Source organism: Thalassotalea coralli, from assembly GCF_055786205.1.
Genome location: NZ_JBVVBK010000005.1, coordinates 1 through 57,671, shown reverse-complemented (window position 1 = coordinate 57,671; position 57,671 = coordinate 1). Strand labels below are relative to the sequence as shown.

At 39.6% G+C, this 57,671-nt stretch carries 50 protein-coding genes (1 of these 50 running past the window's edge); 35 read left to right on the top strand and 15 right to left on the bottom strand.

The window, feature by feature from the left end; genetic code table 11:
• From yoaA to fadD, 7 genes are all read left to right on the top strand, one after another.
• Window positions 1–337, top strand: the final stretch of a protein-coding gene (gene yoaA, locus ACOB80_RS13345) for a DNA repair helicase YoaA (RefSeq protein ID WP_473166343.1). 1,610 nt of this gene lie to the left of the window's left edge; the window shows 337 of its 1,947 coding nt (coding positions 1,611–1,947); the start codon falls outside the window, past its left edge; the stop codon is at window positions 335–337.
• A gap of 5 nt (window positions 338–342) precedes the next feature.
• The gene (tsaB, locus tag ACOB80_RS13340) at window positions 343–1,032 is read left to right on the top strand and encodes a tRNA (adenosine(37)-N6)-threonylcarbamoyltransferase complex dimerization subunit type 1 TsaB (protein ID WP_473166342.1); all 690 of its coding nucleotides are present in this window, start codon (window positions 343–345) and stop codon (window positions 1,030–1,032) included.
• Between the two features lie 39 nt (window positions 1,033–1,071).
• Window positions 1,072–1,491, top strand: a complete 420-nt coding sequence (locus tag ACOB80_RS13335) for a hypothetical protein (protein WP_473166341.1) — start codon at window positions 1,072–1,074, stop codon at window positions 1,489–1,491.
• Window positions 1,492–1,597: 106 nt separating this feature from the next.
• Window positions 1,598–2,203, top strand: a complete 606-nt coding sequence (locus tag ACOB80_RS13330) for a M50 family metallopeptidase (protein WP_473166340.1) — start codon at window positions 1,598–1,600, stop codon at window positions 2,201–2,203.
• A gap of 14 nt (window positions 2,204–2,217) precedes the next feature.
• Entirely contained in the window at window positions 2,218–2,844 is a 627-nt protein-coding gene (locus tag ACOB80_RS13325; protein ID WP_473166339.1) for a Slp family lipoprotein, read from the top strand.
• Complete coding sequence (locus ACOB80_RS13320; RefSeq protein ID WP_473166338.1) at window positions 2,844–3,698, top strand: alpha/beta fold hydrolase; 855 nt, start codon at window positions 2,844–2,846, stop codon at window positions 3,696–3,698. The genes ACOB80_RS13325 and ACOB80_RS13320 overlap by 1 nt, the downstream gene beginning before the upstream one ends.
• Window positions 3,699–3,962: 264 nt before the next feature.
• The gene (fadD, locus tag ACOB80_RS13315; protein ID WP_473166337.1) at window positions 3,963–5,618 is read left to right on the top strand and encodes a long-chain-fatty-acid--CoA ligase FadD; all 1,656 of its coding nucleotides are present in this window, start codon (window positions 3,963–3,965) and stop codon (window positions 5,616–5,618) included.
• 75 nt (window positions 5,619–5,693) lie between these two features.
• On the opposite strand, the gene ACOB80_RS13310 is transcribed toward fadD, so the two are convergent.
• Window positions 5,694–6,434, bottom strand: a complete 741-nt coding sequence (locus ACOB80_RS13310) for a YciK family oxidoreductase (protein WP_473166336.1) — start codon at window positions 6,432–6,434, stop codon at window positions 5,694–5,696.
• A gap of 244 nt (window positions 6,435–6,678) precedes the next feature.
• Here ACOB80_RS13310 and ACOB80_RS13305 point away from each other — a divergent pair, with 244 nt between their 5' ends.
• The 3 genes from ACOB80_RS13305 (at window position 6,679) to tmpT (ending at window position 10,932) form a co-directional block, all read left to right on the top strand.
• On the top strand, window positions 6,679–9,087 hold the full coding sequence (locus ACOB80_RS13305) for a VolA/Pla-1 family phospholipase (RefSeq protein ID WP_473166335.1): 2,409 nt from the start codon (window positions 6,679–6,681) through the stop codon (window positions 9,085–9,087).
• 110 nt (window positions 9,088–9,197) lie between these two features.
• A complete protein-coding gene (gene sohB / locus ACOB80_RS13300) occupies window positions 9,198–10,247 on the top strand; it encodes a protease SohB (RefSeq protein ID WP_473166334.1) in 1,050 nt (349 codons plus the stop codon).
• A gap of 34 nt (window positions 10,248–10,281) precedes the next feature.
• The gene (gene tmpT, locus ACOB80_RS13295) at window positions 10,282–10,932 is read left to right on the top strand and encodes a thiopurine S-methyltransferase (RefSeq protein WP_473166333.1); all 651 of its coding nucleotides are present in this window, start codon (window positions 10,282–10,284) and stop codon (window positions 10,930–10,932) included.
• A gap of 96 nt (window positions 10,933–11,028) precedes the next feature.
• On the opposite strand, the gene ACOB80_RS13290 is transcribed toward tmpT, so the two are convergent.
• Complete coding sequence (locus ACOB80_RS13290; RefSeq protein WP_473166332.1) at window positions 11,029–12,369, bottom strand: dicarboxylate/amino acid:cation symporter; 1,341 nt, start codon at window positions 12,367–12,369, stop codon at window positions 11,029–11,031.
• Window positions 12,370–12,544: 175 nt separating this feature from the next.
• On the opposite strand from ACOB80_RS13290, the gene ACOB80_RS13285 reads away from it, so the two are divergent.
• Complete coding sequence (locus tag ACOB80_RS13285; protein WP_473166331.1) at window positions 12,545–14,770, top strand: Ig-like domain-containing protein; 2,226 nt, start codon at window positions 12,545–12,547, stop codon at window positions 14,768–14,770.
• Between the two features lie 81 nt (window positions 14,771–14,851).
• On the opposite strand, the gene ACOB80_RS13280 is transcribed toward ACOB80_RS13285, so the two are convergent.
• Complete coding sequence (locus ACOB80_RS13280; protein ID WP_473166330.1) at window positions 14,852–15,955, bottom strand: arginase family protein; 1,104 nt, start codon at window positions 15,953–15,955, stop codon at window positions 14,852–14,854.
• Window positions 15,956–16,412: 457 nt separating this feature from the next.
• On the opposite strand from ACOB80_RS13280, the gene topA reads away from it, so the two are divergent.
• Complete coding sequence (gene topA, locus ACOB80_RS13275) at window positions 16,413–19,064, top strand: type I DNA topoisomerase (RefSeq protein WP_473166329.1); 2,652 nt, start codon at window positions 16,413–16,415, stop codon at window positions 19,062–19,064.
• Between the two features lie 31 nt (window positions 19,065–19,095).
• Here the strand turns inward: topA and ACOB80_RS13270 are convergent, their stop codons facing one another.
• The 3 genes from ACOB80_RS13270 to ACOB80_RS13260 all read right to left on the bottom strand — a co-directional run bounded on the left by ACOB80_RS13270 (window position 19,096) and on the right by ACOB80_RS13260 (window position 21,543).
• Window positions 19,096–19,473, bottom strand: a complete 378-nt coding sequence (locus tag ACOB80_RS13270) for a ribosome recycling factor family protein (protein ID WP_473166328.1) — start codon at window positions 19,471–19,473, stop codon at window positions 19,096–19,098.
• Window positions 19,474–19,612: 139 nt separating this feature from the next.
• Window positions 19,613–20,377, bottom strand: a complete 765-nt coding sequence (locus tag ACOB80_RS13265; RefSeq protein WP_473166327.1) for an HDOD domain-containing protein — start codon at window positions 20,375–20,377, stop codon at window positions 19,613–19,615.
• A 71-nt stretch (window positions 20,378–20,448) separates the two neighbouring features.
• The gene (locus ACOB80_RS13260; protein WP_473166326.1) at window positions 20,449–21,543 is read right to left on the bottom strand and encodes a 1-acyl-sn-glycerol-3-phosphate acyltransferase; all 1,095 of its coding nucleotides are present in this window, start codon (window positions 21,541–21,543) and stop codon (window positions 20,449–20,451) included.
• Window positions 21,544–21,846: 303 nt separating this feature from the next.
• Between ACOB80_RS13260 and hpf the strand changes: the two genes are divergently transcribed.
• Window positions 21,847–22,203, top strand: a complete 357-nt coding sequence (gene hpf, locus ACOB80_RS13255) for a ribosome hibernation-promoting factor, HPF/YfiA family (protein ID WP_473166325.1) — start codon at window positions 21,847–21,849, stop codon at window positions 22,201–22,203.
• 56 nt (window positions 22,204–22,259) lie between these two features.
• Here hpf and lepB read toward each other — a convergent pair whose 3' ends face one another.
• A complete protein-coding gene (gene lepB / locus ACOB80_RS13250) occupies window positions 22,260–22,910 on the bottom strand; it encodes a signal peptidase I (RefSeq protein WP_473166324.1) in 651 nt (216 codons plus the stop codon).
• Between the two features lie 261 nt (window positions 22,911–23,171).
• On the opposite strand from lepB, the gene ACOB80_RS13245 reads away from it, so the two are divergent.
• Together ACOB80_RS13245 and ACOB80_RS13240 are read left to right on the top strand one after the other, a co-directional pair.
• Window positions 23,172–23,966 carry a DUF2884 family protein gene (locus tag ACOB80_RS13245; protein ID WP_473166323.1) on the top strand — a complete coding sequence of 265 codons (795 nt, stop codon included), beginning with the start codon at window positions 23,172–23,174 and terminating at the stop codon, window positions 23,964–23,966.
• 112 nt (window positions 23,967–24,078) lie between these two features.
• Window positions 24,079–24,819 carry a tRNA-uridine aminocarboxypropyltransferase gene (locus ACOB80_RS13240; RefSeq protein ID WP_473166322.1) on the top strand — a complete coding sequence of 247 codons (741 nt, stop codon included), beginning with the start codon at window positions 24,079–24,081 and terminating at the stop codon, window positions 24,817–24,819.
• Between the two features lie 49 nt (window positions 24,820–24,868).
• Here the strand turns inward: ACOB80_RS13240 and ACOB80_RS13235 are convergent, their stop codons facing one another.
• Window positions 24,869–25,720: a hypothetical protein gene (locus ACOB80_RS13235; protein WP_473166321.1), complete on the bottom strand. Its 852-nt coding sequence runs from the start codon at window positions 25,718–25,720 to the stop codon at window positions 24,869–24,871.
• A 284-nt stretch (window positions 25,721–26,004) separates the two neighbouring features.
• Between ACOB80_RS13235 and prsT the strand changes: the two genes are divergently transcribed.
• Window positions 26,005–28,797: an XrtA/PEP-CTERM system TPR-repeat protein PrsT gene (prsT, locus tag ACOB80_RS13230; RefSeq protein WP_473166320.1), complete on the top strand. Its 2,793-nt coding sequence runs from the start codon at window positions 26,005–26,007 to the stop codon at window positions 28,795–28,797.
• Between the two features lie 108 nt (window positions 28,798–28,905).
• On the opposite strand, the gene ACOB80_RS13225 is transcribed toward prsT, so the two are convergent.
• Together ACOB80_RS13225 and rpsT are read right to left on the bottom strand one after the other, a co-directional pair.
• On the bottom strand, window positions 28,906–30,558 hold the full coding sequence (locus tag ACOB80_RS13225) for a DUF8614 domain-containing protein (RefSeq protein ID WP_473166319.1): 1,653 nt from the start codon (window positions 30,556–30,558) through the stop codon (window positions 28,906–28,908).
• Between the two features lie 177 nt (window positions 30,559–30,735).
• Window positions 30,736–30,996, bottom strand: coding sequence for a 30S ribosomal protein S20 (rpsT, locus tag ACOB80_RS13220; protein ID WP_473166318.1), 261 nt, complete (start codon window positions 30,994–30,996; stop codon window positions 30,736–30,738).
• A 274-nt stretch (window positions 30,997–31,270) separates the two neighbouring features.
• Here rpsT and murJ point away from each other — a divergent pair, with 274 nt between their 5' ends.
• From murJ to ACOB80_RS13160, 12 genes are all read left to right on the top strand, one after another.
• A complete protein-coding gene (gene murJ, locus ACOB80_RS13215) occupies window positions 31,271–32,842 on the top strand; it encodes a murein biosynthesis integral membrane protein MurJ (protein WP_473166317.1) in 1,572 nt (523 codons plus the stop codon).
• 116 nt (window positions 32,843–32,958) lie between these two features.
• The gene (gene ribF, locus ACOB80_RS13210; RefSeq protein ID WP_473166316.1) at window positions 32,959–33,900 is read left to right on the top strand and encodes a bifunctional riboflavin kinase/FAD synthetase; all 942 of its coding nucleotides are present in this window, start codon (window positions 32,959–32,961) and stop codon (window positions 33,898–33,900) included.
• A gap of 42 nt (window positions 33,901–33,942) precedes the next feature.
• Window positions 33,943–36,762: an isoleucine--tRNA ligase gene (gene ileS, locus ACOB80_RS13205; protein ID WP_473166315.1), complete on the top strand. Its 2,820-nt coding sequence runs from the start codon at window positions 33,943–33,945 to the stop codon at window positions 36,760–36,762.
• A 75-nt stretch (window positions 36,763–36,837) separates the two neighbouring features.
• Window positions 36,838–37,347, top strand: a complete 510-nt coding sequence (gene lspA, locus ACOB80_RS13200; RefSeq protein ID WP_473166314.1) for a signal peptidase II — start codon at window positions 36,838–36,840, stop codon at window positions 37,345–37,347.
• 5 nt (window positions 37,348–37,352) lie between these two features.
• Window positions 37,353–37,790 (top strand): FKBP-type peptidyl-prolyl cis-trans isomerase, encoded by a 438-nt coding sequence (gene fkpB / locus ACOB80_RS13195; RefSeq protein WP_473166313.1) that lies wholly within the window; start codon window positions 37,353–37,355, stop codon window positions 37,788–37,790.
• Between the two features lie 6 nt (window positions 37,791–37,796).
• Window positions 37,797–38,726: a 4-hydroxy-3-methylbut-2-enyl diphosphate reductase gene (gene ispH, locus ACOB80_RS13190; protein ID WP_473166312.1), complete on the top strand. Its 930-nt coding sequence runs from the start codon at window positions 37,797–37,799 to the stop codon at window positions 38,724–38,726.
• A 263-nt stretch (window positions 38,727–38,989) separates the two neighbouring features.
• Window positions 38,990–39,553, top strand: a complete 564-nt coding sequence (gene pilV / locus ACOB80_RS13185; RefSeq protein WP_473166311.1) for a type IV pilus modification protein PilV — start codon at window positions 38,990–38,992, stop codon at window positions 39,551–39,553.
• On the top strand, window positions 39,550–40,575 hold the full coding sequence (locus ACOB80_RS13180) for a PilW family protein (protein WP_473166310.1): 1,026 nt from the start codon (window positions 39,550–39,552) through the stop codon (window positions 40,573–40,575). Before pilV ends, ACOB80_RS13180 begins: the two co-directional genes overlap by 4 nt.
• Entirely contained in the window at window positions 40,563–41,066 is a 504-nt protein-coding gene (locus tag ACOB80_RS13175; RefSeq protein WP_473166309.1) for a pilus assembly PilX family protein, read from the top strand. Before ACOB80_RS13180 ends, ACOB80_RS13175 begins: the two co-directional genes overlap by 13 nt.
• 21 nt (window positions 41,067–41,087) lie before the next feature.
• Window positions 41,088–44,645 carry a pilus assembly protein gene (locus tag ACOB80_RS13170; RefSeq protein WP_473166308.1) on the top strand — a complete coding sequence of 1,186 codons (3,558 nt, stop codon included), beginning with the start codon at window positions 41,088–41,090 and terminating at the stop codon, window positions 44,643–44,645.
• A gap of 2 nt (window positions 44,646–44,647) precedes the next feature.
• The gene (locus ACOB80_RS13165) at window positions 44,648–45,052 is read left to right on the top strand and encodes a type IV pilin protein (RefSeq protein ID WP_473166307.1); all 405 of its coding nucleotides are present in this window, start codon (window positions 44,648–44,650) and stop codon (window positions 45,050–45,052) included.
• A 2-nt stretch (window positions 45,053–45,054) separates the two neighbouring features.
• Window positions 45,055–45,384 carry a hypothetical protein gene (locus tag ACOB80_RS13160; RefSeq protein ID WP_473166306.1) on the top strand — a complete coding sequence of 110 codons (330 nt, stop codon included), beginning with the start codon at window positions 45,055–45,057 and terminating at the stop codon, window positions 45,382–45,384.
• 42 nt (window positions 45,385–45,426) lie between these two features.
• On the opposite strand, the gene ACOB80_RS13155 is transcribed toward ACOB80_RS13160, so the two are convergent.
• From ACOB80_RS13155 to nadE, 3 genes are all read right to left on the bottom strand, one after another.
• Complete coding sequence (locus ACOB80_RS13155; protein ID WP_473166305.1) at window positions 45,427–46,008, bottom strand: GspH/FimT family pseudopilin; 582 nt, start codon at window positions 46,006–46,008, stop codon at window positions 45,427–45,429.
• 79 nt (window positions 46,009–46,087) lie between these two features.
• Window positions 46,088–46,648, bottom strand: a complete 561-nt coding sequence (locus ACOB80_RS13150) for a GspH/FimT family pseudopilin (protein ID WP_473166304.1) — start codon at window positions 46,646–46,648, stop codon at window positions 46,088–46,090.
• 74 nt (window positions 46,649–46,722) lie between these two features.
• On the bottom strand, window positions 46,723–47,553 hold the full coding sequence (gene nadE, locus ACOB80_RS13145; RefSeq protein ID WP_473166303.1) for an NAD(+) synthase: 831 nt from the start codon (window positions 47,551–47,553) through the stop codon (window positions 46,723–46,725).
• Window positions 47,554–47,706: 153 nt separating this feature from the next.
• On the opposite strand from nadE, the gene glnB reads away from it, so the two are divergent.
• The gene (gene glnB / locus ACOB80_RS13140) at window positions 47,707–48,045 is read left to right on the top strand and encodes a nitrogen regulatory protein P-II (RefSeq protein ID WP_473166302.1); all 339 of its coding nucleotides are present in this window, start codon (window positions 47,707–47,709) and stop codon (window positions 48,043–48,045) included.
• Window positions 48,046–48,114: 69 nt separating this feature from the next.
• Here the strand turns inward: glnB and ACOB80_RS13135 are convergent, their stop codons facing one another.
• Complete coding sequence (locus tag ACOB80_RS13135; RefSeq protein WP_473166301.1) at window positions 48,115–48,870, bottom strand: outer membrane protein assembly factor BamD; 756 nt, start codon at window positions 48,868–48,870, stop codon at window positions 48,115–48,117.
• Window positions 48,871–49,032: 162 nt separating this feature from the next.
• Here ACOB80_RS13135 and rluD point away from each other — a divergent pair, with 162 nt between their 5' ends.
• From rluD to clpB, 4 genes are all read left to right on the top strand, one after another.
• Complete coding sequence (rluD, locus tag ACOB80_RS13130; protein WP_473166300.1) at window positions 49,033–50,004, top strand: 23S rRNA pseudouridine(1911/1915/1917) synthase RluD; 972 nt, start codon at window positions 49,033–49,035, stop codon at window positions 50,002–50,004.
• Window positions 49,994–50,734, top strand: coding sequence for a peptidoglycan editing factor PgeF (gene pgeF / locus ACOB80_RS13125; RefSeq protein ID WP_473166299.1), 741 nt, complete (start codon window positions 49,994–49,996; stop codon window positions 50,732–50,734). The genes rluD and pgeF overlap by 11 nt, the downstream gene beginning before the upstream one ends.
• A gap of 229 nt (window positions 50,735–50,963) precedes the next feature.
• On the top strand, window positions 50,964–51,782 hold the full coding sequence (locus ACOB80_RS13120; protein WP_473166298.1) for a hypothetical protein: 819 nt from the start codon (window positions 50,964–50,966) through the stop codon (window positions 51,780–51,782).
• Between the two features lie 81 nt (window positions 51,783–51,863).
• A complete protein-coding gene (gene clpB / locus ACOB80_RS13115; RefSeq protein ID WP_473166297.1) occupies window positions 51,864–54,431 on the top strand; it encodes an ATP-dependent chaperone ClpB in 2,568 nt (855 codons plus the stop codon).
• A gap of 21 nt (window positions 54,432–54,452) precedes the next feature.
• Here the strand turns inward: clpB and ACOB80_RS13110 are convergent, their stop codons facing one another.
• On the bottom strand, window positions 54,453–54,902 hold the full coding sequence (locus ACOB80_RS13110; protein ID WP_473166296.1) for a hypothetical protein: 450 nt from the start codon (window positions 54,900–54,902) through the stop codon (window positions 54,453–54,455).
• A gap of 165 nt (window positions 54,903–55,067) precedes the next feature.
• On the opposite strand from ACOB80_RS13110, the gene pssA reads away from it, so the two are divergent.
• Both pssA and ACOB80_RS13100 read left to right on the top strand, forming a co-directional pair.
• The gene (pssA, locus tag ACOB80_RS13105) at window positions 55,068–55,865 is read left to right on the top strand and encodes a CDP-diacylglycerol--serine O-phosphatidyltransferase (protein WP_473166295.1); all 798 of its coding nucleotides are present in this window, start codon (window positions 55,068–55,070) and stop codon (window positions 55,863–55,865) included.
• A 193-nt stretch (window positions 55,866–56,058) separates the two neighbouring features.
• Complete coding sequence (locus tag ACOB80_RS13100; protein WP_473166294.1) at window positions 56,059–57,156, top strand: NF038122 family metalloprotease; 1,098 nt, start codon at window positions 56,059–56,061, stop codon at window positions 57,154–57,156.
• Window positions 57,157–57,671: the final 515 nt, after the last annotated feature.

Sequence of the window (57,671 nt, the reverse complement as noted above, 5' to 3'; positions counted from 1 at the left end):
TTGTGTCATCATCGACAAATTACCATTTGCTTCACCAGACGAACCTTTATTACAAGCAAGGTGCGAAGATGTAAAGCGTCAAGGGCAAGATCCTTTTAGTCAAATTCAGCTCCCAGATGCCGTTATTACCTTAAAGCAAGGGGTAGGACGACTGATTCGTGATGTAACCGATCAGGGAGTCATGGTAATATGCGACGATAGATTGGTGAACCGTCCATACGGCGAAGTTTTTTTAAAAAGCTTACCTGATATGAGGCGCACCAGAGACATTGCCAAAGCGCAACAATTTTTAACCGATTTACATAGTCATGAGACGAGCTCTCATCAGGAAACTTAACAAATATGGCAAACTATTTAGCGATAGATGCTTCAACAGAAGCATGCTCTGCTGCTTTATTGTGGCAAGGTAATACTTTTCAAGACTTTGATGTGTGTCCTCAATCTCATAGTACCTTGCTTTTACCTATGGTAGATAAACTACTAAAGGAAGCAGGTTGTAAATTAAACCAATTAGATGGCCTTGTTTTTGGTAGAGGTCCGGGTAGCTTTACCGGCGTACGCATAGGAATTGGTGTGGCTCAGGGGCTTGGGTACTCTGCTAATCTACCATTAGTAGGTGTATCTACATTGCAAGCATTGGCACAACAAGCATATAGAAAACAACAACAAACAAATGCAATTGCTTGTATTGACGCTCGCATGTCTGAAATTTACCAAGGGCAATATCAGCTTGATGCACAAAACATTATGCAATTGGTTGGTGAAGAGCGCGTAATTCCACCTCAAAATTTAGCTGAATATGTTTCTGAAGCTTCATTCGGTGTTGGTACAGGATGGCACGCATATAATGATGAATTGCTTGCATTGAGAACTAATCAGGCAGAGGTAACCATCGAATTGCCCGATGCTGTTGATATGTTAACTATTGCCATGCCACTATTCGAGGCAGGTGAAACGGTTACCGCTGAAAATGCTCAACCCACCTATGTTCGCGATACAGTTTCGTGGAAGAAGCTGCCTGGCAGAGAATAATTCTTGGAGAAATTGCTGTTTTTTTGTTATGGTTAAGGTATGCAAGTAAATAGTTCCACGGCGTATACGCCACAATCTAGCCCGTCGCTCTCTGTTGATACGCAGTTGCGTACTAATCAACAGGGCGAACAGTTGATCGTTCGTGAAAGGTCAGAAGCAAGGGAACAGCAAAATACGCAATCTCAAAATATTGAGCAGCAAAGGCAAGAACGTTTTGACGTTAACGAACAAGCTATCGCTGAATTTGAGCAGCAGAGTCAGGCACAAGAAAGTCAAACGCAACAAAATAGCTTGCAAGCTCAACCTGAGAATAACTCGCAATCATCTAGCCAGCAAAGTGCAGAATACGACCAACCCAGTGCGAGAAATCAAACAGCGATTTCCGCCTATCAAAATGTAGATTATATTCCTCAACGGGAAGCCATTAAGCAATCATTCGGCGTTGACCTATACGCTTAATTATTCACTATTTGCTTTTTAAACAATGACGTTACCTGCAAGTAATTCCGTTTCATTTTTTTCCAGATATCAACTTTGGATAGTGTTGTTTCTATCTGTTGTATTAATGAATACTCCGTTTATATCTATCCCTTTTAATTGGCTAGAAACTTATTTTCATGAAATAAGCCACGGACTAGCAGCGTTGCTAACGGGTGGTAATGTTGTATCTATTGAATTATTTATCAATGGTGCAGGGCTTTGCACTGTGCACGGTGGAATGTCTGCGATTATCGCTTTTTCGGGGTACTTTGGCGCGACTTTATGGGGCACCGCCATTTATTGTGCGTGCATAAACGATAAAGCTGCAAGAATTGTATTAATAACTATCAGTACTTTATTGTTATCTAGTTTGGTCTTTTGGAGTAAAGATCTCTTAACCTTTGTTATTCTTTCGGTATTACTAGCGATATTTTTAGTGTTAATTTATTTTAAAAATAATCAGTTGGATCAGTGGATTGTTAAAGTAATTGGTGCCACTGTATTGCTAAATAGTTTATTAAGTCCATTAGCCTTATTGGATAGGCAGGCTATCGGTGATGGCGCGGCACTGGCACAGTTAACTTTTATTCCAGAAATAGTTTGGGTCATTATTTGGCTAGGCATTGCTTTATTTGCTTTACGATTTTTGACCCAATATGCTCAGCCTAGCTATAAAAATAAGATTTCTTAATCATAGGATGTTCAATGAAACAGTTATTTTCTAAGCCGCTCATTTCCGTATGCTCTTTATCTTTATTACTTATTGGCTGTACTTCTTTACCTGAAAAGCTGCGTGTAGAAGATAACGTTAATTTAGCAGAATACCGCCCGTTAACAGAACAAACAGCTGTTCAACAAGGCCGCAAGGCTAGGTGGGCTGGCGTAATTGCAAGCGTTAAGAATCTATCGGAAAACACTAAAATTGAAGTGGTTTATTTTGATGCAAAGTCAACAGGGCGACCAAATGTATCGGAAAACACTGCTGGACGCTTTATCATTTATTATCCGGGTTTTTTAGATCCTATGGTGTATAAAAAAGGTAAGAGCATTACCGTGTTAGGGGAAACAGGTAAAGCAGAAGCTGGAAAAATAGGTGAGCACCCTTATGTTTTTCCAACATTACAGGCAAGTTACGTCCATTTATGGAAAACAATTCATGAAGTGGATGTACGAATAGACGCTAACCCTTTCTGGCATCACCCATCTTATTTTTACAACGGATACCCGTATAGGTATCCTGTTTACCCAGTAAGAAGCACCACAAAAGTGAAAACGACATCATCGTCTACATCAGCGCCTAAATCGTCGCCAAAATCAGGTGTCATTAAATAGTGGCTGATTTGAAAGAGTTTTCAGCTGAAGTAGACGGTAGTCTTATTTCGGGTTTGACGGTAGGGGAGACAAATAACTCGCCAATACTGTTTTTACATGGTTGGCTAGATAACGCAGCTAGCTTTACTCCTTTGCTTCCTTTGTTACACGATAACTACTGTATTGCTGTCGATTGGCCAGGGCATGGCCATTCAGATCATCGTGGCGACGATGCACACTACCATTTTTTTGACTACGTATACGACTTACTTTCGTTGATTGAAACACAGCAATGGCAGTCTGTGACAATTGTTGCTCACTCGATGGGCGGCATGGTAGCGTCGGCATTTAGTGCTGCATTTCCTGAAAAAGTAAAACGCTTGGTATTAATAGATACATTGGGCTTTATTTGCCAAGAAGAAGAAAAAACGACCCAGCAGTTGCGAAAAGGCATGGAAACTCGTCGTATTCAACATGTTAAGCGTAAACCGATTCATGCTGATATCGACTCAGCTATTAGCGCCAGAATGCAAGTCTCTGATTTACAATACTCGGAAGCAAAACTTCTGTGCGAACGCGGATTAGAAGGGATAGAAGGTGGTTTTACTTGGCGAGCAGATAGCCGTTTGAGAAATGTTTCTCCTTATCGCCTAACGTTCGGTCAAGCAAAGCAGTTAATTTCCGACATTCGTGTTCCATGTTTGCACATTTATGGAGATAAAGGGGTAGATATGGTGAACGAAGGGCGAGCAGCGTTTGCACGTTTTTATCAAAATTTAACAGAGTACTCCTTATCTGGTGGTCATCATGTGCATATGGAGCAACCAGAGGAAACAGCAAAGCAAATTAGGTTGTTTATAAATACAGCAAACTGAATGTGAATATTCAATATTCACTAGATGGCTCAAGAAAGTTATAGACATTAGACCAGTATTAAAGTAAAACTTGCATCATTCAAACATGTGTTTAAAAGTTGTCATTGTTTAATATAACTTTAAACATAATAGTCATCTCGTGCAGTGAAGCTTTCATTTTAGAATAATAAATCTGACAAAATGTTAGGATTATCATAAAGCACGGCTAGAATAATTTATAAAAATGACTAGAGTTAAAGTTGCAAAAGACAGGGGAGAATAATAGTGCAAAAGATCTGGCTTGAAAAAAGTTACCCACCCGGTGTTCCTCACGAAATAGATCCGGACAAATATGCGTCATTGGTCGAAATGTTTAATAAATACGTTGGTATTTATGCTAATCGCACCGCGTTTATCAGCATGGGCGCAGAAATATCATTTGCGGAACTTGAACAACAAGCAAAAGCATTTGCAGCCTATTGTCAGCAAGAATTAGGATTAAAGAAAGGTGATAAGTTTGCCATCATGGTGCCTAATTGTTTGCAGTATCCTGTGGCGTTATTCGGCGCATTGTTGGCTGGTTTAACAGTCGTTAACGTAAACCCGCTTTACACTGCCAGAGAGCTTGAGCATCAATTAAATGACTCTGGCACTAAAGCAATGCTAATTATTGAAAACTTTGCCCATACGTTGGAAAAGGTTATCGATAACACGCCGGTAGAACACGTCGTGCTTACTTCTTTAGGTGACCGTCTAGGTTTAGTCAAAGGCGCTATTGTAAATAGCGTGGTTAAATACGTGAAGAAAATGGTACCGCCATTTTCACTTAAAAATGTCGTCCGCTTTAACAAAGTTATTTCAACTGGAAACAGCCTACCGTTTACACCAGTTTTGCTAAGCGGTGATGATTTAGCCTTTTTACAATACACCGGTGGAACAACTGGGGTCTCGAAAGGTGCAATGTTGACTCATCGCAACATGGTTGCCAATTTACAGCAAGCAAAAGCGGTGATAAAGCCACAGTTAGAAGAAGGCAAAGAGCTCGTTGTTACGGCGCTTCCGCTTTATCATATTTTTGCGTTAACAGCTAACTGCTTAACCTTTATTACCTTAGGTGGTACTAATTTACTCATCACTAACCCTAGAGATATGCCGGGCTTTGTTAAAGAGTTAAATAAATACCCATTTACTGCAATTACCGGTGTAAATACCTTGTTTAATGGGTTGTTAAACACGCCAGGTTTTGCCGATATTGACTTTAGTTACCTTAAAGTTGCTTTAGGTGGCGGTATGGCGGTTCAGCGCCCTGTAGCCGAAAAGTGGGAGTCTGTTACGAAAACACGTCTTCTAGAAGGTTATGGTTTAACTGAATGTGCCCCATTGGTAACGTTAAGTCCATATAATCAAGAGCAGTACAACGGCAGCATTGGTTTGCCTGCGCCGTCTACGGACATCAAGATAGTTAAAGACGATGGCAGTGAAGCTGGTGTTGATGAGGCTGGCGAATTATGGGTGAAAGGCCCACAAGTTATGGCTGGTTATTACAATCGTCAAGAAGCAACCGATGAAATATTAAAGGATGGCTGGTTAGCCACTGGTGATATCGCCACTATGGATGACACCGGTTACTTTAGAATTGTTGATCGCAAAAAAGATATGATCATTGTTTCTGGCTTTAACGTATTTCCAAATGAAATTGAAGAAGTGGCAGTGAGCCATGAAGGTATATTAGAAGCGGCAGCCATTGGTATTCCACATGAAATCAGTGGTGAAGAGGTTAAGTTATTTGTCGTATTGAAAGATCCAAACTTAACTAAAGAAGATATTATCACTCATTGTAAAAGTGGATTAACAAATTACAAAGTACCTAAACACATCGAAGTTCGAGAAGAATTACCAAAAACGAATGTTGGTAAGATACTAAGAAGAGAGCTTAGGTAAGCAGTAAGAAAGTCGAGTAGAATAAAAACGCCAGCAATAGCTGGCGTTTTTTATTGGTCAATTTAATTTTAGAGACTAACCTTGAGCTTTTATTACCTTGCCTGTAGTGCCGACGCTGTCGTCAGCCATCAAATAAACATATAGTGGCATTATCTGGTCAGGCGTGGCTATGGTATTTTGATCTTCTCCTGGGTAAGCTCTTGAACGCATTGGTGTTGCCGTTGCGCCAGGATTTATTGCATTAACGCGTAGCGACGATTCGTCATATTCATCGGCAATAACTTCCATTAAGCCTTCTGTTGCAAATTTCGATACGCTGTATGCACCCCAGAAAGCACGGCCTTTATTGCCAACACCAGAAGATGTGAATACCAAAGAAGCGTTGTCAGCTAACAGCATAATTGGAATCAGTGCTTGGGTAAGTAAATGTTGAGCGGTAACATTCACTTGTATCACATCGTTCCAAATTTGTTCATGAATATGAGTATAAGGTGTAAGTTCACCTAACATAGACGCGTTAAGTAAAGCGCCGTCTAATTTTCCAAACTGTTGGGCAATGGTTTGCGCCATATCTTGATAGTGTTTCGCGGTGGCGCCTTTAAGGTCCAGGGGCACAATCGCTGGCTCGGGATAATTCTCGGCAATAATTTCGTCATAAACAGCTTCTAGCTTATCAACGGTTTTCCCTAATAAAATTACCGTTGCACCTAGTGATGCGTAAGTTTTTGCTGCTTGCTTTCCAATTCCGCTACCAGCCCCCGTTACTAAGATTACTTTGTCGGCCAGTGCGTTTTCTTTTATTTGATACTCGAACATAAAGACTTTTTTATCAGTAAATTGCTACCGAGTATTTTACTTTGGCTACACTTTAAAAACGAGTAAAACTTGTTTAATCACTAGCCATTTAATCGTTTAATCTGCAAATAATGAAAAAAGCGCTAGCGAAAAGCTGATTCTTGAGTTAAGTTTAACTGGTCTAACTTGTTAAAAATCAAACTAAGATTTCAACAATTACACGTCAAAAATAACAAGAAAAAAGACTAGTCAATGGGGAGATATAATGAAAAAGCTAGTTCTTAGTATCGCAATTGCCACCACTTTAGGCTTGGCAGGGTGTGATAGTGAAACGATTAAAGACGTAAAAGAAAACGTCGAAGAAACAGGCCCAGTTATCGTCGAAGCGGCTCGCGTTAGGTTTGATCCTGCAGCGGGTATAGCCGGACTTTCAGTACCAAATGATCTAGTTTTCCAAGGAACAAAAGATGGCACGCTAGAAATCCCTGTTGTAGACCCAACAGATGGCTCAGATCCTTTTGTTGCAGCTAGTGCGTTAGATGGTTGGTCGGCTGTTCAACCGTTCGTGCTAAATATAGATTTTCCGGCAAACAGAAGTCTAGATGGCGACACAGTATTTAATCCTGGCTCTGTACGAGTATTTGAAGCTGTGATGGGCGGTGATGCTAGCGATAGTACCTGTGCAGCGCTGCCTTTAGGCTTAGCTTGTAAAGTGGTGGGTGAGTTAACATTCGGGCAAGACTTTATCACACAAAAATCAGGCAATAACATTGCTTTTGTGCCACTTAAGCCGCTTAAACCAAAAACAACTTACTTATTTGCTTTAACTAATGAGCTTAAAGATAACCTTGGTAATCCTCTTAAAGGTTCGACAACCTATGAACTAGTTCGCCAAGATATTTCAACTATGCCTTTAGGTGATGCATCTCAATTAGCACTTCAAGGCCTCATCAACAGCTTTGAAGGAGCCGTTGTTCAAGCTGGTGTAGAAAGTGATTCAATTATTTACACAATGGCGATGACAACTCAGTCAACTACAGACGTTCTTCACTCTACGAAAAGTCTGTTAGCGGCGACACTTCCGTTGGGTATGCCTTCAATTGGCGTGGCAGATACTGGAATTTCGGTAGCTGATGTTATTGCCGATCAAATTACACCAGACCTTGTACCATTATATTCTGCGGCAAACTATATGAAAGGCAGTATCAGCTTGCCTTACTACTTGGGTGTTCCTAGCGCGAGCAACTTGTTTGCCCCAGTAAACTCATGGTGGACAGGTTTATGTGATTCTGGTGCGATGTTAGCAGGCTTAGCTGCGACTAACCCAGGCGCTATACCTGAAGGGCCTATCAGTGAAACTGATGCGCAATGTATGGCAATTTCAGCAGCCAATAACTTGCCTGCACCAGGTTTACGTGATTTGGGTATTGATACTGAAAGAAACCTTACTAAGTACAACCCAGTGCCTAAAATGACGACTATGATGCCGTTAGAGGTTCAGATAACAACACCGGACTTAACTTGGGCAAATATGGTTCGTAAATCAATGAACCCAGATCTTCCACCGCTGACCGAGCCAGAAAACGGTTGGCCTGTTGTTGTACTTCAGCATGGTATCACCACACAAAAAGAGGTTATGCTTGGCCTAACTGGTATTTTATCGGTAAACGGCTTTGCTACTGCCGCTATTGATTACCCTCTGCATGGCTCTCGTGGTTTTGATTTAGACGGTGACGGCACCGATGATATTAATGCAACAACGGTTAACACACTTCACTATGTGAATTTAGGTTCAATGTTGACTATGCGTGATAACACGCGTCAAAGTGCCGCCGACATTGTTGGTTTGCGCTTGGGCTTGAATAATGTGATGGGTACGGACATTGAAGGTAGTCAAATTAACCTAGATGGCTCTAATGTTCAGTTTATAGGTCACTCTTTAGGTGCGATTTACGGTATGAATGCTGTGTCGTTGGCAAATACACCGCTAGCGCCAGCAGTTGACCCATTATTTAAGTTCAACACTAGTGTTTTAGCTATGCCAGGCTTAATGTTAGCTAACTTTGGTATGGAGTCGCCTGCTTTTGAAGTATTGGCGAAATCAAACTTAACTTATTCAGCTTCTGAGGACTTTAAAAACCTAGTAGATACTATGTATCCTGATGGTTATACCCAAGATGAACTATCAGCTGTTTACGAGCAGTTTTATGATTCACTTAGCCCTGAGCAACAAGCCGAATTAGATGGTGTATTTGCCGAATTTACTTTGATTGCGCAAACGGTAACAGACTCTGGTGACCCTGTGAGTTTTGTTGGAGAGTATGCTGCAACTAATACGCCGACTTTATTAATTGAAGTTGTAGGTAATGGCGTTGATAACTTACCAGATCAAGTAGTTACTAATACCGCTCCGTTCACACCGTTAGGTGGCACAGAGCCAGCAATTGCATTACTAGGTTTACCTTCGGTTAGCGAAACAACGCAAGGTTCGTCTGGTGCCGTTCGTTATGTGAATGGTCACCATGGTTCAATTTTAGATCCTCGCGCTAACGGTGCTTCGCCTGACCCTGAATTGAGTGCAAGAGCAACGTTAGAAATGCAAACGCAAATTGCTACTTTTATTGCGACGCAAGGTCAAGTTATCGTAGTTAATGACCCTGACGTTATTAAATAAAGAACGCTAGTTCAAATAGATAAAAACCCTCAATATTTAATTGAGGGTTTTTTTTTGATTTTATGACCCCATTTCTAAATGAATCATACTGATAAAGTCAGGGAGTTTACGTGGAATTTTTATACGAATATGGACTGTTTTTAGCCAAAGCAGTTACTTTTGTTTTAGCTTTCGGTGGCGTTGTTGCCATTATTGCCGCATCGGCAATGAAGCAAGGCAGTAAGAGAGGGGAGTTGGAAGTAACTGATATTTCCGAGCAACTTCAAGATGTGGAAGATGAAATGATCCACCATTTGCTTTCTAAAGAGCAATGGAAAGAAAAAGAAAAGCAAGATAAAAAAATTGCAAAAGAAAAAGCAAAGGAAGACAAAAAGTCTGCTAAAGAAGACGCTAGTGCTGAATCAGAGCAAGGAAAACTATTTGTTTTAGATTTCAATGGCAGTATAGATGCGAAAGAAGTTTCGGCATTAAGGGAAGAAATTACCGCTATTTTGCTTGTTGCTACAGAAAAAGACGAAGTACTAGTGAAATTAGAAAGTGCTGGTGGCATGGCTCATTGTTATGGCTTAGCAGCATCGCAATTAGAGCGCTTGAAGGCAGCTAAAATTCCTTTAACTATCGCAGTAGATAAAGTCGCGGCAAGTGGTGGCTATATGATGGCTTGCGTCGCAGACAAAATTATAGCAGCACCGTTTGCAATTTTAGGCTCTATTGGTGTTATTGCTCAAATGCCTAACTTTAATAAAGTGTTGAAGAAAAACGACATAGAGTTTGAGCAGCTAACAGCAGGTGAATATAAACGTACTTTAACAATGTTTGGTGAAAACACTGATAAAGGCCGTGAAAAATTTAAAGAAGAATTAGAAGACATGCACGACCTATTTAAGGACCACGTTAAAGAGCATCGTGAGGTGTTAGATATGGAAACCGTAGCCACTGGTGAAACTTGGTCAGGCAAAAAAGCGATCGAACTAAAGTTAATCGATGAGATAATGACTAGTGATGACTATGTCTGCCAAGCAAATAAATCGTCTAAAGTATTAGGCATCAAATATGCAACTAAGAAAGGATTAGCGGAAAAGTTATCAAAAGCTGCTTCTATGTCTATTGATACTATGATCAGCAAAGTTTGGCAACATAACCGTATTTTTCCGAGCTAGCAGTTCATAGATAAATGCTAACTAGATAAAATTCATGGAAAAAAAGTTTTGGCACCAATGTTGGGAGAATAACCACATAGGTTTTCACCAACAGGCCTACCACCCATTCTTAGAGAGCTATTTTACTAAACTACTCAAAGGCACAGAAAACCGTATTTTTGTGCCTTTGTGTGGAAAATCAAAAGATCTTATTTGGTTAGCTCACTTTGGCAGCGTTGTTGGCAGTGAGCTTAGTGAAGTCGCTTGCACAGCATTCTTCGACGAAAGTACAGTACCTGCAGATATAACTAAAATTGACGAATTTACTTGCTATAGCAATGCTAACATCGAAATCTGGCAAGGCGACTTCTTTAAATTAACCAATCAACATATTGGTCAGTTTGACTGGGTTTATGATCGAGCAGCTCTCGTAGCATTACCTGAAAACATGCAAGCAGTCTATGTTAACCATTTGAAAGGCTTGTTAGCACTTAACACTAGAGTTTTACTGATATCGGTTGAATTCCCTCAACACGAGCACCAAGGTCCTCCTTTTGCTATCACGCAAGGCAAAGTTGAAGAGCTGTTTAATGGATATAATGTAAAAAAGATTGCTGAGCTTTCTCATCAAGATAAAGTATTTGCGCAGCGTCCTTTACCAGTGACCTATTTAACAGAAACCTTATACGTTATTGCGAAAGAGTAGTAACAACTGCATTAAATTTGTATAAGGTAAATGACGGATTCTGCTCAAATAAAAAAGGCGCTATTAGCGCCTTCTTTTTTCTGAGAATTAAGAGAATTAATCTTTTAGGTGGTGAAAATCAATTTCTTCAATGTTTTGACCTGCTAAATCATCGTTGAAAGTGTCAACGTCAATTTCACCTTCTGACTTAGCAACGACAGTTGACACCATACAATCGCCAGTCACGTTTACAGCAGTTCTGGTCATGTCTAGTAACCTATCTACACCTATAATTAATGCGATACCTTCAACAGGTAAGCCTACTTGTTCAAGTACCATGGCTAGCATAATTAAGCCTACGCCTGGAACACCAGCAGTTCCAATAGAAGCCAATGTGGCGGTTAAAATTACCATCAAGTAATCAGTTAGTGTTAAATCAACGTTGAATACTTGTGCAATAAATACGGTTGCAACCCCTTGCATGATGGCCGTACCATCCATGTTGATTGTGGCACCTAAAGGCACAGTAAAAGATGCAATTGAGTTTCTAATGCCCATTTTCTTCGTCGCTGTTTCCATGGTGACAGGAATCGTCGCGTTAGAGCTAGATGTAGAGAAAGCAAAGATGATGGCATCGTTCATTTTGCGTAAGAATTTTATCGGGTTTAAGCCTGTTAGTGTTTTTAATAGAACAGGGTAGGTTAGTAAACCATGAATGACTAAAACACCGAAAACGGTTGCGAAATAAGCGAGTAAGTTTTTAATTGTACTCAGCTCTAAATCAGTAAATAGTTTAGCAAGCAAACAAAATACACCGTATGGTGCAAGATTCATCAAAATTGTGACAAGGCGCATGATAACGACATTTAAGTCTTCGAAAAGCGAAGCAATACGGCTACCTGATTCGCCCGATAGCGCAATGGCTATACCAAATAAAAGTGCAAAAACAATAACTTGTAACATGTTGCCTTGAGCAAATGCGGCAAACGGGTTACTTGGGAACATTTGAATAAATACTTGTGCTAGCGAAGGGGCTTCTTTGGCTGCAAATGTGGTGTCAGAAGACATATTTACACCTTCGCCAGGCGCAATCATAAAGGCTGCAAACATGGCAAAGCTAATCGCAATAGCGGTAGTTAACAGGTAAAGGCTGATTGCTTTTCCACCGATTCTTCCAAGTTTTGTTGTATCTTGTAAAGAGCAAGTACCACAAATTAAAGAAACGAAAACGAGTGGTACAACGAGCATTTTTAAACTGGCGATGAATATTTGCCCGATAACTTCAAAGATTCCTTCTACAAATAGGCCGCGAATTGATAAGTCAAATAAACCTAAAGGAATAACAAGATCTGTACCGTTTGGCATTAACACTTGCAGGAGCAAACCTACAAATATACCCAACGACATACCTATGACGATGCGTGCGGTGAGACCGAGTGGTTTTTTTTCTGTGGTCATATTAATTCTTTTGTATTTTTAGTTAGAGGTAGTTCAGGTTGCTAAAGATTACCAGCAATCACAAAGATTAAAAACTCCATTCTTTATCCTTTTTAAATAAGTTAGTGACCTTTTTATTTTTTTTCGGTTAATATTAAAGTGTTAATCAAAATAACAATATCAGGGAGATGCTGTAATGGCGCTACTTAGAAACCTTGTGTATTTGGTATGTTGCTTCGCTTTAATAGGTTGTGGCGGTGGTGATGGTGGTTTAAGTGACGGCAGTACCCCGCCAACTCCGTCAGAGCCAGATCCAATAGTTGTGTCGATTGCTCTTTCAGCAAGCGATGTATCAAAAGATGCACCTATTACTGTAACGGCGACTGTCATGCAGGGCACCTCTCCTGTTGCAAATACTTTAGTTACCTTTACTTTAAACGACTCTACACTGGCACTTTTTAATCCAGAAAATGGTGCAAGCTCAACCAATAGTGAAGGTGTTGCTACGATACAATTACTTGCTGGTACTAGAGCCGGTGGTGGTAGTATCACTGCTGAAATTGGTACAGGTGAAATCTCAGGCGCTATCGCATTTAACAGTGCTGGTGATGGCGGTGTGGTGATTGTACCTGAAGTTCAATCGCTAACTTTGTTTGCTAATAACAGACAGTTAGCATCAAGTGGAGCGGACCTAATAGAACTTACAGCCGTTGTAAAAGATGAAAACAATAATTTAGTCACGGGCGCTGAAGTCGCATTCTCGGCAACATCTGGTGGGGTTGCTGTGACAAAAGCTGTCACCGAAGCAGACGGTCAAGCTAAAGCAACGTTATCGACTGCTGGCGAACCACAGAATCGCTTGGTTAACGTGGTTGCGATGACAAGTGGAATATCTGATGACGTATCGATTCAAGTCGTCGGAACTAACGTATCTATTGCCGGTTCATCGGCTTTAGCCCTTAATGACGCTTCTACCTTCTTTTTCTCTGTAACTAACTCTGACGGAGTTGGTATCGGTGATGCGACAATAGAGCTTTCATTAAGTAATACATCAATCGAAGTTCCTGCTGGAGACGTTGCCAATATTACCATTCCCGCAACGGTTACAACGGATAATACCGGTCAAGCGTCTGTTGAAGTGACGGGCAACACAGGGGGGACAAACTCGATTATTGCCTCAGTATTAGGTGCAACTAATTCTCAAGATATCTCGGTACAAGCTGACTCTTTCTTATTTACGAGCTTTGATAACAATAACGGTGATACAACGAATCCGTCATTATCGCCAACTTTACCAGATGTTCTTTTATCAAAATCTGCGGAAATTGAATTAACTTGGTTGCGCTCGGGAGAGCCAGTACCAGATGGTTCAACCATCAACTTTACAACTACTCGCGGAACTCTAGCTACAACAACAGCGATGACGGTTGATGGCAAAGTATCTACGTCACTCTCTTCAAATAATGCTGGCCTAGCTTTAGTGACATTTTCAGGCATAGATGGCAGTGTAGAGTTAAGTAACCAACTTACTTTTGAGTTTGTAGCAGAGACAGTGGATAAAGTGTACGCACAAGCTTCACCTAGCTCTATAGGGCCAGATGGTGACACATCAACCGTTTCCGTTATTGTTAAAGATGTTGATGGCAATTTGGTGAAAAACAAACTTGTTAATTTCACCGTTGACGATATTAGCGGCGGTACAATTTTACCAGCGAGCGCGATTACAGATAGTAACGGTAATGCTTCAACGGTATACACATCAAATACTGTCTCAGCAGAAAACGGAGTGAAAATTACCGCAACTGTAGATGGCATATCAGATACTACCGAGCTTACTGTTGCTGATAGAGAGCTCTTTATTACCATAGGTACAGGTAACACTATTACCGAATTAGACGAAGCGACTTATTTGAAAAAGTTCACCGTGCTCGTCACAGATGTAGATTCAAATCCCATAGAAAATGCGACGTTAACTATTTCTGCTATACCTCATCAATTCCATAAAGGCATGTGGCAAAGAATATATGAGAACGGAGAGTTCATTTCTTGGGGAGCGATAATATTTGGTACATGTAATAACGAAGATACAAACCGAAACGGCTTTTTAGATGACGGTGAAGATACCAATGGCGATACTATGTTAACGCCAGGTAATGTACTCTCTGCACAAGGAGAAGTTACAACTGACGAACTCGGTCGTGCTGTGATTGACATTATTTATCCGCAAAGTATGGCAGAGTGGGTAGATGTCAAAGTAAAAGCGTATACAAAAGTTAAAGGCACGGAAGGCTCAAAAGAAGCTATTGTTACTCTTCCTGTGTCAGCAGACGATGTGCGTTCAGAGAATCAAATTCCACCAGTTGCGAATACAAACTTGCGCAGCCCATTTGGCTTAACAAGTGACTGTACTTCAACTAATTAAATATAAACATTGTTCAAAGAAATAAAAAATGCCGCATTTGCGGCATTTTTGTTATCTAACTTTTATTTTTTAGACAAGAGTCTATTTGCTCATTTCTTCAATTAAGAAAGCTGAAATTTCAGCACCAACTTTTAATGTTTGCTCAGAGCTTTCAGCACCACGACCAGAGCTATCTGTAAATGGTGCAATCTCCATCATGTCAGCGCCTGTAATAGCATATTCAGCGGCTAAAGCTTTTAATATCGCCATCGCCTCGTCTGGAAATAGGCCGTCTGGCTCTGGTGTTCCGGTTGCTGATGCAAAACTGTCGTCAATGGCATCAATATCGAAGCTGACATAAAGTTCTTCAATATTGTCTTGCTTTAATTGCGCCAAAATGGTGTCTATGATCGGCTGTACGCCATTTTCTCTGACTTCATGAGCCCAATGTTGTTTTACGCCAAAAGTGCCTTCCCAATGGGATTTAGGCTTACCACTTGAACGAATACCAATTTGGATAAGGTGACTTGGATCGTGAAGGTCATTTAAGATGTGAGTACACCAAGAGCCGAAACATAAGTCGATGCCGAGTCTTTCAACTAATAGGTCAGTGTGCGCGTCAAAATGAATGATAGCTGCACGCTTACCTTCTTTTTTCTTTGCTTGTAAATATGCTTTAGTTAATGGGTAACTAATCGAATGATCACCACCTATGCCGAAAATACCTTTTTCAGGGTAAATTGCATAGAAGTCGTGTAATACATCTTCGGTAATAGTAAGCGGGCTAACTGCAAGTTCACTTGCTTCGTCTTGGTATAAGGCTTTTCTACAGTTTGCTATCGTTGGATCATTAAGGTATTTGTCGTGAAGTAGGTGAGGGATTACACGAACATCACCCATATCGAAATGACACAATTTTGGAAAGTCACGTAATAAGGTTGAACGCACAAACAATGGGCCCCAATTAGCACCTCTCAAAATACCGCCTCCACAGTCTGAAGCAATACCTAACATGACCGCTTTTTGAGGTCCCTCTAAGCCTGATAAACTTTCCTTCCATACTTGATCAATGTTGTCGGTTTGACCAAATAAAGCTTGATGTAGTTGTTCTTTGCGCTCTTTTGCTGTATTTACAGTGAATACGCCATTGCCTGGTGGGCATAGGCTTTGTTGAATTTTCTCAATAAATGATGATTTAGCTGTCATAGCACCTCACTTGTACTGGTTTTTTTAGCAAGAGTTGGCTGTTGTAACGTTATTTTTGCCCAGCCTTGCTTGAATATTCTAAATTGCGTCTATATAAATAATGCTAGATTACGCTTACCTTTAATTAAATATCGGCATAACATAGCGCACCAAAGCTGTTTGCCTTAGGCTGTCATTATAGTCTTGGGTGTTTACTGCTCGCTGGATTAATCAGCCACCGTTAAATTGCGCGGCTATTATATAGCAAACATTGGCTGGGGTTAATTTAAAAAATAATTGCTTGTCAGCTTGCTTATTTACGGATATATCTAATAGTAATGTGTAAATTATCAAATTTATTATGAATTTCTAAACAAATAGAGTGTATTTTGCTCGCTTGTAAACCAATCGCTCTGTTTTTGTAAAAGATAAATATAAACCGGCCTTAGTGTCGGAATAAGTAGGATCAATAAAGTCTATGTCAAAATCTCTGGTTATTGTCGAATCCCCGGCCAAAGCCAAGACCATTAACAAATATCTGGGAAAGAATTTTGTCGTTAAATCAAGTGTCGGTCACGTACGTGATTTACCTACGTCAGGCAGTGGAAAAAAAGTAGCAGCTAAGTCTCCTGCTGAAGTACGTAAAATGACGCCTGAACAAAAAGCAAAATACAAAGCTAAGCGCGATAAACAAGCGTTAGTTAATCGCATGGGCATCGACCCTGACAAAGACTGGAAAGCAACTTACCACGTACTTCCTGGAAAAGAAAAAGTTGTAACAGAACTCAAAAAGCTTGCTGAAAACGCCGACACTATCTATCTCGCAACCGATTTGGATAGAGAAGGGGAGGCTATCGCATGGCACTTGCAAGAGCTAATTGGTGGTAGCCCAGATAAATTCAAGCGTGTTGTTTTTAATGAAATTACGGAAAACGCAATTCAACAAGCGTTTTCTACGCCAGGTATATTAAGTATGCCTGGTGTAAACGCCCAGCAAGCGCGACGATTTTTAGACCGAGTTGTTGGTTTTATGGTAAGCCCATTACTTTGGAAAAAAGTCGCTCGAGGCCTTTCTGCAGGTCGAGTTCAATCAGTTGCTGTAAAGCTTGTTGTTGAGAAAGAAAGAGAAATTAAAGCGTTTAATCCGCAAGAGTACTGGGAGATTGTTGCCAATACTAAAGCTAATGGGCAAGCGCTTGCTTTAGACGTTGTTAAACAAAATGGCGCAACTTTCTCTGCTACCAACGAAGCACAAGCTATGTCAGCTGTGGGCTTACTTGAGAACGCTGCTTACCAAGTGATTAAGCGCGATGATAAGCCGTCTAAAAGCTCTCCATCTGCGCCTTTTATCACATCGACGTTACAACAAGCAGCGAGTACAAAGCTTGGTTTTGGTGTAAAGAGAACCATGAGTTTGGCGCAGCGTTTATATGAAGCCGGTCATATTACTTATATGCGTACCGACTCAACTAACTTGAGTCAAGACGCAGTTAACATGTGTCGAAATTATATTTCAGAAAACTTTGGCGATAACTATTTACCCGATACGCCTAGAAATTACGGTAGTAAGGCAAATGCCCAAGAGGCCCATGAGGCAATTCGTCCGTCTAATGTTAAGTTAGAGTCTGCTTTTATCGAAGGTGTTGACGCTGATTGTAAGAAGCTTTATGACCTAATTTGGCGTCAATTCGTTGCTTGTCAAATGACGGCAGCAAGGTACACCGTGAGTACGCTAACCGTTGGCGCTGGCGACTTTGAATTGAAAGCAAAAGGACGCGTTATGCAATTTGATGGCTGGACACGTGTTCATCCTCAAATGTCTAAAGGTGATAAAGATACTCACTTGCCTGATCTGGCTGTTGGTGACGACTTAACGCTTGAAAAATTAGAACCAAGTCAGCACTTTACTAAACCGCCTGCTCGTTTTGGTGAAGCTTCATTAGTAAAAGAACTTGAAAAGCGCTCAATTGGTCGACCGTCAACATACGCATCTATCATTTCTACCATCCAAGATCGTGGTTACGTTAAGTTAGATAAAAAACGTTTTTACGCAGAGAAAATGGGTGAAATCGTTACAGATAGCTTATCTGAAAGTTTTAAAAACTTAATGAGCTATAACTTTACTGCCGAGATGGAAAAAGAACTGGATGAAATTGCCGAAGGTAAGCTGGATTGGAAACAAGTTCTGAACGAGTTCTATCACAATTTCAGCGACCAGTTATTACTTGCAGACAAACCGCGTGATGAAGGCGGTATGCCAGCAAATGAGCCTGTATTAACAGATATTGACTGCCCAACGTGTGGCAGAAAAATGGGCATTAGAACCGCATCTACTGGCGTATTCTTAGGTTGTTCAGGTTATGCTTTACCTCCTAAAGAACGATGTACGACAACGATGAATCTAACGCCGGGTGAAGAAGCGGTTAGTGTTCTAGCAGAAGATCAAGAAACAGAAGCGTTACGTGCAATGCATCGTTGCTCTATCTGTGATACTGCAATGGACAGCTACTTAATTGACGAAAAACGCAAACTTCATGTTTGTGGTAACAACCCTGTATGTTCTGGCTATGAGCTTGAATCAGGCAATTTCAAGATTAAAGGCTATGATGGCCCTGTACTCGAGTGTGATCGTTGTGGCTCTGATATGGAGCTTAAAAACGGTAGGTTCGGTAAGTACTTTGACTGTACTAATAGTGAGTGTAAAAACACGAGAAAGCTGTTAGCTAATGGTGAAGCGGCTCCGCCAAAGGAAGATCCTGTGCAATTGCCTGAACTGCCGTGTGAAAAGTCAGATGCACACTTTGTATTGCGAGATGGCGCGGCTGGAATATTTTTAGCAGCAAGTACTTTCCCTAAATCTAGAGAGACTCGAGCTCCTAAAGTAGCAGAGCTTAAACGCTTTAGAGACAGGATATCTTCTAAGTTTTATTATTTAGCAGATGCGCCAGAGCAAGACCCTGAAGGAAATTTAGCTATTGTTCGCTACAGCCGTAAAAACAAATCACAATATGTGATGAGTGAAGTTGAAGGCAAGGCAACAGGGTGGACTGCAGTTTATCAAGAAGGAAAATGGGTAGAAACTGCCGCTAAGCCGAAAGCTAAAAAGAAAGCGACTCGTAAAAAGTCGTAAATCATAAAGAAAATATAATGGCTAGAAGGTGTTAATCATCATCTAGCCATTCTAATTCATCTATTACTTTTCTCGCCTCAGCCACCGTACAATCCGTTAGAGACATCAACTCGTTTACTGTAATTCCATTGTTTTTTTTAGCAATGAACAATAAATGGTCATGGCTTAGCTGGTCATTCTCTTGCCGAAGCTTTTTCGCCAACCATAGCCAAGAATCTTCACCTTCTGACTCAATAAAATGAATGACTTGGTTTATCTGCTCAGCTGTCGCTGTTAATCGCCAGTTGCGAGATCGTCCAACGCGATGTAATTGGCAGCCTATGGCCCTCATTTGAGCTTTCAAAGCATAGGCTTTCATCACCCTTCGTAAGAATGAAGGTAAAACTATGGTTAATTCTTTAGTGATCAAGAGCGTTTAATGGCTGTAGACTTAAAGTAGAAGTTATTTTAGAGGGATTCTAAGGTAATAACAAACATTCGATATATTGTTTGATATAGAGGGCTACAGAGAAGAGTTCAAAAGAGGTATAGCTGCAATATATTTCTAACTATTTTATTTGTTGGTTGTAGCGATCTTTTAGCTCTAAAAAGTCAATGTCTGTTAATCCTAAGATACTTAATGACTCTGCTTTATTGTCCACATAACTAGAATATATTTCATGTGACTCTTCTTCATAAAAGCAGCAAAGTGCTAGTGAAAGGGCCGCTAGGTTTAATTGAAACTCTCTAGTTAAGTCAGAAAATTGAGGGAGTTTATAGGCATTTTCCTCTCCAAGTAGATGAAATATATGATCATATTCTTGATTAAGTTGCCAGTGGTCAGCAAGTACTCGGCAAATAACGGAAAAGTGATAGGAATTAGAATTGTCTAAAGAATTATTGTTAATCTGTTTATTAAGTACTAATCCCGCATACGTTAAGCTTGCTAAGCAATATAAGTTATCTACCGACATTTGACTATGCGCACTTCTACCGATAAACATTGCAGCCTGAGAAAAAGCACTGCTATCAATATCTAGGCTATCATCAACAAAAAGGCCAGTAAGTATATTATTAACCGAGATTAACCCTAATTTTTCAAGCGCTTCGTTAAGAGTATCAATTCGATCTTTTAAACCAAAAGCATAAGAGTTTATCGCCGTTAACAGTTTTGATTCAATTACCGGAAATTGTATAAGCAGTTGATTAATTTCATGTAAGCTCGGTGAAGGTGAAGACATTAAATGACTATATGTCTTCATTAGTGAAGGTCTTTCAGGAAAATTGATAATGCTTTTAATCGTATTGACTGCGTCAGCATTTAAATCATTCATAAATGTACCATTCGCTACTTTCACTTTGCTTTAATTCTAGCTGTTAAACCGTGTTTTTAGCTAATTTTGCGTTAGATTTGCATTGTTTTTTTGGTATTAACTGGGTTTGCATACATAGTTAACAACCATTTTTTTTGCAGCTCGTCTAATGGTGCTACACGTGACTCTAAATATTCTGTGAGCGTCTCTTGGTTATTCAAATGATCGTACGCACTTTGATTGCTGTCAAACAAACGATAATGCTTGATTATTTGGGTGTCTATTGCTGCGGCTATCGCTTTGCTATCGGCAAATTCTCCGCGAAGTGGTGGACAAAAAGCAATATGAACTCGACCTTTGTTGCCCAGCATTCCTTGGGTAATACTGTTAAGGTCTTCATGTTGATCTTTCTCGTAGTTACCCGTCGCTTCAATTTCTGCTAATTCTTTCGCTTTGTCTTGGTCGCATGGGTCATGTTCATATGAAATGGCAACAGGGACTATGTTGAGTGAATCTAAATACTCTTCTACCGTTGTTTGTTTATCTTTATTGAGTAGTAGCATAGATACTAGAGCTGCGTTGGTTTTATCAATGCCATCTTTGGCTCTTCCTTCCTTCTGAGCTATCCATATATTTTGCTTTTTCTCTGTTAAGCTATGATGGATATACTGAGACAACTGTTTTGATGCCTGAAGCATGGCTCGTTTGGTTTTTTCATTTCTTTTTACGATAAAACTTTTATTGATTCGCATTAAATCGGCAACCCATTTTTTACTTAGTAAATTGTCACCAACCGCTGCTTCAACCGTATCGATATTATGTAGATTCAATACATAATTGATCAGAGCTACATCTAGTACGATATCTCTATGATTACTAATAAATAAACAAGGCTTGTTTGGTGATATATTGTCTATGCCTTCGAAGGTTAGCTCAGTCATTGTTCTGTCGATTAGCGTATTTAGGTATCGACAAACGTCTTGTTGCATACTTTTGACATTTTTAATTTTTCTTACTCGCGTTTTTAACGATGTAGAGACTAAAAATGTCGCAACTCCTGGGAGGAAGTGGCTAAGTTTTGGTAATGAAAACTTTGCGATAGACTGAACAAACTCCGGTTCATTCAATAAGCTATCCATCACACCTTGTAATTCATCGTCGCTGAACGGGCGAATATCATCAAACATTTATACTTTTTTAACCTAATTAAAACTGCGCGGCAATTATAGCTAAGATGTGAAAATAGATAAAAGGTTGAATGAAAAAAAGGACAAAAATTAACAAGTTTGTTTTAGTTATAAACATGCGAAGTAGTTTGTTGCAGAAAACTGATAAAATAAAAAATGAAAATGCAGGGTAAAAAAAGTACTAAATGTGGTTGCGATTCATGCAGCTAGAGATTTAGATCAAATAATTTGTCAAAAAGACTTGCCTTTTTGTCCATTAGGCTCAAGTCTTATAGATGAACATGACAAAAAGAAGGAATAGATATGAAGATAAATGTATCAGGTCACCATGTAGAAATTACAACATCTATTCGTGAGCACATTGAAGAAAAACTTTCCAAAATAGCTTCTCATTTTCCTACATTAATATCGCTCGATGCCATTATTTCAAAGGAGCACGGAACACATCGAGTAGAGCTAAGTACAAATTATGAAGGTGGTGCAGTGGCAACGTCAGCAGATGATGAAATAATGTACCCTGCGATTGCTAAAGCGACTAAAAAGCTTGATGCAGCACTAAAACACAGAAAAGGACAACTTAAAGCGAATTTACATAGTAAGCCAACGTCTTCGGATCACGAAGTAGCTTATGAAAGAGTTCAAACTCTCGACTTAACTTAATCTATTTATCTGGCAGTGAGTGAACTAGGGTGTTTACTCACTGCACTTCAATCAATCTAATCAATTATTAGCCCAGTGCGGCCCCAACGAGGAATAAAGTAATTATCGTAATCGAGTGAAAATGCGATTCGGTCACTTTTACCAATTATTTCGTGTCTAGGAACAAAACCGATTACACGAGAATCTGCACTTTGATCTCTATTATCACCAAGTACTAGGTAGTGGTTAGCGGGCACTTTTACCGTGTTAAAGTTACTAAAGCTACTATTTTTCTCAGTTAGCTGTATGGTGTGGCTAGCAAAGTCATTTGATTCTTTAAAAATAATGCTATCATCTGACGCTTCAACTAACTGATAAGTTAATACGTTTCCATTGACGATAAGTTGGTTATTGATGAGTGCTACTGTGTCACCAGGAATCCCAATAACGCGTTTTATGAGCCTTTTATTAGCAACGCTTGATTCAAAAATAATGATATCGTTAATTTGCGGGTCACTTAGCTTTTTAATAGAAGTTAACGTAAAAGGAATACGAATATCATAAGCGAGTTTGTCAATTAACACTCTGTCTCCTTCTACGATTGTAGGTTTCATCGAGCCAGTTGGAACGTCATTCCAATCTGCAACCGCACTTCTAAATACTAACATTAATGCAATAAATACGATAAAGCCGCGATTGTCATGCCATATGCTTTTTAATGATTTCATCTAAATTAATCCCTTCTAAAGTGTTTTGTTACAGGGTTAGTCGTTATTCTGAAGAAATTATTACGATTAATTGTTGTAGCGAGTTGAAAGTGTCGTTGGTCAATTAAGCTAATAAGAGGCTAATATCACTAAAACCTGTTTTCAAAACGAAAAGTCGAGAATAGCTTGTTTTGTATAAAAGCTAATAAATACAAAAAGATAATTATTGTGGCATTGTGTTTGTATAGTTAAGTGTGTCATCGAATAAATAAGGACAAAATAATGAGAACTTTGATTGCAAGCACACTTTTATTATCGACTACAGCTTTTGCCCATGATTCCCACTTTTCAACTGATTCATGTGAAGCCTCTCTAAATGCAGGATTAAACATCAACAAAAACCATGTTGAGTTTACAAAAAATGACAAAGTTCTATATCGTATTGAACAAGATAAATACTTAATTATCGACGGTGATACAATTTCTTTATCTGGAGAACAGCAACAGCTTGTAACTGATTACTCAACGGAAATTAGAGAGCTAGTTCCACAAGTAAAAGATGTTGCAATTGAGGCGGTACAGTTAGCAACTGAAGGCATCAATCTAGCTTTTAATGAACTGCTTGGTGATGGCAACTCCATTTCGACCGATTTAACTACTGAGTTAAATACCATTAAAGACGAAGTGAACAGTAAATTTGATAGCGGTGAGTTTTCAATTGATGAACATGGTAATTTACAATCTGACTTCTTTGGTGAAGAGTTTGACGAACGTGTTGAGCAAGCTGTAGAAAATATAGTACAAAAATCTCTGGGAAGTTTGTTAATCGCACTAGGTCAGCAAATGGTTTTCTCTGGTGGTGATATGGATGCGTTAGAGACTAAGATGGAGAAGTTTGGCGAACAAATTGAAAGTGAGATGGAACAACGTAGCCAGGAACTTGAGCATAAAGCAGAAAGACTTTGTGATAATGTTTACACCATTGACCGCCTTGAAGAGAAATTAAAGTCTTCTATAAAGGGTTTTCCTCAAACTGATGTGATTGATACTAAGAATACCAGTCGTAATAGAGCTTAATAATTATTAAATTGTTAAATGATAAAGTAAAAGCGCAGCAATAGCTGTGCTTTTACTTTATCTGTGTTTTCGTGAATAATGAGCAGCCTTATACCGACGGTACGCTTAGTTCATGCATCGAATTCACAAGCTCTATCAACAAAGAAAACAAGCTTCGACTAAACCTTTTAATGCGCGAGGGAAGGGGGTAGATAGGTGCACACTTTGTTTAGTTGCCAAGCATAATTGTATTTGCGCATGGCGTAAACCTGCCAAAAGTCGAGCGGCTTTTTTGATTGTTTATCATGACAAAGAAGTACTGAAACCGAGTTCTACAGGTAAGCTAATAGCAGACATAATTCCAGAAACGTATGGTGTTATTTGGCAACGTACAGAGTCTAATCCGTTAGTGATAAAGCTTCTTGCAAGTGAAGATTATTATCCAATAATTGTATTTCCTCATAGCTTTGCTAAGCCTGAACAACAGAAAGTGCATCAATTAGACGATTCTCTAATTCCAAATAATAAACAGCCTTTGTTTATTATGATTGATGCAAGTTGGCGTGAAGCTCGGAGAATATTTAATAAAAGCCCGTATTTACAGAATATTCCTATGTTTTCCTTATCTAACGAATGTTTGTCAAACCTTAAGCAGGTGAATGCCTACAATATTCGAAAAGTGGATAACTCAGCTCATTTTTCTACGGCTGAAATAGCAAGCCAAGTATTACTTAGTTTTGGGGAGAGGCGAAACAGTCAGTTGTTGCATCAATGGCTTAGTGTGTTCAACTATTATTATCAAGAAAGCGTTTGCCAAGAAAACAAAGGCGACTCAAGCGCGCTAGCGCAGTATATTCGACTTTTAAAAGCATAAAAAAAAGCGACTTATTAGTCGCTTTTTCATATTTATAATTCGTTCAGTTTTACTGATTCTTTTTTCTGCGAGTTACCGCTAAACCTAAAGTACCTAGTAAAAACAGTAACGCTGTTTGAGGAGCAGAAACTTTAATAGTATCGTCCGGCGTAAATGAAGCTAAACCTTCAATAATGTCATTTGCACATGTCATAGCCCAGCGGAACGCAATTTGGTTAGCTGTTGCTAGAGATGTACCTGATACATCAAACTGTAAACGTAAATTTCTATAACTACGACTTCCAATGTAGTATTCGTCGCTGCTATCGCCAAAACCCCAGTTTGAAGTTGAGTGAGTAGTTTGGCCGCTACGATCGTACAACATTACTGATTGATCATCACGTCCTGCAACGCCTAAGTTACTTGAAGTTGTTGTATCATAGTTCGTAAAACCTGATTTCAAAGCACCTGTACCACTGCTTCTTGAACGATCTCCACTTAAATCGTAGACATAGTTCCAGTTAGTACCAGTATTGTTTGAACCAGAGTTAGAAAATCTGTCACCTTGATGTGGTACACCGCCTGTAGGTTGCCATGGGTTTGAACCATCGTCGGTCGTCGCCATGAACAAATCACCAAGCTTGATGTTGTTGTAGTTAATGTCGTTCCAAAATGACGTAAAAATATCAACGGTTAACATTACTTGTCCGTTTACATTTTCTCTGGCGACTAACATCTTATCTACATCATACTTAGACTTAGAACCGAGAACGTCATATAGATAATCGTTACCGTAACCAGCACCGATATAATTATCATTTATCGTTGTCGTGCCAACTGCGTTCGGGTCTAGCGATGTTGCGCTGACCGTCATGCCTGACAAAGTTAGTGTCGCTGCTGCAATCCATTTAATATATTTCATGTTACTACCTAACTGTTAGAAACTATATAGCTTATCTACGTTGTATATATTGAAAATAAAGCAATTATCATTCCAGTAATAAAATGTACTTTATTTTCAATTGTTTATGTTTGTGTCTTGTTGATTTTGAACTTTCAATTCTGTTAAGTGTAAAAAAGTTCGACACTTTAATTTTTTTACACACTCGATTCTTAAACAGAACCGTAGTAAAGCCTCGCTCATTAATGTAATAATAACGTATCATATATGACGCAAGATGTCTTTGTTTTAGCTTAGGAATAGTAATGATAAAAGGTTTTAAGCGCACCATTTTAGTTAGCTGTTTAGCTGTTAGTTTGCAGGGCTATAGTGCACAACTCTATAACCAACCATATGAGGATGCTTTAAAAAGCTTTTATATTGAAGACTTAGATGGTGCCATTGTCCATCTAAAAAACGCGATTCAGAATGACCCTGAGCACTTACCTTCCAGATTATTAATGGCTGAAGTATTGCTCGCTAAAGGCGATGCAATAGGCGCAGAAATTGAACTAGAAGTGGCGTTAAAGCAAAACGCTGACATTAAAAAAGTCCAACCGTTATTACTTGAGTCCTATCTATTACAAGATAGATTTGAAGAGGTTATCAACAAAGCAACGCCATTTATTGGCTTTAACAAGGTTTCTAGCAGAATTTTAACGCTAAAAGCCAGAGCGTACTCAAGTAAAGGTAACTTGGCATTAGCGAATGTTGAGTTTGGTAAAGCGTTAGAATTAGATAAAAAAAATACAGATGCTGCATTAGGGTTGGCGCAAATAGCGTTAAAGCGTGGTGACGCGAATTTAGCCATGGAATATACAGAAACAGCATTAGCCATTTCTGCGACAAACCCTACAATATTTGTGATTCAGTCAGAAATACATCAATTGCAAGGAAATATCGATAAGTCTTTGAGTGTTATTTCGCATGCAATCGCATTAAGCCCAAAACATTTTCCAGCTTTGCTTTCTCGAGCCACTATTTATATTGAAAAAAATGAAGTAGAAAAGGCCCTAGAAGATATCAATGTAATTTTGGCTGATATACCAAATGAGCCTAGGGCTAATTATTTAAAAGCTGTGGCTGCTGCGTCTTTAGATGATGCTGAAACATTAGAAAGTACTGTTAATCATTTGAACACGGTTTTAACAGGCTTACCCAATGATGTCATGAGGGAAAACCCTGTTTACTATTATTTGGCTGCTCTCGTTAACTATAATCAAAATGACATTAATATGGCTAACGACGCCATTAATCGGTATTTAGATATTGTTGCTGATGATCCTAAAGCACTGAAGCTTATGGCTAAAATTAGTTTTAGATTAAATAAGCCGTTTCCAGCTAAAAATGCGTTAGTAAAAGCCCGCTTGATTGATCCTGACGATATGGAAATTTGGATGATGCTTGGTCAAGCCTATCATCAAATTGGAGAATACCAGAAATCTGAAAGATATTACGTAGATGTTGTCGATGCGGTGCCTAATTATGGTAAAGCTTGGGTCAACCTAGGTAGGCTTCAACTTGATATGGGTAAGGAAGAAAATGCCTTAAAATCATTGGTAAAAGGCGTCGAGTTTGGCAGTAACGACGTTTCTACCCGCATTTTATTAGCTGATGTTTTAAGAAAAAACAAAAGTTATGAACAAGCTCAATTACAGTTAGATCAAGCTTTAATCGAAAACCCGAAAGTGAGTGATGTTTATGTTCAGCAAGGAAAATTGTTCGGGGAACAATCGAAACATCAACTAGCTAAGGAGTCATTTGAAAAAGCAATTTCCTTAAACAAAAATAACTTAGATGCGATTGTTCACTTATCTCGTGTTGAGATGGCCCTTGGTAATGTCACTAAAAGTAGAGAATTATTAGAGCAAGCTATTATCGAACACCCAAATGTTGCTCGTTTAAATGTTGAGCTGGGTGATTCTTATATCTACGATGGAGAGGCAAGGGTAGCGCAGTCTTATTATGAAAAAGCTTATAGTATTGACCAAAATAGTTACTTAGCCGTTAATAAACTTATTTCAATTTACAGATCTGCTGGAGATAACAGCGCAGCAATAAATATTGCTAATGACTTTTTGAACCAAAATAATCAGTCTGCAGAAGTTCACTTGCGACTTGCTGAAATTTATATGTCTGAGAATGATTATGAAAAAGCAAACAACTCATATCAATTAGCTGTAAAACACAGCGCTGATAAAGCCCCCATTCTCGTTGCCTATGCAAAAGCGCAACGAGTGATGCAAAATCCTCAAGCGGCGGAAAATAGCCTCCAAAAAGCCATTTCATGGAACGATAGACATTTTGGTGCCTATTTAGATTTAATTAAGTTATATGCTAGCTTAAAAAATGAAAAAGGGGCGCTTGATTATATCGAGTCACTCTATCGAAAAACGAATTATTCAGCACTTGCAAATACATTAAAGGGCGACCTATATTTGCAACTTGAACAAGGTAAAAAAGCAGAAAAATTCTATTTGATGGCATTAAAAGACGAGACTTCCCAGCTAGCAAGTGTTGGTGTTAGTAAGGCGCTGAAAATGCAAGGTAAAGTAGATAAGGCGATTGCTGCACTTGAATCTTTTATCAAGACAAACCCGAGAAGTGTAAATGCTGTGGTTGCTGCAGCTGACCTTCATATTGAACAAGGCCAATACGATAAAGCCGTTGTTCTTTATCAGACCTATATGGATAACTACGGCGAATCGGCGGCGCTTTTAAATAATTTGTCTCTCGTTTTGGTCAAATTAGAAAAGTTTGATAAGGCGGTTGAACTTGCACAAAAAGCATATGAATCTGTTCCTAACCACCCTGCGGTTCAAGACACTTTAGGTTGGGCCTATACTAATGCCGGCCAACATGAAAAAGCGTTGCCTTTGTATCGTGATGCACTGGCCCTAGACTCTGATAACGCTGAAATTATGTACCACCTTGCGGTCAACTTAATCGCGCTAAATAGAACGCAAGAGGCGCGTCGATATTTATCTCAAGCAATTGACTCTGAACAGCAGTTTGCTGATAAAGCTAAAGCAGAAGCACTGCTATTGAAGTTGAATTGATGTAAACCATTCGGTATTTATGGTTGAAATGTCGATATCTTAGTTACAAAAAACGGAACTTGTTAGCAAGTTCCGTTTTTTGTTGGAATGAAAACTCGATAATCGATATTACTTTAAGCCTAAATAAGCTTTGCCTTGTTGATAAACAATATCAACCGGAATGTTCTTATCATTTAACGCAGCTAAGTCTTTAGCAAGTAGTTCAGGTACGATTCCTTTCTCTTTCATTAAAGTACTTACGCTATCGTAGTCACCATTACCTTGAAGTTTCAACAACGTTTCAGTTAGAGAGTCAATTGCCGAGGTCATTTTGTCGAAATCAACGGCGTAAAGTCCATCGTCGCTTCGTGTAAATGCTTCTTGCTCTAAAAAGTAGTTGTAGCGCATCATATTGGCCTTCCCATGTGCAGAGCTAGCACCGAAACGAACAGAGCGGAAAATACCGACCAAAAAGGTTGTGTAATAATCGTTAAGCTGCCCTTCAGTAATGACACCTTTTTCCAATAGGTAGCGCACCATAAATAGGCCTAAAATATCTGCTTTACCTTCTTCAATGGGCGAAGCATGCTCTTTTAGTGCTTCTCGTACGGTTCCTTTACCGTTAATGGTATTTTTAATGCCTAACCCGTGAGCAACCTCGTGAAACATGGTGTTGGCAAAAAATGCGTTAAAGGTAACATACTGCTTTTGCTCTGGTACTAATAATGCGTCAGCCATTGGAAGCATTATCGCGTCAAATTTAGCACGCATTGCGTTTTTTAATTGAAGTCTTCTCGTCCCTTTTTCCAGTTGCACTCTTTCATCGTTTGGTAAGTTAACCGCGATTGTTTTGCTGCCAGCATTTGCCTGTCCCGTTGTATATAAAAGCTGGTAAGCGTTAAGTTCTGCTTCTGATCCTGGTACTTCTTTTCTGTATTTTCGTGATACAGGAAGATTTCGCTGTAATTCTGGTAAGTATGCAGCATATTTTTCTAGCTTTTTGCTCCATGTTTTATCTTTAAGCAATACATAAGATTCAAAGGCTGTACGGTAACCAAAAAGTTGATCTTCATACGTTTCGATTGGACCAATAATGACATCGATATCGTTATCTTTCATGTCCATCCATGCTAAATCTGATTGATAATAGTCATCTTTCAGTAAGGCCTGAGAGCGAAGTCTTAAATATTTAGCTAAGTTTTCGTTTTCGGCGAAAGTGGCGGCTTTAGCTAAAATAGCAGACAAACGAGTTATTGGTTCAACATAAGCTTCTGAATAGGGGATAGATATAAGATTGTTTTGAGGGTCTCTTCTTATAAGTGAATACTGGCTCTTCTTCTCGACAATGTTTGATTGCTCAAACTCTTCTTTACTCATATTTGAAGGGTAAAACTCAGCACCAGCAGCCTTATTAGCTATTCCTTGCAAAAAGGGTTCGTTGTTTTTTAATCTATCCCAAGGGCCATAGTTGATTTCTGTGAATTGTTTTAACTCATTCGAGGCTATCGCGGCAAGAAAGGTATCTTTGTTTTCACCAAAACTTTGTTGCCAAAAAATGTCATCTGCTATATCTGCTGCTTCAATTAGTAGTGAAATGAGCTGTTTTTGCTTGTCAGTAAGTGCAGATAAGTCTGCTTCTAAAGCAACGGTGTGGTATTGAACGACACGCTTTACAACTTGGTCATTGATAGCAGCGATTTGTTTGGTTTTTGTTTCAGTTTCTGTGCCGCAGCCCGCTAAAAGTATAGCTGAGGCTAAGGTGGTGCAAAGGAATTTATTCATAATGATGTGTGGTATTTATAATTGACTAGCTGAGACTATAAAAGTTTATAAAAATAGGCAAGCTTGGTTATTTAGTTGTGACTATATACAGTCAGTTATGCTGTGCTTTTTGGTGTAACAGATAAAAAAAAAGCTGGCATAAGCCAGCTTTTACGTATTTATATTAAAGCAACTAAATTAAAGTGCTTTAATGGCAGCATTCAAACGACTCTTGCTACGAGCAGCTTTATTCTTGTGAATTAAGCCTTTAACTGCGTAACGGTCAAGGATAGGTGTAACTGCTGCAAATTCTTTAGTTGCGGTTTCTTTGTCACCGGCTTCAATGGCAGCGATTACTTTTTTTACTAAAGTGCGCATCATTGAACGACGACTTGCATTGTGTTGACGGCGCTTTTCAGATTGTACTGCGCGCTTCTTAGCTTGCTTTGAGTTAGCCAAGGTGAACTCCTAAAAATGATATTAAATATAGCCTAAATTTAAGGCGACGAAATATGCCTTTTTTTGTCCGTAATGTCAAATGTTTTCCGCTATTTAATTTAGGAAATTTTTAATCAACAGACATAAATGCAAAACAGGGTTTATTATACCTTATTTTTCGAGGTAAAAAACAATAGGTTTTAATGATAAACACTTATTGCTACTTGTTTTCAGGTAACAACTCAGTTGATAATTACTAAAAATAAAATAATCCACTTCAAATTGGAATTTTTCCTTGAGCAATAAACTTATTAAGTCGGGCTTGATAGTAAGCTTTATGACATTTTTGTCTAGAATTCTTGGTTTAGTCAGAGACATCGTTATTGCAGACAAAATGGGGGCAGGGGCTAGTGCCGATGCTTTTTTCTTTGCCAACAAAATTCCTAATTTCCTGAGAAGGTTATTTGCAGAAGGCGCTTTTGCGCAAGCCTTTGTCCCGGTATTAAGTGAGTATCATCAGAACGATCTCGATAACAAAACAAAGGAAACACGAGAATTAATAGCTAAAGTCTCTGGTACGTTAGGCGTGGCAGTTACTTTGGTTACACTAGTCGGTGTTATCGCATCTCCCATAATTGTTATGGTCTTTGGGCCGGGATTTTTTATCGAGTCACTTGAAGCAAATAATGAAGGTAAATACGAATTAGCCTCGAGTTTGTTGAAAATAACTTTCCCATATCTTTGGTTTGTCAGTTTCACCGCTCTATCGGGGGCAATACTTAATGCGTACGGCAAGTTTGCCGTATCCTCGTTTACACCTGTGCTGCTAAATGTCTGTATTATATCCATGGCAATTTGGGGACACGAACACTTTGACAACCCTGAGTATGCCCTTGCTTGGGGGGTGTTTTTAGGCGGCTTAACTCAGTTTTTATTCCAAATTCCGTTTTTATATAAAGCTGGCGCGCTAGTAATGCCTAAGTGGGGATGGGCGCATGCAGGTGTAAGAAAAATCCGCAAGTTAATGGCACCTGCCTTATTTGGTGTATCTGTTACGCAAATTAACCTTTTATTAGATACCCAGATAGCAAGCTTGTTAGAAACAGGCGCGGTGAGTTTTTTATATTATGCGGATCGCCTACTGGAATTTCCTTTAGGATTATTTGGCATTGGTATTGCGACTGTTATTTTGCCGAGCTTGTCTAGGCTTCATACTAAAAAAAGTAATGAAGAGTTCGCAGCGACCATTGATTGGGGTCTGCGTATCGTCAATTTACTTGGCTGGCCAGCATTTGTCGGATTAGTCGTGTTAGCGCAGCCAATAATCATGGCGTTGTTTATGCGAGGAGAGTTTACCGAGACGACGGTAATGCAGGTATCTTATGCCTTGTATGCCTACTTATGTGGGCTACTTAGTTTTATGTTTATTAAGATTTTGGCGCCAGGGTATTACGCAAGACAAGATACGAAAACACCGGTAAAAATCGGTATCAAGGCTATGGTAGCCAATATGGCATTTAATATCATGTTAGCGCCGTTTCTCGGCTATGTTGGTTTAGCTCTGGCGACAACGCTTTCAGCAACTTTAAATGCGTTTTTACTTTATCGAGGGCTAAAAGCTGAACAAGTATTTGCTTTAAGTAAACAAACCAAAATTTATATAGGTAAAATTTTACTGTCTTCTCTTGTTATGGCAGCAATCGTATTTTCTTTATCTCCGCCTTTTGACGTTTGGTTGCAATTTTCGTTATTTGAAAAAATTTATCGCCTTACGTTTTATATATCTGTAGGGGCGTTAAGTTATTTTCTTTGCGTGATAGCTTTAGGTATTCGATTAGGTGATTTTAAAGTGCAAAAAAATACTTAACGATTACTGATTCTTGTTTATTACTACGTTATAATCCTTCGGTTTTTGTGCTCTTTAGCACCAGAAAGATGAAAAAATGTACAAAACTGTACTCGTAGGCAAGGTATAACTGATAAATGCAACTTATTCGCGGTATTCACAATATTCAACTCACAGATGAATATAAAGGTAAAGGTTGCGTGCTTACCATCGGTAATTTTGATGGCGTTCATTTAGGTCATCAGAGGGTCATAAAAGCGCTAATAGAAAAAGCAAATGAGTTGAATGCTGAGCCGGTTGTCATGGTATTTGAGCCTCAACCACAAGAGTTGTTTAATCCTTCAGGAGCCCCTGCTAGATTAACGCGATTACGTGACAAATACGCCTTGCTAAAAAAGTTAGGTATTAAGCGATTACTTTGTGTAAATTTTAATAGAAAATTTGCTAGCCTAACTGCTCAACAATTCGTACAAAACTTGTTAGTTGAGCAATTGCACATTAAATACTTGATTATTGGTGATGACTTTAAATTCGGTAAAAACCGTCAAGGTGATTTTACCATGTTACAAAAATCGGGTATTGAGTATGGCTTTGGTGTGCAAGATACTAAGAGCTTTAAGCTTGAACAATGCAGAATAAGCAGTACAGAAATAAGAAACGCGCTTTTTGATGATGACTTTGCTAAAGCTCAATCTATGTTAGGAAGACCTTACTCTATTATTGGGCGAGTATTTCACGGCGATAAAAGAGGGAGGCAAATAGGCTTTCCTACTGCTAATTTACTGCTTAAGCGTCGCGTGTCGCCTGTTTCAGGCGTATACGCTGTACAAGTCATCATAAAAGATGAAAAATATTATGGTGTTGCCAATATTGGCAATAGACCTAGTGTCTCAGGCACAAGGCAGCAACTTGAAGTGCATATATTTGACTTTAATCGAGCGATATACGGTGAAAGTATTGAAGTTGTCATGCTTAAAAAGCTTCGAGAAGAGCAAAAGTTTAGCTCAATTGAAGCGTTAACGAATCAGATTAAAAAAGACAGTGAACAAGCACGACAATTTGTCGATGCTTTAGAATAAATTTGTTGGATAAACCAGCATTATTGATGGATATCAAAGTAAATGAGTGATTATAAACATACCCTAAATTTGCCTGATACCCCTTTCCCAATGAAAGGAAATATGGCGAATCGTGAACCGCAGATGCTTAAAGATTGGGCGAATAAAGATCTTTACGGCAAAATTCGTGCTGCTAAGAAGGGTAAGAAGTCGTTTATTTTGCACGACGGCCCTCCTTACGCTAATGGTAATATCCACTTAGGCCATGCCGTAAATAAGATTTTAAAAGACGTTATTGTTAAAGCGAAAACCTTATCTGATTTCGACTCTCCTTATATTCCAGGTTGGGACTGTCATGGTTTACCGATTGAGTTAATGGTAGAGAAGAAAGTTGGTAAACCAGGACATAAAGTGTCTGCAGCGGACTTTCGTCAAAAATGTCGTGAGTATGCGGCTAAGCAAGTAGACGGCCAACGTGAAGATTTCAAACGTTTAGGTGTGTTTGGTGATTGGGATAACCCATACCTAACAATGAATTTTGATACCGAAGCAAATATTATTCGTGCGTTAGGTAAAATCGTTGAAAATGGTCACTTGGAACAGGGCTTTAAACCTGTTTATTGGAGTGTTGTTGGTGGCTCTGCATTGGCAGAAGCGGAAGTAGAATACGCAGACAAAGTGTCTTTTTCTATTGACGTAAAGTACCCTGTTGCAGATCAATCATCGTTAGCGGATGTTATCGCAGATTTAAGCGGTGAAGGCCAAGTGTCTGTCGTTATATGGACGACAACACCATGGACCTTACCGTCAAGCCAAGCGGTGAGTGTTAACCCTGAATTAGACTACGTGGTAGTACAAGCGGGCAGTGAACGTTTATTACTTGCTGAAGCATTATATGAAGGCGTAATGGAGCGAGCTGGTATAGACGACTTCTCTATTGTTGGTAGAACAACAGGTGCGGCTCTTGAACATTTACAAGTAAACCATCCATTTTACGATCACAACGTACCCGTTATTTTGGGTGACCATGTTACCACTGATGCAGGTACTGGCTGTGTTCATACTGCACCAGACCACGGTGTAGACGATTTCAATGTTGGTAGAAAATACAATATTGAAACGCTAAATTACCTAGATGACAACGGTATTTATCGTGACAATGTTGAACTGTTTGCTGGTGAGCATGTTTATAAAGTTGACGAAAAAGTCATTGAAACAGTAAAAGAACATGGCAACTTGTTATTTCAAACTAAGTTAACTCATAGCTACCCACACTGTTGGAGAACGAAAACACCGTTAATCTTCCGTGCAACACCTCAATGGTTTGTTAGTATGACCAAGAATAGCTTGCGCGAAGATGTTAAAAATTCAGTGGAAGGGGTTCAGTGGATCCCAGATTGGGGACAAGCTCGTATAGAATCTATGCTTGATTCTAGCCCTGACTGGTGTATTTCCCGTCAACGTACTTGGGGCGTGCCAATTGCGCTATTTATTCATAAAGAAACGCAAGAACTTCACCCTGATACCGCTCGTTTAGTTGAAGAAGTGGCGTTACGTGTCGAAAAACAAGGAATGGATGCGTGGTTCGAACTAGATGCTAAAGAATTGCTAGGTGACGATGCACAGGCATATGAAAAAATTACCGATACGCTAGACGTGTGGTTTGATTCAGGTGTTACCCATTATACCGTGATGGCGCAACGTGAAGAGTTAAATTATCCAGCTGATTTGTACCTAGAGGGCTCAGATCAGCACAGAGGTTGGTTCCAGTCGTCATTAAAAACAGCAATGGCAATTAACGGTAACGCACCTTATAAGACAGTATTAACCCATGGCTTTACCGTTGACGCTGACGGCAAGAAAATGTCTAAGTCGCTTGGAAATGTAATCACACCTTCAGAGATTACAAATAAGCTAGGTGCAGATATTTTACGTTTATGGGTTGCATCGGTTAACTACACGCAAGAGATTACTGTTTCTCAGGAAATCTTTAAGCGCCAAGCTGATGCGTATCGTCGAATTCGCAATACTTCGCGTTTCTTACTTGCGAACATTAACGGCTTTGAGCCAGCGACCCATTCGGTAGATGTAAATGATATGGTTGAGCTTGACCGTTGGGTATTGGGTCGTGCGGCGCAACTTCAAAAAGAAATTGTAGAAGCTTACGATGCTTATGAGTTCCACAATGTAGTACATAAGTTAATGAACTTCTGTACTAATGAGCTTGGTGGTTTCTATCTAGATATCATTAAAGATAGACAATACACGGCGAAAGCAGACAGCAACGCACGACGTTCGTGTCAAACTGCGATGTATTTAATTGCAGAAGGCATGACACGTTGGATGGCGCCTATTTTATCATTTACCGCTCAGGAAATTTGGCAAGCTCTTCCTGCCCCAGTTGATGGAGAGCGAGATGAGTTTGTATTTACTGATGTTTGGTTTGCACCACTTGAAAACTTAAGCGCACAAAGTAGTTTTACCAATGACTTTTGGGATCAAGTGCTTCAGGTTCGTGGTGAAGTAAACCGCGCCTTAGAGCAAGCACGTAAAGATAAAGTGGTTGGTAAAGGCCTTGAGGCTGAAGTTACCTTGTTTGCATCTAAAGAAATAACAGAAGTGTTATCAAAATTAGATGATGAATTACGTTTTGTATTAATTACTTCGGGCGCTACAGTCGCGGATATTAGCTCTGCACCAGAAAATGCCTTAGTAACGGAGTTAGAAGGTCTTTCAATTGTTGTAAGCCAGTCTACTGGAACTAAGTGTGAGCGTTGTTGGCACTTTACCGCTGATGTTGGTCAAAACGAAGCTCATCCAGAGTTATGTGGTCGCTGTGTGACTAATGTTGACGGTGATGGCGAACAACGCAAATTTGCGTAATTAAATTCGAATTATGTCACGATAAATGCTCAGTTTTGTAAGCTGAGCATTTTAGTATCTAAAGTTGAGAAAAGTATGTCTGAATCAAGTCAAGCTAACGGATTACGTTGGTTGTGGTTAACCTTAATCTTGTTAGTGATAGATCAAGTCTCTAAGCATTGGGTTGCTGGTACTATGAGCTTGTATCAATCTATCGAAGTATTACCTATTTTTAATATAACCTACGCACAAAATACTGGTGCAGCGTTTAGCTTTTTAGCAGACCAAGGTGGTTGGCAACGTTGGTTTTTTACCGCAATAGCGTTTATCGCCAGTATTGTTTTTCTTGTTTGGATGAAAAGAACACCCCCTCAACAAAAGATGTTAATAATTGCGCTTGCTTGTATGCTTAGCGGTGCTTTAGGCAATTTAATTGATCGTATGTTGTTCGGTTATGTTATTGATTTTCTCGATTTTCATTGGCAGGGTCATGCTTGGCCAACCTTTAATATCGCAGATTCAGCGATATTCGTTGGTGCAGCACTAATGATTATCGACTCAATTCAACAAGAAAAAACAAATAAGCAGCAAGCCACTGAGGATTAAGTTTAATGAGTAAACAAATAACTGATACATCGAACATCATTGTTCATATTACGATGAAGCTTGCTGATGGCTCCGCTGCTGATAGCACAAAAGTAAATAATAAGCCTGCGAAAATTATTATGGGAGATAAAAGTATATCCCCTGCTTTCGAAGAACAGTTGCTTGGCTTATCAGAAGGGGATAGCAAAGAGTTTACGCTCGAAGCAAAAGACGCTTTTGGTGAACCAAACCCCGATAATATCCACTATGTTGATGCGAATAAATTCTCTGCCGATGCTCCTGCTAAAGTTGGTAACATTATTACCTTTACGCAACCAGGTGGCGTTGAACTTCCGGGTATGATAAAAGAAGTTTCTGGCGACTCAGTAACGGTTGATTTTAATCATCCGCTGGCTGGGCAAGCGGTAACATTCGTTATTGATGTTATTGAAATACTGGGGTAGGGCATTATGGAAATCGTATTAGCAAACCCGAGAGGGTTTTGTGCTGGCGTAGATAGAGCAATAAGTATTGTTGATAGAGCACTAGACCTGTTCGAAGCTCCAATTTATGTGCGTCACGAAGTCGTCCACAATAAATTTGTTGTTAATGGTTTAAAAAAACGTGGTGCTGTTTTTGTCGACGAGTTGAACGAAGTACCAGACGACTGCACGGTAATATTTAGCGCTCATGGTGTTTCTAAAGCTGTACGACAAGAAGCAAAAGATAGAGGTCTTAAGGTTTTTGATGCTACATGTCCTTTAGTGACCAAAGTTCATATGGAGGTCTCTAGAGCAAGTCGTAAGGGCATTGAATGTGTTCTAATCGGTCATGCCGGACATCCTGAAGTCGAAGGTACGATGGGGCAGTACGAAAGTGAAGCTGGCGGTATCTATTTAGTCGAGTCGCCTGACGACGTCGACTCTTTAGAAGTTAAAAACCCCGAAAAGCTGTATTACTGTAGTCAAACGACTTTATCTGTAGACGATACTAGCGATGTAATTGACGCACTTCGAGAGAAATTCCCTGCGATTGAAGGTCCTCGCAAAGATGATATTTGCTACGCCACCCAAAATAGACAAGATGCGGTGAGAGCCATTGCCAGTGAAGTTGATTTAATGTTAGTGGTTGGTGCTAAAAACAGCTCTAATTCAAATAGGCTTCGTGAATTGGCTGAAAAAATAGGTCCTAAAGCTTTTTTAATTGATTCTGCAGACGATATTAACGCCGATTGGTTAGAAAACGTGTCTACTGTTGGCGTTACTGCTGGTGCTTCTGCTCCTGAAGTACTCGTTAGCCGCGTTGTAGAAACGCTAGAAAGCCATGGTGGAACCAAAGCAGTAGAGTTTCCTGGTAAAGAAGAAAATACTGTATTTGCTGTTCCGGTAGAATTGCGCTAGTCTAAAAGGTAGATTAAAAGTTGAACATATTGATTGGGGTTCATATTTGTCAGAACCCCAATTGTTAAAATGCAGTAAGATAAAGGATAGCTGCTAGATTACGGACACAAAAGGTATGGGTTAATGCAGTTCACACAAGTGATATTTAACACATATGCCCCCACACAAAAACATCGAGCTTGTATTTCAAGCCCGCTAGTTTCTTTCGTTTTTATTTTTTATTCAAAGTTCATCGTTGAGCTTATGTATTGTCGAGGTTCTCTATGAGGCTTGGTCGGATTTCTACTATTGTCAAAAAGCGCTCTTCAAAAGGAATGACTTTCATCGAAGTACTCGTCGCGTTATTTCTACTTGTTGTTGGGGTTATAGGCGCAGTAGCAATGCAGGCAACGGTGAAAAAAAGTAGCTTTGATGCCATGCAACGATCTTTAGCATCGGCACTTGCTCAAGATATTATTGAGCGGATTCGCAGCAATGATCCGAATAGCATCGCCAGTTATGTACGCAATGACTATGGTGCTGCTTTAGATGCCGTTCCTGCCAATCGATGTAACAGCCCCGCAAACCTATGTAACAGTAACGATTTAGCCACCAATGATAGATTTGAATGGGAATCAGCACTCATGGGCGCAAATGTTACTAATAATGGTGCAAGTACTGGCGGGCTGATAGGGGCAAGAGCTTGTATTAGTCAAAATGCTAATGCGGTACAGGTGGTAATTAGTTGGCAAGGCCGTGTTAGTACGAGCGATAATGCTGATGTTGACGGCTGCGGCACCGCAAATAACCAACGAAGACAAGTAGTGGTAGAGGCATTTATAAATTGATCATTTATCAGAAAAGTTTTCTTCATAAAAAAAAGTTTTCGAGGGCAGTATGTCACTCGAGGGGCTTTAGCATTGTTGAGTTACTGATCTCACTTGCTGTTGGATTATTTCTCGTTGCTGGCGTGTTATCTGTTTTTGTCAATGTAAAAAGTACTTCTGAAATTACAACAAGCTTCGGTGAGCTGCAGGAAAATGGTCGTTTCGCCATCAGCCTATTATCTGACGATTTAAGCCGGCAAGACTTTTGGGGCGACTATACGGGAGTATTTGGAACCGCAAACTTAAGAGGCGCTGCGCCAGGGGCTCCAGGTAACGATTGCGTGGGAGGTGGAATTAATAACGCCACTTTTCCTACGGCAACAGGACATTTCAGAACGTTATGGGGAACAACTGCAAATGCTGATGATCCGTTAGGCTGCTTTGCAGCTGCATCTCCTGCAAGAGACGGTTCAGACATTATTCAATTAAAACGAACTATATCCCAACCAACACTGGAGGCGACAGCAGAAGCTAATAGTGATAATTATTATCTAGTGACCAATATGACAGAAGGCAGCTTATTGCAAGGTGGTGTCGCTATGCCTACCATCGAAAATAGTCAAATATGGGAATATCAGCACCACGTCTACTATGTAACTGAGCAGGCTCAAGGTACTTATAATGTTCCTGTTTTAATGCAAGGGCGATTAACTGACACCATGGCTTTTGCACCAATTGTTGATGGTATTGAGATTATCCGTTTCATGTATGGTGTAGATTCTGATGACGATGGCGTCGTGAATGCATTTATTTCAGCAGATAATATGACTCAGGCGTTCTGGAATGGCGCCAGTGGCAGTAAAATTATTGCAGTTAAAATTTATGTACTGGCTCGTACAGTGACGCCAGATTTTAACTATACCGATGAAAACACCTATACTTTAGGTGATATTCAATACACACCAGATGACAATTTTAGGCGACTGCTATTTAGTTCCACTGTATCTTTATTTAACGCGAGAGTTGACGTATGGCCACCTTAAGTAATCTTAACAAAGTAAAGTCAAAGCAAAAAGGCGTGGTGCTAATAGTTGCGTTGGTGTTCTTGATTGCTTTAACCGCAGTGGTTGCCGCATTGATGCAGAATACCACTGCTGACATTAAAATGTCGGGTGCGAGCGAAGATAAAATGATTGCAACACAGGCTGCGGTAAGTGCCATAGATGAGGTGATTTTTAATCAAATAACGCCGGGTAATACCAATGTATTTGCTAAGAAAATTACAGACGATAACTTTCCAAACGAAAATCAAGCAGAGTTATTACCAGGAACTAAATCGGGTGCTACTGCGAGTGTTGATGTAACGAACAATCTGTATAAACTTGAAGCTGACTGCCCCCACTCTCGGTCAGCTTCTTCGGTGCAAATTTTCGCTTGCAATGTACTTCAAGTGCAAGTGAATCGAAGTTATGGGCGTAATAATAATGCAGAAATTGTTGCTAACTCTGGTGTCGCGCAACAGCTGCTTAAATAATGCGGCCATTTTGGGGATGATATGAAAAAATTAGCTTTAGGATTACTGACGGTTCTAGCTTCTGGGTTGACGGTTGGCGAGGATATAGAGCTTTATATCAGTGACGCTGTTAAGTCGTTAGGTGCGAGACCTCAAGTTTTAATTATACTCGACAATTCCGGTAGTATGAGTACAGAAGACTATGTTACTGAACCATATAACCCTAACACTACTTATCCTGCAGTAGGTGGCCTTAACTCCTTATCAGATAGGTTTATATATTTTACTAAAGGTGGTATTGATAATACTTCGCTTCCTGTTCCAGATAGCCCGAGTGAAGCCCGCCGATTTTTAGATGAAATAAACTCCTGTAAAACAGCAGCAGATATACTTGCGACCAACGGCTTTTATACTGGAAGAATTAGAGAGTATGAGCTCAAAGGGAACAATGGTTCCTGGCAGGAAATACCTGACAACAACGGCGCTAATATTGAAATTATTGACTGCGAAGATGATGTTACTGCGGGAATACCAACAAATGTAGCTTCACTGCCTGAAGGATATCCTGTTGATAGCCAAGGTACCAAAAAGAACCCGATTTATCACACATCAGATGCAGCGGACTCTAATGTAGAGTGGAATGGTCAATTAGTTACTTTATACACAGACAACTACCTTCGCTGGCACCATGGGGCTACCGTTAACAAAACGTACTTATCTCGACTAGATCAAGCGGTGAATAGTATTAGCAGTGTTATACATGCTGCTCCTTCCGTCGATTTTGGTCTTCAAGTCTTTAACTTTGATGATGGTGATGGTGCTAATGACGCAAACGGAGGTCGAATTGCGTTTGGTATTAAGGAATCAACGGTAGCGAATAAAACTGCATTGCTTGATATTATTCAGAACGATCTTTCTCCAGAAACCTGGACACCTCTTTGTGAAACCTTATATGAAGCATCTTTGTATTTCTCCGGTAAATTTGTCGATTTTGGTGATGATGATAGAAACTTCAAAAGTTATAGCTATACCAAAAATCAACCTCCTATGGACTCTAGTGTTGCGTCAAGCGGCGATTACATAACCCCACTTAAAAAATGTAATAGTAACGCTTATGTCATTATTTTAACGGATGGCGAACCAACAAATGATAATGCTGCCGATACAAAAATCTCGGGGTTAACGTCGAAAGATGCAGACGGAAATACGGTGACATTTTCGGGTAGTAAGGTTAAAGGCAACTATTTAGCTGCATTGGCTGGCTGGATGCATAACAACGATGTTAATTTGGATTTAGACGGAACCCAAAAAATTACCACATTTACCATTGGGTTTAGTGATGGCGCTAAGGATGCGGAAGAGTTGCTTGAAGCAACAGCAGAACAGGGCGGCGGTGAGTATTTTTATGCCGATGATCATACGCAACTTACTAACGCTTTAACCAGTATCTTTGAACAATTAGAGCCGAGTAATGAAAGCCTTACATCTGCGTCAGTTGCGGCAAATAATCTAGATAAAACTGAAACGTTAAATTCTGTTTACTATGCCATGTTCGACCCGCAAAACGCTCCTCGCTGGCAAGGCAATTTGAAGAAATATAAGGTCGTCAACGAAGTGCAAGTTGGACAAGGCGATGTGAATGCATTGAACGAAGATACTGGCCATTTTTCTGATGAAGTTACTAGCTTTTGGTCTGAGGCAAACAGTAAAGATGGGCAAGCCGTAGCAGAGGGCGGTGTTGCCGATATGCTCAGAAAGGTAACGACTCGTAAGTTAGTTAGTAATATAGGTGCGTCTGGCGCTTTAGTTGATTTTAATCGAACTAATGTTGTTTCATTCTACGGAGATACGACTAAGACTGCTGAGGCCCTTGGTATTGAAGAGAGTGATATTGATGACACACTCGACTGGCATAAAGGAATAGATGTTGACGATGAAGACAAAGATACTTCAAAAACAGATATGCGTTATGATGTTTTTGGAGATCCTCTTCACTCTAAGCCTCTTGTGATTAATTATGGTAGCAGTATTCGTATTGTCATTGGCACTAATGCCGGTGCATTACACATGTTTAAAGATGACACTAGTACAGATACTGTCTCAGAAGATTGGGCATTCTTACCTCACGAATTTTTTAAAAATATTAAAACGCTTAGAGAAAACTTTGCAGGAGGCGATAAAGTCTACGGTGTTGATGGGAAGATTACTTCCTACATTGAAGACCAAAATGGTGACGGTATTGTTAATGGTGAAGATAAAGTATGGATATTCTTTGGCTTAAGAAGAGGTGGAAGCTCCTATTATGCGATGGATATTACTTTGCCTGATACACCTAAAATGTTATGGCATAAAGACGCAAGTTCTATTGGTTTCGAAGAGTTAGGCCAATCTTGGTCTCAGCCCAAAATTGCATATAGCGCACTTAATACCTCAGGTACGGGATCTTCTGCTGTAGCTAGTCCTGTTGTTATATTTGGTGGTGGTTACGATATATCAAAAGATAATGCAGGCCCAGGTAGTACTGACAATGTTGGTAGAGCTATTTATATGGTTGATGCCAAGACAGGTCAACTGAAGTGGAGCTTAGCACCTTCCGGTGGCACGACCGCATTTGCTGGTAGCCATAGTATCCCTTCAACTATTGCTACGTTAGATAGTGATGGCAATGGGTTGGTCGATAGGCTTTATGTTGGTGACACTGGAGGAGACCTTTGGCGGGTGGATATGCCGGGAGATAACCCCTCAAGTTCTTCTTCACCTTGGACAGTGTTTAAATTGGCCAGTTTAGGCGGAGGTGGTATTGATAATGCGACTGATAGACGTTTTTTTGCTGAACCTTCTGTAGTTCGAACCTTTGTTTCAGAAACAATTGAAACTGAGATTGTAGATAAAGACGGGCAAACGGAAACTATTACTTCCAGACAAGAAATTCCCTATGAAGCGGTACTCATTGGCTCAGGTGATGTTTCTAATCCTTTAGGAAACGACACGCAAGACGTGTTTTTTATGATTAAAGATGCAAATATCAAAACAATGTCGTTTTCTAATAGCTCAACCCCTGCGACACCTAATGCATTAACGATTTCTGATCTTTATGATTACACCGATAATCCGTTCGATCAAAACCTAACTACTGCCGAAAGGGACAGCCTAGAAATAGCGGTGAGTAAAAAGTCGGGTTGGTATATGCTTTACGACAAAAATTCAGGTGAAAAGAGCTCTAGCTCGGCAATTGTTATTGAAGGGGTAGCTCATTTTAACTCGTACGTACCACCAACACTTTCAGCAGGCAGCGGCGTGTGTGTCGTACCTGGCGGACAAGGTTGGTTGTATGCCGTAGATTTGGCATTAGGTACGCATGTTTATAATTGGGTTGATTCAGAAAACCCTGATGGTATAACCGATGGCGATGAGCGTAAGGTTTATATAAGCGAGCAATTTTTAGGTACACCAACACTGATTGTAGTTCCTAAAAGTGATGGGGATCCTGATACTGTAGATGATGCAGAAGGCAATATTATCGTAGGAAGACGAATAATCCCTGTTGGATTCACGTTAAAAACCATGAGAACTAATTTGTATATTGAAGAGGCGCAGTAAACGTGAAAATTAATAAAAAACAGCAAGGGGCAACCTTGATAGAGTTGTTGTTAGCTTTGGCTATTATTGGTGTTTTAGTGTCTGTTGCTTATCCGTCCTATTCTGACTTTGTCCTGCGTAGCAATAGAACGGAAGGGCAGTCAGCGTTGCTTAATCTAGCTAATTTACAAGAGCAATTATTTGTTGATAGCCGAGCTTACACAACCGATATGACTGCACTAGGTATGGATGCAGACCCATTTATCACCGAAAATGGTTACTATAGTATTGATGCAGCAGTAAATGGGGCGACATTCGTTCTGACAGCTACGGCGAAAAAAGGGCAGGTTAAAGATACTGGCTGTACTTCATTAACTATCAATCATCTGGGCGAAAAGACACCAGCATCAGGCTGTTGGGAGAATTAGCTATGAGTAAAAAAACACTGAGTTTTAGTTGGTTAGCCAAGTCGTCTTTGCTGTTCGCTTGTCTAACGACGAGTTTATCTTCTTTTGCTGAAGAAGAAGTTCAAAAAGCGAAATGTCATGTCGAGTTATTAGGTGGTGGAACAACAATTTATTCGGGCATGGTTACGCAAAGCCAGTTTGAACAGCTTCGAACTACGTTACCAGGACGAACCATTAGGGCAGCTGGATTTAACAAGCCTAAAGAAGTGTATAAAACGCTTGAATGTACTTGGCATTCAAAACGCTTTCAAAGTGCTGTTGCTCGTAGTGTTGAGCGAAAACAAGCGAAATAAAAGACAGTTAGGAAAACAAGCTGAGCAGTATGCCTTGAGTTATTATGAACAACTAAGCTCTGCTCCAGCTCTTGTCTCATCTTTATTGTCATTGTCTGTATCTTGAGTTAAATAGGCTCGTCCTGACAACGAAATCTCTACACCGCGCGCTAAACTTGTATCGTCGCTTGGACAATAGGTAAACCTAACATTGGCGCCATTTTGTATTCTACCTGTAGGTAGATATACGATACTGTTGCCATCACTAAAGGTAAGTTTATCGCTGGATTCAATTTTTGCCTTAATCTTTACCAGCTCATCATCCGCTGCATTATAAGTCGCTGGATCGTCACCATTGATAAAGACACTAATTTCATTTTGCCAATTAGCGCTGCACGCATTTCCATTTAATGGACATACAGTTACCGGTTGACCACTATTTATCGAAGCATTTCTAGCAGACAAGAGAAGTCGCTGTAATTCAATTGTTTGGGCATCTACTGTATTTTTTGTGATAAAAGTTGTCATACCGGGCATAGCAATAGCTAAAGCAGCTCCTAGGATAGCTACTGTCACTAAAAGTTCTATCATCGTCATCCCAAGCTGTTGTGAATGCTTTGCTTTCAAACAATAAATACTCTTCATTTCAACACCAAAACGCAAGATGCGTAAAACTTTAGCCTTACATTAGTTATACCACTGTTTAAAGCTAGCTGCCACTGCATTAAGTACAGCGTATAAACTTATTGCTGCGAGTTTTTTGTTTGTTGTGTGTGGTTTGAAAGCTTACGTAAAACCTACCAGAGGTGGCGACGATTAAACCTCTTGCTAATTCTAGGTGTCGATAAGGGCAATATTTAAAGGTGCCATTTTGCCCCCAGCCTTTTAAATAACCTAAAGAACCATAAGTAATTGCTGTTCTTGTTTTCGCGTATTGCAAGATATCATTTTGTGTAACTTCGTCTTTTATCGCAAACACTTCTTCTTGTGCAATAGGCTCGTAAATTCGATTGTTGTTAAAATCCGAGAACACATACAGTTTCTTATTCCAATCATTTGTACATGTATTATCCAATCCTAGCGGGCAAAGCGTTACTGGGTGCTGCCCATTGATAGCTTGATTTCGGGCTACTTGTAGTAGTTTAGTTAATTGATAGATTTCTGAGTCTACCCGAGTTTTTACTAGTAGGTGAGAAAAGCTAGGAACTGCGAAAGCAGTAATAGACATAAGAAGTGAGATGGTAATCAGAATTTCAATCAAGGAAAGTCCTTTTTCCTTTTTCATAACGTCATCCTTAACGTAAATTGAGATTACTATTTATAGTCGGGGTTTAGGTAGATTGCCAACCTAGATTGTAATTAGTCGTAAATCGTTGGGATAGGCTGACGTTTGTGTTGAGTTTTTAAGTAAATAGAAACAATTTTATTTTCAATCTCTTTGCTTACGCCTTTGCCTTCCAAAAAGTTGTCTAATTGCTCGTAGCTAATGCCTAAGGCATCTTCGTCTTTTTTACCGGGAGCTAGCTCTTCAAGATCTGCAGTAGGTGCTTTCTCAACTAATACAGAAGGTGCACCAAGGTGCTTCGCTATCATTCTAACCTGACGTTTAGAAAGGCCGAAAAGCGGGATAAGATCGCAGGCACCGTCACCCCATTTGGTAAAGAACCCCGTGATATTTTCCGCTGAATGGTCTGTACCTATCACTAAACCGCCTAATATTCCCGCAATGTGATATTGGACAACCATTCGGGTTCGCGCTTTAACATTACCTTTTGAAAAATCAATTTGAGCATCGCTTGCCTTTAATAAATCACTAGAGGCCAATGCATTCTCTACTTCTGAGTGAATTCCATCTGCACCAGGCATTACGTTTGTTGTTAAACAGTGAGAAGGTTGAATAAATTCTACTGCCAGTTGAGCTTCATCTTCATCTGCTTGCACATTGTAAGGTAATCTTACTGCAATAAACTGAAAGGTGTCTGATTGTTCTTTGTTTAATTCGTTAACAGCCATTTGTGCGAGCTTACCACAGGTCGAAGAGTCAACGCCGCCACTGATGCCTAGTACTAGGTTTTTCAGCCCAGATTTTACTAACGTTTGCTTAATAAAGTCGACGCGTCGCCTTACTTCAAACTCGACATCAATTGTAGGTAACACGCGCATTTCTTTGATGATTTCTTCTGGTGACATAGACTCACACACTCTTGATAACGTAATAAAAATATTTGGTGGTTGAGTCTACCAAAATCACTCACAGAATGTGAGCAAATTTGCATTTAACGGTTTAACCCGCGAAACAATTGTGTAGAATATTAGATAATTTAAAGTTGTCTGAGATAGTTAATGAAAAAAATAGAAGCGATAATTAAACCATTTAAACTGGACGACGTACGAGAAGCTCTAGGAGAAATTGGCGTCACAGGGATGACTGTTTCTGAAGTAAAAGGCTTTGGTCGTCAAAAAGGTCACACTGAACTGTACAGAGGTGCAGAATATATGGTGGACTTTCTACCTAAAGCTAAATTAGAAATTGTCGTAGCTGATGAACAAGTGGAGCGTTGTGTTGAAGCAATAATGACGACGGCACAAACTGGCAAAATAGGCGATGGTAAGATTTTTATTACCAATGTAGAACGTGTTGTTCGTATTAGAACTGGTGAAGAAGACAACGAAGCGATTTAGTTTTAGGTACTAACATAAAAAAACCTGCTATTGATGGCAGGTTTTTTTATTTCTGTGAGCAATGAAACTCTAGTTAACCATAGAGTTATCAGGGTAGTTTGCCGCTAATACTTGAAGGGCATTCTTTTTCAAATCATCCATACCCATTTTGTCGTATGACTCGATCATAATTTCTAACGCTTGCTCTACTTCATGACTAGGAGAGAAATACTCCACAATATATCTGCCTCGATTCGCCGCTGAAGCATATGCTTCTCTCGTAAAGTAATATTGAGCGACAGATAGTTCATATTTTGCTAATCGAGATTTAATGCCAATCATGCGTTGTCTTGCATCGTTAGCATATTTGCTATCAGGATATTTAGTTAAAATAGTTTTAAAATCGTTAAACGCATCGGTGGAAGCCGTTGCATCTCTATTTGAACGATCGATACCAGCAATATCTTGGAACAAGTTCGTTTCCGTTGATAGGTTAGTTAAGGCTCTCATGTAATGAACATAGTCAACATTTGCATGATTTGGGTTCAATCTTAAGAATCTATCTGCCAATGCTATACCTTGAGCTGAATCACCGCTTTTGTAATAAGCATAAATCAAATCTAATTGAACTTGATGAGAAATAGGACCGAATGGAAATCGAGAATCTATTGCGGAAAGAGTTTGGATGGCTTTGCTGTACAATCCAGCATCTAATGCTTCCCTAGCATCAACAAAAAGCGCTTGCGCAGATTTATCTGGTACTTTGGCTATTTCATCTTTATCAGGTGAAGATGAACAGCCCGTTATAGCAATTACGGCTGCAAAACATAGGTATTTTATTTTCATATTGTCCATAGACTTTGTTATCACTACTTTCTATCTAAGGTATTTAATTACTGCACATTTGTTAATTAGCTAATGTAATTAATCAGACAAGCAGGTAAAATATATCCTTGCATTCTAACTCAGCAAATTATCCTTGCACAGTGCTATTTCAATGAGATTTTAATGAAAGAGAAAATTCAACTAACTAAAACCATCCCTGAAACCTGTTTAGGTAAGCGTTTCGACCAAGCAATTGCTGAAATGTTCCCTGATTATTCTCGCTCTCGTTTGAAAGAATGGATTTTGGCTGGCGATGTAATGCTTGACGGACAAGTTCAAACCAAAGCAAGGCTAAAAGTTTTTGGCGGTGAAACTGTCGATATTGATGCCACTATTGAAGCAGAACAGCGCTTTGAAGCTCAAGAGATCCCATTGAATATTGTCTATGAAGATGATGATATTTTAGTGATCAATAAGCCAGCAGACCTTGTCGTGCACCCTGGTGCAGGAAATCCTGACGGAACTATATTAAACGCATTATTACATTATTGTCCTGAGATTGAACTTGTTCCTAGGGCAGGGATAGTTCATCGTCTAGATAAAGATACAACTGGTTTGATGGTCGTTGCAAAAACAATCGCGGCTCAAACTAATTTAGTAGATTCATTGCAAGCACGAGAAATTACGCGTGAATATGAAGCTATTGCCAATGGACAAATGACCGCAGGTGGTATCGTAGATGAGCCTATTGGTCGACATGCGACTAAACGTACTCATATGGCCGTAACTATGAACGGTCGTCCTTCAGTAACTCATTACCGCGTGATGGAAAAGTTTCGTTCACACACGCGTCTTCGATTACGATTAGAAACAGGAAGAACGCACCAAATTCGCGTTCATATGGCACACATTGGTCATGCGTTAGTTGGTGACCCTTTATATGCCGGGCGTCCAAGGCTTCCTAAAAATGCGACGCCTGAACTTATCGATACCTTACGAGGGTTTAGACGACAAGCATTGCATGCAGCCATGCTTTCGCTATTTCACCCTGTTACTGGCGAGCAAATGACATGGCACGCTCCTGTGCCAGAGGATATGGTCGCTCTTACTGATATTTTGCGTGTGGATAGCAAGCAAAACTCAGATGCCAGCTAACCCTTTAATCACTCCGGTTGAGTTCGGCATTGCTAATGTGCAAGCCGTTCAAACTAATGCAGGACTTGTCTCAGAACAGAAACCGTTCGGGTCATTTAATTTAGCTTATCATGTTAATGACAAGCCAGACTGTGTTAAAGAAAATAGAGCGAAACTATTAAAATCTTGCTCTTCTTTGCATTCGATTCAGTGGCTTGAGCAAATTCATGGTAACGACGTAGCGACCGTGGACGGATTATTGAGTGTACCTCCTAAAGCAGATGCTATGGTAAGTTGTCAATCTGGAATAGCGTTAGCGATAATGACCGCCGATTGTTTGCCTATTTTACTATGTAATAAAGATGGAACAGAAATAGGGGCTATACATGCCGGTTGGCGACCTTTAGCTGCAAATATCATTGATAATACACTTAACGCTATGGAGTCTTGCTCAAACCAACTGCTTGCTTGGCTAGGTCCATGCATTAGCCAAAAGCACTTTGAAGTCGGGCATGAAGTTTATGAAACTTTCCTCAGGTTAAATAAAGAATTAGCGCAGTATTTTATTAAAACGAGCGATGACAAGTGGCATGGTGATATCGCAGGCATAACTAGACACATATTAGCAGCACATGGTGTTGAAATTATTAACGAAAGTCAGCCTTGTACATTTTCTGACGACAACTACTATTCTTACCGTCGTAAACATCTAACAGGCAGAATGGCCTCTGTCATTTATATTCCCCAATAGCAAATAAAAAAACAAGCGTGGAAAGATTTTGTAACAATTCAAAATTACATTATTTAGATTGTGTGCGTACAATTTTTCTCTAGCAGACATGCAATTTTAAATGTCTGTTAAATAAGTCTATTGAACCTTATTTTAATCAATAAAAAATAAAGGAATTTTGCATTTATACTTAAATGCAATTTTTAAAAACGACAAATACAATTTATAAAAGTTTTATGCAGGGAGACACATGAGAATAATAACAGTACTCTTTTTAAGTTGTTTATTTGGTTGCGGTGGAGGGAGCAGTTCTAGCTCTGCTAATAGTCAAACGTCACCTAACCAATCAACTTCGCCAAATACGTCAATTGGTAGTCCACAAGATAATATCGAAATTCCCGATAATTCTATATCAAACCCCTATAAAGTCTTATTAATTGGTAATAGCCATGTACGCGCATACAATTTAGGCGATACTATTAAACTATTAATTGAGCATGGAAAGCCTAATAGCCAAGCTACAGTTGAAACGTTAACCGGCATTGAATACTTAGATGAGCGTGTTGAAGATGGCATCACACAAGAAAAGATAGATAGCGGTCAGTGGACACATGTTGTTTTACAGGGGCAAAAGTACTCGCAAAGCCAAAGTCGATCTTATTCCACTGTAGCTACGGAGTATTGGGTTTCGCAGGTTAAACATAACAACGCAACTCCAATTTTATTTCCAGAGCACCCTCAATTAGGAAATGCGAGTGAAGCTCAATACGTACACGATATTCATTTGTCGATAATAGAAAAGCAAAAGAGTTGCCTCGCGCCAGTTGGACTGGCATGGGATAAGCTTATTGACGATTATCCGCAATTAAACCTATACGATAATGATGGAAATCACGCTTCTTATACAGGATCAGTTTTTACTGCGATGATTTTCTATCAGGTAATTACGGGAGAGCTTGCTGATTCACTGCCGAATATAAGCGAACTTAACTTACCTGATGATGTGCAAGAGCAATTAAAGCAAACAACCTCATTTATTCTTGAGTTACATCAAGCCTGCAACTATTAAAACTTGAAATTCTCCTACTTGCCCATAAATTTAATGACAAGTAAGTCGTAAGACCAGTAATATGGCAGTAGGAGAATTTTTATGCGATTAGACCGCTTTACCCAAACATTTCAAATGGCTATTTCCGATGCGCAATCTATGGCGCTTGGAAAAGATCATCAATTTATAGAGCCTAGCCATTTGATGTTATCCCTTCTCAATCAAAACAACTCTAGTACTATTCCGCTTTTTAAAAGCGCAGGCGTTGACATTTATTCTTTGCGTTCACAATTAGAGTCGGTACTCGTTAGTTTACCTCAAGTCTCAGGTACGGGAGGTGATGTACAGTTATCTAGTTCACTAGGTAATTTATTGAATTTGTGTGATAAATACGCGCAAAAATTAAATGATCAATACATATCATCTGAAATTTTTGTTCTAGCAGCCATGGAAGACAAAGGAAAGCTGGGACAAATTTTGAAATCACTTGGTGCAACTGAAAAGCGATTAAAAGATGCGATAGAGCATATTCGTGGCGGCCAAGCTGTTAATGATGCCAATGCTGAAGATGTTCGCCAAGCATTGGATAAATATACGGTAGATGTCACGGAGCGAGCTGCAGAAGGAAAACTAGATCCTGTAATTGGTCGCGATGAAGAGATTCGACGCACTATTCAAGTATTGCAGCGAAGAACGAAAAATAACCCTGTATTGATTGGCCAACCTGGTGTGGGTAAAACTGCGATAGTCGAAGGGTTAGCGCAACGAATTGTCGATCACGAAGTACCTGAAGGTCTAAAAAACAAACGCGTATTGTCTCTTGATATGGGGGCTTTAGTCGCTGGTGCAAAGTATAGAGGCGAGTTTGAAGAAAGGTTAAAAGCCGTACTAGGTGAATTAGCTAAAGAAGAAGGTCAGGTGATTCTTTTTATTGATGAGCTTCATACCATGGTAGGTGCTGGTAAAACTGACGGAGCGATGGACGCTGGCAATATGTTAAAGCCTGCTCTAGCTCGAGGTGACCTTCATTGTGTAGGTGCTACTACTTTGGATGAATACCGCCAATATATTGAAAAAGACGCGGCACTTGAACGTCGCTTTCAAAAAGTTTTAGTGGAAGAACCAAGTGTAGAAGATACTATTGCTATTCTTCGAGGGTTAAAAGAACGGTATGAATTACATCATAACGTCGATATTACCGATCCCGCAATCGTTGCAGCAGCGACGCTATCACATCGATACATTGCTGATCGACAATTGCCAGATAAAGCAATCGATCTTATCGATGAGTCAGCCTCCAGCATTCGTTTGCAAATGGATTCTAAGCCAGAAGAGCTAGATAGACTTGAACGAAAAATTATTCAATTGAAACTTGAGCAAAAATCACTTGAAGAAGAGTCTGATGAGTCATCTATTAAGCGTTTATCTTTAATTAACGACCAATTGAGAGAATTAGAGAACCGTTATCATGAACTAGATGAAGTTTGGACATCGGAAAAAGCAGCTATTCATGGTACTCAAGCAATAAAGGGCGATTTAGAGCAAGCGCGAATTGAATTAGATCACGCAAGAAGAAGCGGTGACTTGAATAAAATGGCAGAATTGCAATACAGCAAAATTCCTGAGCTTGAAAAGCAACTGGATTTAGCGTCACAAGCTGAAATGCAAGAAATGAGTTTACTCCGTAACAAAGTAACAGATGTAGAAATTGCTGACGTGTTAAGTAAAGCAACTGGCATCCCTGTTTCTAAAATGCTCGAAGAAGAAAAGGACAAACTACTGCGCATGGAAGAGGAGCTTCATCAACGCGTTATTGGTCAATCAGAAGCTGTTTCTAGTGTAGCTAACGCAATTAGACGCTCACGGGCAGGGCTTGCTGATCCTAACCAGCCAATTGGATCATTCATGTTTTTAGGTCCAACAGGGGTAGGAAAAACAGAGTTAACGAAAGCATTAGCACATTTTCTTTTTGATAGTGAAGACGCGTTAGTTCGAGTTGATATGTCTGAGTTTATGGAGAAGCACTCGGTTGCCCGCTTAGTTGGGGCGCCTCCAGGCTATGTTGGCTATGAGGAAGGTGGATATTTAACTGAAGCTGTACGCCGTAAGCCATATTCAGTAGTACTGTTAGATGAAGTCGAGAAAGCACATCCTGATGTATTTAATATTTTGCTGCAAGTACTAGATGATGGTCGATTAACTGATGGTCAAGGCCGTACTGTAGATTTTCGTAATACCGTAATTATTATGACGTCGAATATTGGCTCTGAGCTTATTCAACAATTTGCCGACGATAGTCAGTACAGCGAGATGAAACAACGGGTTATGGTTGAAGTAGGACAGCATTTTAAGCCAGAGTTTATCAACCGAGTCGATGAGTCAGTGGTTTTTCATCCACTTCTTGCAGAGCAAATTAAAGAAATCGCCAGTATCCAAATAGACGAGTTATCTAAGCGATTATTGGCCAAAGATATAACCTTGTCTATTTCAGATGATGCATTAACATTTATTTCTGATGTTGGGTTTGATCCGTTATTTGGTGCCAGACCATTAAAACGTTCAATTCAAAATTTAGTCGAAAATCCATTAGCGCAAAAACTGTTAAGAGGTGACTATCAATCAGGTAGCCAAGTGTCGATTACGTTAGTAAATGGACAGCTAGCCTTTTAATAGTCATTTGTATCGTTGAGGTTATTGCTGCTGGCAATATACCTCAACGTGAGTTTGGTTAATTCTCAACTGCTGCTCTTTCTCTTTTTCAGTGAGGACTCGGACTGAACCATCTTCAGCAGTGAATTGAATGTTTTCAAATGTTTTTAACGTTTCTATATTTTTAGTCGCCGCTTCACAACGCTCTGTATCTTGGTTCTTAATAGACGTTTCGTTTAATTCATTCTGTGGAGGTTGAAGGTTATCAGTATTGCTTGCAGGAACAGAAGTACTCGGACTGGCATTTTTTGTTTGGGTAGGTTTTTGAGCGGCACCAAAGACTGTAACTTGTTCAAAGTTAACATGTTGAGGTTGATGCTGGCTAAAGTGAACAACATTGTTTTTATCGATCCATTTATACACCACCACGCCTTCAGCTATCGCTGTAGAAGTTACACTTAACACCCCTAAAACTAATAAAGCTTTGCGCATCGAGTACCTCAAAAAACATCCTTTCCTGTTGATTTTATAGCAGTACTAAAGCAGAAACACAATAAAACCTGTAACTGACCAATTACAGAAAAAATATCGCTTGTGGTTATATATAGTTTTACTATGTTAAATAAAGAGATAATTTTTAAGGCTTGATTCAACTATATGTCTGAAGAAAAACATGAAACTAACCCTCCTTCTAAAGGGATTTATCTATTACCCAATTTGTTGACTACCGCAGGTCTGTTTGCTGGCTTTTTTGCAGTAGTCGCTTCAATGAAGCTGCAATTTAGTAGTGCAGCTATCGCTATTTTTGTCGCCATGATCTTTGACGGCTTAGACGGCAGGGTAGCGCGCATGACCAATACTCAAAGTGATTTTGGTGCTGAGTACGACAGTATGGCTGACATGGTGTCGTTTGGTATTGCGCCAAGTCTCGTTATTTATAATTGGGCTTTATCTGATTTAGGTAAGTTTGGCTGGTTAGCTGCATTTGTGTTTGTTGCTGGAGCGGCATTACGGCTAGCCAGATTTAATACACAGGTTGGCGTGGTGGATAAGCGGTATTTTCAAGGGCTAGCAAGTCCGGCCGCAGCCGGTGTTATCGCGAGTGTCGTGTGGTTAGGAACTGAATATCAAGTGGACGGTAAAGACCTGAATCTGTTTTTTGCAGTATTAACTATTGTTGTGGGGCTACTGATGGTTAGTAACTTTCGATACAACAGTTTCAAAGATGTTGATTGGAAAGGTCGAGTTAACTTTATAGTTGTTCTTATTATTGTGGCTGCTTTTGTTGTCGTTGCTGCAAGCCCAGCGGAACTATTAACGGTTATTTTTGTTGGCTATGCCTTATCAGGCCCTGTTACTACCATACGAGCGGTTAGGAAACTTAAGCTGGAACACGTAGTGGGTGATGACAAAGATGCGCAATTCAAGAAAAAAGATAACGACATAAATAGTTAAGTACCGCATTAATTGTGAAAAAAGTGTCAGTATTTTTTACAGTCAATTAACATTTTTATGATGGTACTTTTTAACTTGTTGAAATTTATATGGAAAAAATTTGGGTGCATTTATTGCATTAGATTTTTGTCAATTTTCAACGAGTATTTAGATTCGTTAATTGTTTGAATAATAAAAATATATTGGAGCCCCCATGAGGACATTTAAAAAAGGATTGTTATCCACTGTTGTAGCAATAGCAGCACTTACTGCCAATACCGCTTCGGCAACTAAGTTTAATTTAACTTATGATGCAAGCCAGTTTGCTGACGCTAAAGGACAGGCTGCACTTGCTGGTTTTGAAGAAGCCGTAGCTTTTTGGGAAAGTCAGTTTACTGACGATGTAACGGTAGAGCTTAATATAGGCTTTGCAGCATTAAATCCTGGAGTTTTAGCTCAGGCAGGTTCAACTCGTGTTGACTTGCTTTATCATAATGTAATGCTTGCTCTAATGAATGACGTAACATCTCAAACTGATGCTATCGCAGCATCAAACTTAGAATGTAACGATATTGGCGAAGCTTATTGTGGTTTTACTTTCTTAGGGTTAGAAAAAGATGCTAACGGTAATGATGTTATCGAGCATGATACTGACGGTGGTACCGGTGATAACGTTCGAGTGTTAATGACACAGGCAAACGCTAAAGCTTTAGGTTTCACTGAAGATCTTTTTGGCGATGCTATTGGCGGCTCTGATGGAACTTTAACCTTTAGTAGTGAATTTAATTTTGATTTTGATGCTTCTGATGGTATCGATGCAGGTGCGTTTGATTTTGTTGGTGTAGCTATTCATGAAATTGGCCACTCGTTAGGTTTTATTAGTGGTGTGGATCTTTATGACTTTTACCATGGTTCACAAACAGATTTAGACCCATATGGTATTGCGTCTACTTTAGATCTTTTCCGTTATACAACTGAAAGTACTGCGCTTGGTGCAAAAGACTTTAGACCTGGTAGTGATGCTTACTTCTCTATTGATGGCGGTGCAACCAATATTGCGCCAATGTCTTCAGGCCGTACACATGGTGACGGACAACAAGCGAGCCATTGGAAAGACAACTTAGATATAGGTGCATTAGATCCAACTGCCGCTCCAGGTGAATTAGTTGATGTAACAGCGTTTGATTTACTAGCTTTTGACACTATTGGTTGGGACTTAGCTATTAATCAAGTACCTGAACCATCAACATTGGCTATTTTTGGTATCGCAGGTTTTGGTTTATTCGCTTCTCGTAGAAGAAAAGTTAGCTAAGTTATCGTCTGATACTAACGACTATTTAAAAACTCCCGATTAAAAATCGGGAGTTTTTTCACTTTTACTAGCGTAATAACCGATTTGTACTAAGCTTTATGGTTACCTTTTAACTGGTTTGTACAATCTTTGACCGAACAAACATTTTTTTGAAAAAAAGGGTTGCGTCTTTTCAGAAGATCTCTACAATGCGCATCCACTTCTCAGGGACAACCTAGAAGTCAGTGAGATGAAGTGTTTTTACTAGGTTTTTAGCAAAAACATCCAACACAAAAAATTATTTAAAATTAAATAAAAAAAAGTGTTGACATCAAAACTGAGATGCGTAAAATGCGCATCCGCTCTCAACGGTAGAGCACACGGGCAACACGAATGTGATGTTGTTCGAGATTCGAAAGAATCAGTTCTTTAACAATTAGTTATCATGCAATTTGTGTGGACATTCACAGTGATACGGTTTTACCAGTCACGTAAGTGACAAAACTATTTCAGTGATGTTCATACATAAAATACTT

What these genes read in the sequence shown, in the direction of transcription:
- tmpT (WP_473166333.1), top strand. Translation starts at nt 10,282, where the DNA reads ATGGAAAAAAAGTTTTGGCACCAATGTTGGGAGAATAACCACATAGGT.
- ACOB80_RS13240 (WP_473166322.1), top strand. Translation starts at nt 24,079, where the DNA reads ATGCATCGAATTCACAAGCTCTATCAACAAAGAAAACAAGCTTCGACT.
- ACOB80_RS13265 (WP_473166327.1), bottom strand. Translation starts at nt 20,377, where the DNA reads ATGAATGATTTAAATGCTGACGCAGTCAATACGATTAAAAGCATTATC.
- ACOB80_RS13335 (WP_473166341.1), top strand. Translation starts at nt 1,072, where the DNA reads ATGCAAGTAAATAGTTCCACGGCGTATACGCCACAATCTAGCCCGTCG.
- ACOB80_RS13160 (WP_473166306.1), top strand. Translation starts at nt 45,055, where the DNA reads ATGAGTAAAAAAACACTGAGTTTTAGTTGGTTAGCCAAGTCGTCTTTG.
- ACOB80_RS13290 (WP_473166332.1), bottom strand. Translation starts at nt 12,369, where the DNA reads ATGACCACAGAAAAAAAACCACTCGGTCTCACCGCACGCATCGTCATA.
- ACOB80_RS13285 (WP_473166331.1), top strand. Translation starts at nt 12,545, where the DNA reads ATGGCGCTACTTAGAAACCTTGTGTATTTGGTATGTTGCTTCGCTTTA.
- pilV (WP_473166311.1), top strand. Translation starts at nt 38,990, where the DNA reads ATGAGGCTTGGTCGGATTTCTACTATTGTCAAAAAGCGCTCTTCAAAA.
- ACOB80_RS13310 (WP_473166336.1), bottom strand. Translation starts at nt 6,434, where the DNA reads ATGTTCGAGTATCAAATAAAAGAAAACGCACTGGCCGACAAAGTAATC.
- glnB (WP_473166302.1), top strand. Translation starts at nt 47,707, where the DNA reads ATGAAAAAAATAGAAGCGATAATTAAACCATTTAAACTGGACGACGTA.
- pgeF (WP_473166299.1), top strand. Translation starts at nt 49,994, where the DNA reads ATGCCAGCTAACCCTTTAATCACTCCGGTTGAGTTCGGCATTGCTAAT.
- nadE (WP_473166303.1), bottom strand. Translation starts at nt 47,553, where the DNA reads ATGTCACCAGAAGAAATCATCAAAGAAATGCGCGTGTTACCTACAATT.
- ACOB80_RS13150 (WP_473166304.1), bottom strand. Translation starts at nt 46,648, where the DNA reads ATGAAAAAGGAAAAAGGACTTTCCTTGATTGAAATTCTGATTACCATC.
- ACOB80_RS13100 (WP_473166294.1), top strand. Translation starts at nt 56,059, where the DNA reads ATGAGGACATTTAAAAAAGGATTGTTATCCACTGTTGTAGCAATAGCA.
- ACOB80_RS13280 (WP_473166330.1), bottom strand. Translation starts at nt 15,955, where the DNA reads ATGACAGCTAAATCATCATTTATTGAGAAAATTCAACAAAGCCTATGC.
- ispH (WP_473166312.1), top strand. Translation starts at nt 37,797, where the DNA reads ATGGAAATCGTATTAGCAAACCCGAGAGGGTTTTGTGCTGGCGTAGAT.
- ACOB80_RS13245 (WP_473166323.1), top strand. Translation starts at nt 23,172, where the DNA reads ATGAGAACTTTGATTGCAAGCACACTTTTATTATCGACTACAGCTTTT.
- ribF (WP_473166316.1), top strand. Translation starts at nt 32,959, where the DNA reads ATGCAACTTATTCGCGGTATTCACAATATTCAACTCACAGATGAATAT.
- ACOB80_RS13235 (WP_473166321.1), bottom strand. Translation starts at nt 25,720, where the DNA reads ATGAAATATATTAAATGGATTGCAGCAGCGACACTAACTTTGTCAGGC.
- ACOB80_RS13325 (WP_473166339.1), top strand. Translation starts at nt 2,218, where the DNA reads ATGAAACAGTTATTTTCTAAGCCGCTCATTTCCGTATGCTCTTTATCT.
- ACOB80_RS13330 (WP_473166340.1), top strand. Translation starts at nt 1,598, where the DNA reads ATGAATACTCCGTTTATATCTATCCCTTTTAATTGGCTAGAAACTTAT.
- hpf (WP_473166325.1), top strand. Translation starts at nt 21,847, where the DNA reads ATGAAGATAAATGTATCAGGTCACCATGTAGAAATTACAACATCTATT.
- ACOB80_RS13225 (WP_473166319.1), bottom strand. Translation starts at nt 30,558, where the DNA reads ATGAATAAATTCCTTTGCACCACCTTAGCCTCAGCTATACTTTTAGCG.
- clpB (WP_473166297.1), top strand. Translation starts at nt 51,864, where the DNA reads ATGCGATTAGACCGCTTTACCCAAACATTTCAAATGGCTATTTCCGAT.
- ACOB80_RS13260 (WP_473166326.1), bottom strand. Translation starts at nt 21,543, where the DNA reads ATGTTTGATGATATTCGCCCGTTCAGCGACGATGAATTACAAGGTGTG.
- ACOB80_RS13110 (WP_473166296.1), bottom strand. Translation starts at nt 54,902, where the DNA reads ATGCGCAAAGCTTTATTAGTTTTAGGGGTGTTAAGTGTAACTTCTACA.
- fkpB (WP_473166313.1), top strand. Translation starts at nt 37,353, where the DNA reads ATGAGTAAACAAATAACTGATACATCGAACATCATTGTTCATATTACG.
- rluD (WP_473166300.1), top strand. Translation starts at nt 49,033, where the DNA reads ATGAAAGAGAAAATTCAACTAACTAAAACCATCCCTGAAACCTGTTTA.
- tsaB (WP_473166342.1), top strand. Translation starts at nt 343, where the DNA reads ATGGCAAACTATTTAGCGATAGATGCTTCAACAGAAGCATGCTCTGCT.
- ACOB80_RS13170 (WP_473166308.1), top strand. Translation starts at nt 41,088, where the DNA reads ATGAAAAAATTAGCTTTAGGATTACTGACGGTTCTAGCTTCTGGGTTG.
- ACOB80_RS13175 (WP_473166309.1), top strand. Translation starts at nt 40,563, where the DNA reads ATGGCCACCTTAAGTAATCTTAACAAAGTAAAGTCAAAGCAAAAAGGC.
- topA (WP_473166329.1), top strand. Translation starts at nt 16,413, where the DNA reads ATGTCAAAATCTCTGGTTATTGTCGAATCCCCGGCCAAAGCCAAGACC.
- pssA (WP_473166295.1), top strand. Translation starts at nt 55,068, where the DNA reads ATGTCTGAAGAAAAACATGAAACTAACCCTCCTTCTAAAGGGATTTAT.
- lspA (WP_473166314.1), top strand. Translation starts at nt 36,838, where the DNA reads ATGTCTGAATCAAGTCAAGCTAACGGATTACGTTGGTTGTGGTTAACC.
- ACOB80_RS13305 (WP_473166335.1), top strand. Translation starts at nt 6,679, where the DNA reads ATGAAAAAGCTAGTTCTTAGTATCGCAATTGCCACCACTTTAGGCTTG.
- prsT (WP_473166320.1), top strand. Translation starts at nt 26,005, where the DNA reads ATGATAAAAGGTTTTAAGCGCACCATTTTAGTTAGCTGTTTAGCTGTT.
- lepB (WP_473166324.1), bottom strand. Translation starts at nt 22,910, where the DNA reads ATGAAATCATTAAAAAGCATATGGCATGACAATCGCGGCTTTATCGTA.
- ileS (WP_473166315.1), top strand. Translation starts at nt 33,943, where the DNA reads ATGAGTGATTATAAACATACCCTAAATTTGCCTGATACCCCTTTCCCA.
- ACOB80_RS13135 (WP_473166301.1), bottom strand. Translation starts at nt 48,870, where the DNA reads ATGAAAATAAAATACCTATGTTTTGCAGCCGTAATTGCTATAACGGGC.
- ACOB80_RS13120 (WP_473166298.1), top strand. Translation starts at nt 50,964, where the DNA reads ATGAGAATAATAACAGTACTCTTTTTAAGTTGTTTATTTGGTTGCGGT.
- ACOB80_RS13155 (WP_473166305.1), bottom strand. Translation starts at nt 46,008, where the DNA reads ATGAAGAGTATTTATTGTTTGAAAGCAAAGCATTCACAACAGCTTGGG.